The following is a 51,371-nucleotide window of genomic DNA, read 5'->3' as shown; positions in this document are numbered from 1 at the left end:
GATGGCCGGCGGGCTCGGCAACGACACCTACTTCGTCGACAATGCCGGCGATGTGGTGACCGAAAACAGCGGCGAGGGCACCGACACCGTTCACACCACCATCACCTATGCCCTGACCGCCAACGTCGAGAATCTGATCCTGGACGGATCCGGTAATCTCACCGGCAGCGGCAACGCATTGAACAATGTTTTGACGGGCAATGCCGGCAACAATTCCCTCTACGGCAACGACGGCAATGATACCGCCTACGGAGGTGCCGGAGCTGACATCCTCGTTCTCGGCAACGGCGACGACTATGGCGATGCCGGCGACGGCAACGACTACATCTATGCGGGAGCTGGCAATGACGTTCTGATCGGCGGCGCCGGTCTCGACGTTCTGCTGGGAGAGGACGGCAATGACGTGGAGTATGGCGGTTCCGGCTTCAACTATCTGTTTGGCGGCGCCGGCACCGACACCTTGATCGGCTCGGGAGGGACTGCCGCGAGCGATGTCAACGTGATGTACGGCGAAGCCGGTGCCGACTACCTCTATGGCGGGCAAGGCACCAACTACTTCTACGGCGGCACCGGCGTCGATACGATGTTCGGCGGTTCGGGCTTGAACATCTTCATCTCGTCGGGCGAGACCGACGGCAACGTCATCTACGGCGGTTCTGGCCAGAACTATGTTTACGGCTCCAACGGCGGCGACACGGTGACCGGCGGCAGCGGCGTCGACGTGTTCCTGATGGGCACCGGAGCCGACAACATCACTGGCGGCGGCGGCGTTGACTATGCCTGGGGTGGCGGTGGGGCCGACACCTTCAATATCAGCGACACCAGCCAGGAGATCATGGTCATCCAGGACTTCAATACAGGCGGAGTGAATGACTTCGTCAACTTCGCGGGCACATCGCTGCATTCATTCGCCGATGTCCAGGCCCACGAGACCTACGTTGCCGGGATCAACACCACGATCATCACCGACGCCGCGGGCAGCGCGGTTTGGCTGATCGGCATCGCGCCGGGACAGCTGGACGCGAGCATGTTCAAGTTCAGCTGACCGACGCCGTGATCGCTTGAACTTGTCAGACCTACGAGAGAAGGCCGCCTGTCGAGGCGGCCTTCCTGTTTTCAAACGTCCAGCGCTGGGCCATGAATTCCCAGTCCAGATAGCGCGGCAAGGACCACGCCCATCAACTGTTGCTTCATTCACGCAAATTAAGAAGAGCCGGTGAGGTTCCTTTTAGCGCGAACTGCAACGCAGCGCGGCCGCCAATGTCGGGAATGCGGTAACGCAGAAACGAACTGACGCACTACCTTTGCGGCCAAACGATCTCGCCCAGATGCAAGATTGCGTATTCGCCAGGTGGTGAGTTCTTCACGTTGGAGAGCGCTTCATTCAGCGAGCCAAACGGGCTAAGCAAGTCTCGATAAATTCCGTCGATCCGTTCCAGGACAAAAAATGGAAACTCCTCGTCGATCGGTGTATCCAACCGCTTTTCTGATGGCATGGGCGGACGGCCCCACCGCATGAAGGCTATCTTGCCATCGGGGGCGAGCTTCAAGGTGGCCATCACCAGCTCGTCGCGAGCGATATAGGAAATTGAAGCCCCATCGCTTTCGGGCACCAAGTCGTGCACCTCGATCGAAGCGCCACAGTCTTTGAACCGTTCAGGCCAAAACGCCCTCAACGGCTCTTTCCCGACGACCGTCTCGGAAACACAACAGGTGCATTCAAGGATCGCTTCGTCCCCAAACAATGACATGAGAGTATCGAGGTCGCGCGAGCGGTAAGCATCCAGCCAATCAATAGCGGCGGCCATCGGGTCACAGGACATATTCCCCACCTAAATGCCGTTCTCTCCAGGTGATATTTAGAGCATTTCCAGGCCGGAGCCTATACGGAATAGCCATATTCTTTGGGAGGCAGCTCGTCGGCGGTCCTTGAGGAAAAGAGCGCAACCGGTTTTACTTGCTTCGAACGCAGGAGCAATCGCCCCATGTGCGCGCGATGCGCAGAGTTGGATAAGAAAATCGGGCACCTCACGGAGCTTGCCGGGCGCATCTCCGATCCGCTTACGTTGGACGACATCAGGGACTTGCTAGCCGAACTCCAGAGCGCGAAACGCGACATACATTCGGAGCCACCAAGAGAGTGAGGCTATCGTTCTGCAAGCCACCAGATGATTACCCCGGAGGGGGTGGCTGCGGGCCCGGGCAATTACGGGTGATGCTACAAAGCGCTTGCAGGAGTGCTGCGCAAAAAGCAAAAGGAAGGAATTTTAGAGATCGGCTTTTTTCAATGTCATTACAAAAGCAAAAGATCACCAAAGACCAGCTTCACGAATTGATCCTGGAACGGTTTGGATTGACCGCCTTCTTTCAAATCAGCGAGGACAAGCGGCTCGGGTTTCGGACAACTGTGGTCGCCGCGCCGCAGGATCTCTATGAATTACATGATCGGCTCGAGCGCATCTGCAGAGAGCTGCGCTCGAAATTTGAGTTGGTTGCCGAGTTGGAGCGAGACCGAACGTAGTTGTCTGAACAGCGGTTGTTGCAATGTGCATCTCATGATCGCTCTTTTATGAGACGTCGCTTGAGCGCGTCGAGACTGACCATGGTGATGGCCTCATCCAGGAGCTCGAGGCGCGCTTTGAAGATTGCAATGAGGCTGAGGTTGTCCTCTCGGCTGGAAACAAGAGGTCTGCGTGTAGCCGCGGTGTAGATAGACCGGAGGCCTTGAAGCGCCGCTAGGTTACCTTGGGTAATGTAGCCATCCACCAAGATGACGAAGGCAGGACTGTACTCGGTCGCCGCTTCGCCATTTCTGTCGTCGATCATTCCTCAAGGTCCCAATGATGCGCGCGCCCGCCCCGGTGCAATCGCATTCTCTCGACGTGCTTTCTTTAGATCAAGCGTTTTGGTCGTTTCATCGTGGCTCACCCGCAATGCGTCGCGTAGACGAGGGAAAGTGGAAAATACGAGCACTTGCCTACTATGCACTTTGTGCCAGGGGGCATGTCCCAAATTGACCTACCATCAGCGTTAGGTCGGGCCGCCGATTAGCGCTAGCGACCTACAATTGAGGACGGGGCCTTGTCAGTAAGCACCTCGGCCGCTTTAATGGAACGATTGTATTACGTTAATCATTTTAGTTTGGGTTTTCCGATGAACGCCATAGAGCAAATCATCGCTGGCTACGTGTCTTTGAAGAATCGCCGAGCGCTGGAAGAGATCAGAGACCATCGCAAGCGGCTGTTTGACGACCTTCAAACCAAGAGCGTTCCCGGTTTCCAGCCATCGGTCTTGAGCGGCATTCTTCGCGAGGAGATCGACCTCATCGAAGCGGCATTGGCTCGCTTCGATGATGATCGGGCAGTTTCCGCGAGCGACAGCCTAGAGCAGATCGAAACCAAGGCTACGGTTGGCGACGATGAACGCAGCCAACCTAACGATCCGGGACCGGTGGATGATCAGACCTTCGTCTCATCAGAGCATCAATGATAGCTACGCCGATCCTAGCGTCTCCTTGCTCCTCGCGGATATTCAGCGGATGGCACGCCGCGTGACGCTGGGCCTTCGATGCAACTTGTAAAAGTACGCCGCCGGGCGCGAAATGGTTTGTCCCGGCGGCGCCCTGTTATTTCCAGCGCTGGGGCCCTGAATTCCCAGTATCAATAGCCTAGCAGGACTTGCGCCAAACGACTGTTGCTTGGCTCACACAAACGTTTGGAAGAAGAGCCGGCGCCAGGGCCGCGCGCCAGCTCCTCCCGAAACGTGACCGTACTCTACGATCCCCATCGGTCCCGTCCCTCCGGAAAGCCTGCGCCGACCTGCTTGCTGATTTGCTAATGGCCTCGCTTGGCCAGCCAATTCAGACGGAGAATGGATATCGTTTTTCGGCGAGCCGGGCGGGGGTAATCTACCCATCACGATACCCAGCCAATTGCGGACCTGGTCCGGACACGAACACGAGCGACCATGTGTTGTGCAGCAAGTAGTTGACTTAGCTCATGATTTGGTAAGCGCGAGAGGGGCTCGAACCCTCGACCCCATGACTAAAAGTCAAATCAGGCCGTTTCGGTGATGCGCGCGAGAACCCATTCGCGCTCAGCCAGGCGCTGCCGTGATCGCCTGGCTCAGCCGCCGCAGCTTCATGTTACGGCCGAGGGGATACAGGTCCTCATTCGGCGGGTCCCGGTGAGAGGACCCCGGCGGTAGCAGCTCCGCAAAGCGGATTTCCGACCGTCAGCGCCACGATTTCCAGTGTACCATCCTCACCGCATTAACTTGAATAGCTCTTCACTTCGCTCAGCCGCAGCTTGGTGCCGGCAGGCATGTGCTCGAGTAGCACGTGCCTGGTGTCGACAGCGATCCGGTCGCGTCGGGCTGTCCTGCTCGGCGTGATAGGCCTGCATATCCGCAGCGAATTGACGGGCGACCGCCGGCGGGATTTCAAGCGGTTTGCGCGTGATCGGCATTGGTTGAATTCTATATCTGGGCTCCGGTTGTGTGCGTAAGTTCACAGAAGCATCGCAGGCCGGGTGCTATGTATTTTCGTGAGGATTGTTGCAGTCGTTCATATTGCCGATTGGTGAGGCCGAACCGCGCCCCTTTAACTATTCAACCAGTGAGGAGGCGGTCATGTCCGCCGACACGAAAGCTGATGATTGGTTTATTGCCGCACACCATTTGAAGGTAAATTCGTCGACGGGCACCGCGTCGATATCGTTCAAGATTGGCAGCAGAAAAGCTAACATCGCTGCGCTTCTAGGTTGCGCCGGGCCAGTTTCTGGAGGCGGCGTTTCAGACACGGACTTCGCACTTGATACGCAATTTATGCGGAGCATTGGCGGCCCCTGGTCATTGAAAAACATTAAAGGGCATCGCGGTGATGTCTCGCAAAACGTGTCGTTTCTGCCCGATGAGTTGTCGGGCGTGGCATTCAATCCGAGCGGGAGTGTCATGTTCAACTTCGGAATACCAAACACGATTCCGATGACCTTTACGATCAGGGGCCAGTGGATGGTCAAAATGATCCTTAATCTTGGTACGACCTTCGTACTCTAACGGGACCGGTCCTGAGCTGGCTCTAGCCAAACACGCCCTTCGCGAAGTCGATCACTTCGCTCCAGTCCAGGCCTGTATCGACCCATCCGACCTTGCCGCAAGCGGTGCAGTTGAGGTGCGCCGAGATGTCGTACCAATCCCAATCCGGAAGATCGGCGAGCTTCAGCCGCGCATTGTGGTGACTGCAACCGACGCAGAACACCAGCACGGTTGCCGGTGAACAGCGCCAGGGACCGAAGGCACGCCGAGGCGTATCGCGAGATGGAGGGGCCATCTCTGTGACTGTTTGCGGATGGCTCAGATCACGGCAGGCCTGATGTCCGATACCGATGACGGGACCGGTCCCAAGCTGGTCTTTGCCGTCTTTCATCTAGTGGAGATGATCGAGGGCCTTCAGGAGCGATATATGGCGGACTTCGATGCGAACGCTTCGAAGGTGGAAGAGCCTTCGGCGGGGCGCACATAGAACGCCGTCGACGGTCGCGCCGGAAGGGCAACCGGCGAGGGCTCTAATCACGATCCGCCGGTGGTGACGCCGGCGGGTTTCGTTCAGCAACTCCGGCGAACACATGGTTCCGGGAACCGCGGCCGTAACGTGCGATTAACCGCGTCACGCGGGGACAGCCGGCGGACATAATTGGCCCGCAATGATTGAGGAAATGGCCAATCATGTTTGTTGTGTATTTTCGTCAGCGGCGAGTTGTCTTCGCCGCCGGGATGTTGCTGTTGGGCCTGTCGCTTTGCGGTTGTGCGACCTCCACCGGTTCATCGCTGATGGATGCCCGGGCCGAAATGCCCGCGGGCCCCAAATCAGGCACATATCTCCCGGTCGAAGATTTGCCGCCGCCGCGCAAAAATCCCGCCATGACGGCTGACGAACGATCGAAGCTTCAGGGTGAACTGATGGCCGCGCGCGAGCGCCAGGCGGCGACTGCCAAAGCCCAAGGCGGACCGATCACCGATCCCGTGAAGCCGTAGCCAGCGGCGATCCACGACCATCGGAGCGCTTGACGTCCGTTCGTTTGAGGCGGCCTGATGCGGTACGATGAAGAAGGCTCGCCAAGTTACCGCGTGCTCAGTCACACTTGCTCTCGTGGGGCTCTTTGTGACTAGTTGCGCCAGATCAGAGCGCGCCACTGCGCCTCTCACCGGCGAGCCGTGGGCGCGAAACCTCGGTGAGTTGCCTCCGCAGCGAACGTCCGCCGATGATGAAGTCTCGCGCGCGAAGGCGGACCTGACTGCGGCGCGAGAGAGAGCGCAGCGATAGGGCCGCAGGAAACGAGTGAGCTACGTCCCCGTGCATTCCTTTGAGGCGGACTTACTGTCGGCCCCTGCGCTCAGCGCGAGCATCGAAATAGATGATCACCGCTAGTGTGGCTCCTACAGCCAAGACGCCAACGCACCCGGTAATCAAGAATATCGCCACCATCGCGAGTTCAGTATTTCTACGGGCATCGGTGCGAGCAATTCACGAATAATTAGCGCCTGGAATACTGCCACGATGCGTCGGATTGCTTGGACGATGTGGCGACGACGGCACAGTTTTACCCGAACAATGGTGTTAATCCGCCAACCTATGAACTACGGCAGGAGCGCATCATGTCGGGATCCGATACTTGGAACGGAGTCGAGAGAGCGTCACCTCGTGTGCGCGATGAGCAGCGGGTTGACGGCTATCACCAGTTCGACGGGGGCTTCTCGCGGCCGACGCAGAGTTCAAAAACAGTGATTTTGGATCGAGACAATCCGCCCGTTCGTCATAGCCGTTCTGATCGCTGAAAATCGGGATCGGTCCACAGCTATACACAATCGGGAGCCGTTGCCGCGTCGTCGACGATAGTGCAAGCTCCAAGGGTGGATATTGGCGAAAGCCAGAACCCACCCCCGTCCGGAGAGCCATCTCGGTGGGGCATGGAGGGCCGGCGACGCAACCGCCGGCCTTCTGCTTTTCACCCCATTGTAGGCGACGGGCGCCCGCTTCATTTCCGCGCCGCGCGCGCTCGATTGCGGGCCGGTTTCAAACCAGGCAGGCGCGGCGGCCGTTCAAGACCACGCTCATCGCATCAACTCGAATAGTTCTTTCACCTCGCTCAGCCGCAGCTTGGTGCCGGCCGGCATGTGCTCGAGCAGCATGTGCCGTGTGCCGACCGCGATCCGGTCGCGTCGAATGTCGTCCTGCTCGGCGTGATAGGCCTGCATATCCGCAGCGAACTGGCGGCGACCTTTGGTGGGATCTCGATCGGCTTTCGGGTGATGGGCATACCGGGAAGATAGGTATCGGGGGGCCCGTTTGCCGAACCCAACGAAGCGGCCCCAACCTGGGGGCCGCCAACCCGAGCGATACGGGTTTTCCTCCAGCAGTCGGGGGGCGCCCTTGGCTGGAAGCTTCATATAGACGTTCGGTCGGTCCGATCGTTCCTTATCTACCCGGTTCATCCGGGAGAAAGTGGCAATTCTTGATGGCTGCGGGGAACGCTCCGGTTTCGCTGGGGCCTTTTTCTATGGGCTAAAACAGCGCAACGCCGCCAAGCTTAAAATGCACGCTGGCGGCGTTGATCTAGCCCCGGGAAGGATGCGCAAAATCCCCGACATGTGAGGAGTCTGCACAATGCGTGCCATGGTTCATGTCTCAGACGGATTACCCCCGCGGGGGTATGTCTGGGCGTCTTTATGCGAACAGGCCCGCGACTAAATTGAATTGCAGCACTATTGAAAGCGGCCAGCCAACTGAGGCGGCCGGAGGGGCTTCAAATGCAGACGAAGATCAAAGAGCATATCTGCCCGGCCTGCAATGGAACGGGCTTCCCGCCGGTTGAGCAGCCTGCTCGGGCGGGCCACAAAATCTATCCGGTTAAATGCAAGGCCTGCGACGGCAAGGGCAAAATCACAGAAGACGACTGAGACGGCCTTAGCCGTCCCAGGTTCGATTACCGGGGAGGCGGCTTGTGGGCACTTCATCCGAGAAGGAGCCAAGCCACGCTTGCGATCAGAGCCACAAAAGACAGCGCCGCTGTGCAGACAAAGGCGGCCTCGATGCCGTCAATAGGGTGGTGGTTCGTGTTCATCGGCGCGCTCCTAGATTGGAGCCCGTGGACCGGGGGACATGAGCCACTGGGTCAAATGAGCAGTGGTCTCGTTGTGCCGCGCCCTTCTCAGCAATACTTCCCGCTCTCGGCATGGGGGAAGCTTTCTAGCTCGCTGGCGTAGCTCGTTGGCTTCTTGGCCAAGACGGTCTTCAAGGGGGATAATTTGCGTAGCCCGCCGGCGTCGTCTTCGCTTCATGGCTCCTCTCTCCAAAGCTGACGTTGCCTGCCCAAAACGGAATCAATAAGCGCGAAAAAGCGAAAAGAGTTCCGCAGGGCGCCGGCCCAGCATCATCCAGATACCCCCTTGGCGAAGTCGATCACCTCGCCCCAGTCCAGGCGAGTGTCGACCCAGCCGACCTTGCCGCAGGCAGTGCACTTGAGGTGCGCCGAGATGTCGTGCCAATCCCAGCCGACGCAGAAGATCAGCACCGTTTTGAAGTCGCCGTTGCGATCGACCGGACCAGTCCAGTAGCGGAGGAATTGAGCGGGCTTGCGGCGCCAGGGCATGAACCGATGATCGCGCCGATCGCGTTCGGAGAGAAGCCGCTAGGAATCGGTCGCCTATGGGTGGCGATCACCAATGGTGGGTCAATCGTCTAGCGCGGTTGGTCCGGATTTTCTTGCCACGTCGTCGAGTGCTCAGAAATCCACTTGGCCGCGTCGTGCTCCGTAACAAAACCCTTGATGACTTCTGTTTCGCCATTGGGCCATAGAATATCGATCCTCCAGCCGGTGCCGGGATTCTTGCAAGCCATGAAAGCTGGTCGCTGCTCGATCATCGGGGGACTATGCGCCGACGGTGGCCGGCTACAAGCCAGTGATCCTGCCGCACTTCGCTTTCTGGCCCCGCAATCCTATTGGCGCTGAAATCCCGATCGACGCCGATCCTTTCAGTGATCGGGAGCTCCGGTAGTCATCCCTCGATAATGAGGCGACCCAGGAACGCATTGCAGGCCCGCTCGGCTTCAGCGAACGTGCTGAAGGGCGATCCGGACACTTGAGCCGCGGGCATATTCAGAAAGTCTGGGCGATATGACGCAACAAAACCGGGCTCTCCATGTAGGCCAGGTCCACTTCGGCTCTCGCTGCTGATAACGAATGAATAGTCGTCGCTGCTTGCGATCCAAATTTCCAGATCCTCAGCAGTATCCACGCGGCGAAAGTGCAGGGCCATTTCACCCTCCACCAGGCAGAGGTCCAGGCTTGGTCCTCCGCGGTCATCCAGATGACGCTTAACCTGCTTTTGTGCGGTTGGCCGCTTCAGCCTCCCGCGCCAGCCGCTCCGCCTTTAGGCGCTCTCGATTGTCGTGGAGTGCTTTTTGCGCTTTTGGTGCCCGTCGGCTTCGGTCGTTAGTCATTGTTGACCTCCCATTTGGGCTTAACCGGTCAACGCATAGATATGGCTTTCGATCCTGTCGGCTAGCGGGTGCGCGAACTTCTCGTCCGCTGCCGGCTGTTTTGCGGCATCGACGGGTGCTCCCTGGGGCTTGGCAGGGGACGCGGTTGAGGGCAGGCTGCGGGGGCAGGGAGAGCGGCCATGCCAGATTTCAGGATCATCGAGGGCAGCGGGCCCGACAAGGAAGAGCGCGAGAAGCAAGAGCGGGACGCTGAGGCGCAGCGCGCGCTAGAACGCGTGAAAAACGACGTTGAGCGGACTATCCGCGATGTCGCAGCAAACATGCTTCGCATCATCCGCGGCGCCGGCAAGCCATATGAGATTTTGATGCAGATGAAGTCGGTGATCGACGCCGCCCGGTTGCTGATTTGCTAACGGGCAGATCAAGTGCGCGTGAGATGTAAGGCCGTTCACATTTGAAAATCGCGAGTCGATCTAACGAACGGGCCAAACCCGGTGTCGGAGAATCGCGATGCCATTATTCAGCAGCGAAAACTGGTCGAGAACGGCCGCAGCTTCGGTGGCTGGAGTTCTCATCGTAGCAGTGCTTGCCTTTGCGGTCGTTGGCTATGTGGAGTGGTCGTCGGACGCCAATCTGGACCAGTTCATGGGCAGGACGACCGAGGCGGCTGCTGTTACGTTGCCGCTCAAGGGACGAACAGGTTGCGAGCAAAAGTCGCCTTCGGCGCTTTCTCTTCCGCTCGACGACGAGTGAACGCCGTCAGTTGTTTGTCGGCATTCACCCAATCGGGTGATGAGCATACGCTGGCAAGCTCCTAATGATGCGCTGTGCAAAGGTCGGAGGCTTCCAGGCATGAGGAGCGAGAAGATCGCGACAAAGGCCGTATTGGCTGCATCGGCTATCGCCGTTGCCGTTTGGGCAACCATGGGACCGCCGCAGCCAAGCTCAAATTCGCCCGTGCACGTCGCCAGTAGGCAATGACGGGATCGCGGTGGTGGCGGCCGCGATTTGGGACACAATCCTCGATGGATAGCGGCGGGCCGCATGTGCCCTGCGGGGTACCCCGTGAGACCTCGGCAGGAACGCTGCGACGTCGAGTACAATTCGGGCCGCCGGGATGTACCGGCGTTCTGCCGAAGCGAGGCGGCCTGCTCACTGGCGCCCGCGCCCCCAGCAGAGACGGAATGACGGCCCCGGCAATCCCCATGCTGGGGCCGTTTCGTGCCTGCACTTCGGAATGAACGAGCTGACCGCGTGCCCGGATCATCCAGATTAGCGGGACTGCTAGCGTTCAATTGCAGGGCGTCATGACCCACGCTCGGTCGTATCTCCGGAATCCGCATTGGGAGGTCTGAGGGGGCAACGCGACGGCCGGCTGCGCTCGTTCTTCCAGTACTTGCCGGCGAGCTTCAGCAAGACGATCTCGGATCGTTTGCTTGAGGTTTAATTTGAAGCCAACGATGACCGCGCAGAGGTCACGCCTGCTGCCCCCGCTGTGCCCCTGAACAAAATCTCGGTAGCTAATATTTCGAGTTAAGTATTTGATTTTATTGGTGAGCGCGGAGGGACTCGAACCCTCGACCCCATGATTAAAAGTCACGTGCTCTACCGCCTGAGCTACGCGCTCACTCACCTGAACATCGGATCCGGACGTCAGCAGGGTAACCCGCAGGTTAGCCCGCACTTGGGATCTTGCTCCAGCCCGCGCTGTGTAGGGGGCAGGGCCCATCGGGTCAATAGCCGAGGGGCGGTCAATTGTGCATCGATCCGCTGGATTTGCTGTTCCCCCACCTGTGGTTAGGGCCGTTTCTTGAAGTCGGCTCAGCCGTCGTGGCGGATTTCCGATCCGACCGGCTGCGACGGGGCGGCGACCGAAGGCAGGCTGACCGGGCGCAACCCGATCAGTTCCGCCGTCCGGATCGCGCTGTTGCGCCAGAACGAGAACTCGTTGATCCGCGAATTCTCCAGGATCGCGATGGAAACCGCGGCAAGGAACGGCAGGCTTTGCAGCACCAGCACGCCGGCGAAGATATAGATCTCGCGCACCTGCTTGTAGCCGTTGGTGACGACAAGCACGATGGCGCCGACCAAGAGCAGCACGCCGATCACGGCTTCCCAGAACGCCTGGAACTCGATCGACATCCGCGACAGGCCGCCCTTGGAGGTGCGGGCGAAGGCGAGATGCTCGGTGATCAGGCCCTGCGCCACCGCGCGCGACACCGTCCACTGCACGCTCATCGCCGCGATCATGGCGCCCAGCATCTGGGCGGCCTTGATGTTCACCCGCAGCCGGTAGAGCGCCACGAAGTGCACCAGCGAGACGATGAAGGAGGCGATGATCGGCAAGGTCAGGATCTTGTCGGGGATCGCGATGTCGGCGAAAGCGACGATCGGCACCCAGATCAGATTGAGGATCGCGACCACCACGCCGAGGCTCTCGGCGCCGAGCCAGTTGAGCCAGCCGAGCGAGAATTCGCGGCGCTGGTCGGGCGTCAGCCGGCTGGCGCCGGGCAGGAAGCGCCGCCAGTGCTTCTTGACGATCTGGAAGCCGCCATAGGCCCAGCGGTGGCGCTGCTTCTTGAAGGCCTCGTAGGTGTCGGGCAGCAGGCCTTCGCCGTAGCGCACATTGGTGTAGTGCGTGAGCCAGCCCTGCTGCTGGATCGAGAGGCCGAGATCGGTGTCCTCGCAGATCGTGTCGCTGGACCAGCCGCCGGCCTTGTCCATCGCGGCGCGGCGGATCAGGCACATCGTGCCGTGCACGATGATGGCGTTGAACTCGTTGCGCTGGACCATGCCGATGTCGAAGAAGCCGGCATATTCGCCGTTCATGATGTAGTGCATCAGCGAGCGGTCGCCGTCGCGATGCTCCTGCGGCGCCTGCACCAGGCCGACGCGCGGATCGGCGAAGGCCGGCACGAGATCCTTCAGCCAGTCCGGATGCACGACGTAGTCGGCATCAATGATGCCGATGATCTCGGCATCAACGGCAGTCCGCTCCATCGCGATGCGCAGCGCGCCGGCCTTGAAGCCCTGCACCTTCTCGGCATTGATGAACTTGAAGCGCTCGCCGAGCAGCCGGCAGTGATCCTGGATCGGCCGCCAGAAGTCGGGATCGGGCGTGTTGTTGATGATGCAGACGCACTCGAAATTCGGATAGTCGAGCCGCGACACCGCATCGAGCGTCTGCTTCAGCATCTCGACCGGTTCGAAATAGGCCGGGATGTGGATCGAGACTTTCGGGAACGTCACGCTCTCGCCGACCGTGGCGGGCGCAAGCGGTTCGCTCTTGCCGATCAACCGGCGCGGGCCGCGACCGAATGCCACCGCAGCGATCTCCTCGATTCGCGCCATCGCGATCAAGACCAGCGGAACCAGCAGCACCAGGCCAAGGCTGAGCGCAAAGGCCGAGCCCCAGACGAAGTAGTGCGTGGTCCAGTAAGAGAACACGGTCGCAACCCACGCGCCGACGCCGTTGGCAGCGGCCGACAGCAGCAGCGCCTGCATCACGGTCGGCTGGTCCAGCCGCAGGATCGGCAGCGACATGAACAGCCCGACAAGGACGGCGACCAGCGCGATCTTCCAGTAGTTCAGATCGGTGACCGGGCCGGTCCAGGAAAACTTCGCCTCGCGGTCGGCGTTGAGGATGCCCCAGTACGGACCGACGCCGCCTTCGTTGAATTTCCAGGGCTGATCGATGGCTTCGACGATGTTGTAGTCCATGCCGATGGCTTCGGCCCGCGCGACGAAGTTGCGCAGTACGGTGGCCTGCTGGAATGGACCGGGCTCGGCGCTGCGCAGATTGTAGCCCTGGCTCGGCCAGCCGAATTCGGCGATCAGGATGCGCTTGCCGGGAAACGAGTCGCGCAGCAAATTGTAGCGGTCGACCGCCTGGTCCACCGCCTGCTTGTCGGTGAAGTTTTCCCAGTAGGGCAGCACGTGCGCGGCGATGAAGTCAGCCGAATTGGCGAGCTGCGGATGATCGCGCCAGATGTTCCAGATTTCGCCGGTCGTGACGGGAACGTTGACCGATTTCTTGACCGCCTGGATCACCCTGATCAGCCGGTGCACGTTGTTCTCGGCAATTGCCCATTGCTTCGCCTCGGCGCGCTTGTCCTCGGGCTGGGCTTCCACATCGTGGAGGCGTGCGTCCTCCTCGCGCTGAATGCGCGGGGCGTCGTCGCGAAGGAAGCGAGCAAAATCCTCGCGATAGCGCTCGGCCTCGTCAGGGCTCGGGTCGTCCGCCTTGGGCAATGGTCCGAGGTTCTCGATCGGGACCTGCTCGCCGCGGAACACAGTTTCGTTGCCGACGACGATGCCGATGACATTGCTGTTGCGCTTGGCGAGATTGATCGCACTGAACAGCTCGCGGCTGTTGCGGTTGGCGTCCTTGTCGATCCACGCGCCGACCGTGACCTTCATGCCGAACTCGGCGGCGACCGGCGGCACCAACTCATTGCCTTCAGTCGACGAATAGAGACGGACCGCCTTTGTGAGCGTGGAGAGCTTTCTTAGGTCGGTGCGCACCTTCTCGGTGTCGGCGGCGACATCCGCGACGGTGTGGCCTGGCTCGAACGGGGCGTAGGACAGGCTCGGCAGCGTGCCACGGAAATCGGGCGCCGACTGCTTCTCCTGGAAGAGACCCCACAGGGCGGCGTGGGCGGCGGTGACAAGCAACAGGACGGCGACGACGGCGCGCATCGCGGTTAAACCATACGGGGCCTGAGAGTGAGGACGAAGCGAACCCGTCCCCTGGGTTCGACCAACACGGCGGCGGAGGCAAAGATATCTCCGCCATCCGATTTAACAACTGGTGTGCCGCGATGGCGTTTTAAGGGCGCAAGCCGTTCCAGCCGCGAAAAAAATCGCGGCCGGACCCGATCGCGGAATCCGGCTATTTCGATGCCGGCGCCGGTGACGCCGACGGGGTCGGCGCGGGCGAGGGCGAGGCGGCCGGCGCAGGCGCAGCGTTGCCAGCGGTCGCTGGTGCCGGGGTGGGCGCGGCGGCCGCAGCCGCGGCCTGCGGCTGGGCGCCCGGATTGATCCAGCAGGCGTGGATCCGGCCGTCGAGGCTGCCGCGCACCTTGTCGTCGATCTGGGCGCCGAACCGGGTCAGGCAGCGGAACGCAGCCTGGACGTGGCCGCCGGGGCAGCCGAACCGGTCATAGAGGTCGAGATGGCGGAAGGCGGTGTCGAGGTCGTCGTTCCACATCAGACGGACCACGCGGCGGCCGAGCCAGACGCATTCCGGGTTGCCGGCCGGACCGTTGATGGCCTGCTGGGCCTCGACGAATTCCTCGACCTTGCGCTGGTTGGCTTCCTTCGCTGCATTGGCAGCGGCGTCCGGATTTCCGGACTGCTGTTTGGCCTGATCCGGCGGATTTGGCGTGCCTGACTGGGCGAAAGCGCCGCCGGCTCCGGTCAGGAGCGCAAGGCTTGCCACAAGGCCCGTTACGGCAAGGTGGCGCAAAGCAGTGTTCTTCAACTCAAGCAGCCGTCGACGCATGCATTCCCCGATACGTTCCTGCCCCCGCGGGATCATCCTAACGGCTCGCGTGATGCCGTCCAAATAGGGCTCCAGCGCGGCGGAGACTCTGGCGGAATCCCATGACTGGAATTTGGTATTTTGTCCAGCAAACTCACAACTTTATCGCACCAGCGCAAAACTGTCGCAGGACAACCATGGTATTGACCTAATCCTACTCTTGGCAGATGGGCTGTGACCGGCTAATTCGACGGTCCCCCGGAGGATGGAACCGATTTCGCTTCGTACGCCGCTGGCGCTTCTCCTGATCTCGCTCGCCGTGATTGCAGCCGTGTGGTGGTGGCTCGCCACGCCGATCACGCTCGCGCGCGCGCCGATCGATCCTGCCGCGAAGCTGCAATGCGTGTCCTACACGCCGTTCCGCGGCGCCCAGACGCCGCTGGATCCGACCACGCAAATTCCGGTCGAGCAGATCGAGCAGGACCTCGCCGATCTCGCCAAGGTCACCGATTGCGTGCGCACCTATTCGATCGAGAACGGCCTAGACCAGGTCCCCGGCGTTGCGGCCAAGGTCGGGCTGAAGGTGATGCAGGGCATCTGGCTCGGCAGCAATCGCTTCAAGAACCTGCAGCAGATCGCGATCGCGGTGCGGCTGTCCAAGGAATATCCGGGCGTCGTCAGCGCGCTGATCGTCGGCAACGAAGTGCTGCTGCGCGGCGAGATGACGGCCGCCGATCTCGCCGGCAACATCCGCGCGGTGAAGGCCGCGGCCGGCAATGTCCCTGTCACCTATGCCGACGTCTGGGAATACTGGCTGAAGAATCGCGAGATCTATGAGGCAGTCGATTTCGTCACGATTCACATCCTGCCGTATTGGGAGGACATCCCGATCAAGGCCAAATACGCCGCAGCCCATGTCGACGACATCCGCAAGCGGATGGCGGTGACGTTCCCGGGCAAGGAGATCCTGATCGGCGAGACCGGCTGGCCGAGCACGGGGCGGATGCGGGAGGGCGCCTTGCCGTCGCGCACCAACCAGGCGCGGGTAGTGTCCGAGATCCTCGATCTCGCCAAGCGCGAGGGGTTTCGGGTCAATTTGATCGAGGCCTACGACCAGCCCTGGAAGCGCAGGCTCGAGGGCACCGTCGGCGGCTATTGGGGCTTGTTCGATTCGATCAAGCGGCAGGTGAAGTATCCGCCGGGCGTTGCGATCAGCAACTATCCCGCCTGGAAGCTGCAGATGGCGGGCGGCATGGCGCTGTCCGTCGCGACCTTCCTGGTGGCCTGGCTGACGCTGCGCCGTAGGCCCTGGACGCCACGGCCATCGGCCTGGTTCGCGGTCGCGATTTCGGCGACGACGGCGGGGACGCTGCTCGGGATCGCCGGTGACAAGATGTATTATGAGAGCTACGGCGCCGGCGGCTGGCTGCATTGGGGCGTGCTGCTCGCGGCCGCGATCGCCTCGCCCTTGCTGACGGCGCATGCGCTGATCGCCGGGCGCTCGCTGCCGACCTTCCTGGAACTGGTCGGGCCGCGCGACTATCGCGGCAAGGGCTTGATCGGCGCGTTGCTGGCGATCGTGCTGGCGGTGACCACCGTGATCGCGGCCGAGACCGCGCTCGGCTTCACCTTCGATCCGCGCTATCGCGATTTCCCATATGCTTCGCTGACCATGGCCGTGGTGCCGTTCGCGCTGCTGACCATGCTCAATCGCCCGAAGGAGGGCGTCCGGCCGATCGCAGAATCGGTGTTCGCCGGCCTGCTGGCGATCGCAGCCGCCTACATGATCTTCAACGAGGGCACCATCAACTGGCAGTCGGACTGGACCTGCGTGATGTACCTGCTGCTGGCGGCTACGCTGTGGCGGGCGCGGGCCGCGCAAAACCCAGGATAAACAGTCCGATCGCGAGCCCCGACAGCACGACATTGTAGAGCACGATGCCGAGCCCGGCGGCGATCAGCCCGACGGTCAGCAGCACGATCGACGGCCGCGTCAGGTTCAGCACCGCAATCACCAGCGCGGTGATGCCGAACACCGAATTCTTGAACAGCACGGTCGACAGCGCGCGCGCCTTGCAGAGCATGTTCTGCGTGCCGGCGTCGCAGGCCAGCGCAACGGGTGAGAATTCGATCGCCAGATAGCGCACATACAGCGCGTAACCGACGGTGAGGAAGCCGATGACCAGCAGGAACTGGACCTGATAGGGCGAGAGGCGGAACGGAGGTTTTGTCATCGCGGCACTATGGTCGGGAACGGGGTCGGGGACAAGGCTCGGTCAAAGCAGCGAAATCGGTTGAGAATTTGGCCGTAATCCCTTGCCGGACATAATTATTGGCTGTTTCGCCGGAACATGGAGGAGATCGTCGTCGGCTCCGGCTTCTTGTCCTCGGCGACGGGCTGCGGAGGTGGCGCGGCAGTGCGCCTCGGCGCCATCCGCCGATGCGTCGGCACGGGCTTGCTGCCGGCGGGCGGCTCGTTCAGGGCGAGCCGCTGGCCGTCATAGATCGCCGTCTCGCAGGTCCGCTGGATCAGGCTGAGGCCTGCGCAAATCTTGGCGGCGGTGCCGGCGTCGTTCAGCGGTCCGGCCACCAGGCGCAGCTGCATGCCGAGCCCGTTGCTGCCTTCCTTGATCACGATGATCGGCCGCAGCGCGGCCAGCGGCGCGTTGGCCTTGGACTTCAAGAGACCACGCCACAGCGCGCGTAGCCCGTTGACCGAATTCGCGGTGCCGAGATCGACGCCGAATTCGGTGCGCTGGATCTGCGCCTTCGGCGCGCCGGCATCGTCTTCGTCGGAGTCCGGATCGGGCGTGATGACCAGCGGCGGCATCGGTGCTGCGGTCACGTCGTTGGCGGTCGGAGGCTTGACGGCCTCGGTGGCCTTTTTCGCCGCAGGCTCAAGCGATGCCACGAGCGGCTTGTCCGCGACCGGCGTGGCCGGGGGCACAGACGCAACCGCTTTTGCATCCTCGGCGCTGGCAGCCGCGGTCGCCGTCATCGGGCTCGCAATCGATGCTGCAAAGCCGGAGCCCGGTTGCGAAGAGGCCGGCTGCGAATTCTCCGCGGCCGGCGGCTTCTCGGACACGGCCTGCGGCTTGGTCGCGGGAGCAGGTTTCTTGTCGGCCACCGCGGGCTTCTCGGCCGCAGCAACTGGCTTCTCGACCGGTCCAACCGGCTTGCTGTCGGTTGAAGCAGCCGTCTTGCCTGATATCGCCGACTTGTCCGGCGCGGCTGGCGGCGTGGTTGCGACCGCGGCGACGGCCGGCACGGGCGCCGGAACGGCGGGCGCTGAATTGGCGGGAGCGGGTTGCGTGGGGGCCGCCGCTGCAGAACTCGACGATGCCGGTGTCGTGGCTTGCTTGGCGATCGTGCCGGTCACGGAGTCGAGGCCTTGTTCCAGGCTGGTGATGCGTGAATAGAGCCGGTCGCGGTCGCCGTTGAGCGTATCGATCGCGGACGCCAGCCGGCGCGTCTCGCTGTGGCTCTCTTTCGCCAGCGTCTGCAATTGCTGGGCCTGGCGTGTGATGTCCGACGCCGCGACCTGATCGCGCTTCAGCGTCAGCGCCGACTGGTTGGCCATCACGGCGACGACCACGGCGCCGACCGCGGCGACGCCCCACGAGCCGAGTCGCCACAGCATGCGGCGATCGAAAGCTTCCTCCTCGGCCAAAAAGCCGGTGGTGCTCTCGGTGTCGAAATCCGCCGCCAGATTGTCGCGATCTTTGGCCAAAGCCCGCTTGGCCCTCCTCAAGGCCCGCCGAATCACGAGGTAAAGATTAACAGGAAATGGACCGGGAACTTGATTCTGAGCAGCGGCGGGGGCGAGACGGTTTCTTCTGCCGGGGAAAACAATTAAAGACGGCCTCCAAGTAAGCTTTGCGCAGCGAACTGCGCGGGAGATCGAGGATTGCGAATGACTGCGCGAACCAGCCTGACTGTGGTGCTTGCGGCCGGTGAGGGCACGCGAATGCGATCGTCGCTGCCGAAGGTGCTGCACCCGGTGGCCGGCCAGGCGCTGCTGTCGCATGTGCTCAATGCCGCCGCCGGCGGCGAGGGATCGCAGCTTGCGGTCGTGATCGGCCCGGACCACGAGGCAGTCGCCGCCGAGGTGCGCCGGGTGCGTCCCGACGCGCAGACCTTCGTGCAGCGCGAACGGCTCGGCACGGCGCATGCGGTGCTGGCCGCGCGCGAGGCGATCGCCCGCGGCGCCGACGATCTGCTGGTCGCGTTCGGCGACACGCCGCTGATCTCGGCCGAGACCTTTGCGCAGATGCGCGCGCCGCTGCGCGACGGCGCCGCGCTCGCGGTGCTCGGCTTCCGCGCCGCCGACCCGACCGGCTATGGCCGGCTGGTGGTCGAGGACGGCAGACTGGCCGCGATCCGCGAGCAGGCCGACGCCAGCCCCGAGGAGCGCAAGATCACACTGTGCAACGCCGGCGTGATGGCGTTCGGCGGCAAGACCGCGCTCGCGATCATCGAGAAGATCGGCAACGCCAATGCCAAGGGCGAATATTATCTGACCGATGCCGTCGGCATTGTCAGGGAACTGGGACTGGAGGCCGTCGTGATCGAAACCAGCGAAGACGAAGTGCGCGGCATCAACACCAAGGCGCAGCTCGCGGAGGCCGAGGCCGTGATGCAGGCGCGGCTGCGCAAGCAGGCGCTCGAGGCCGGCGTGACCCTGATCGCGCCGGAGACGGTCTATCTCGCGGCCGACACCAAATTCGGCAAGGACGTCACGATCGAGCCGTTCGTGGTGATCGGCCCCGGCGTTTCGATCGACGACGGCGCAGTGATCCATTCCTTCTCGCACATCGTCGAGGCCAGCATCGGCAAGAAGGTGTCGGTCGGTCCCTATGCGCGGCTGCGGCCCGGCACCTCGCTCGGCGACGGCGCGCGGATCGGCAATTTCGTCGAGACCAAGGCCGCCACGCTGGAGGCCGGCGTCAAGGTCAACCATCTCTCCTATGTCGGCGACGCCCATGTCGGCGCCAATTCCAACCTCGGCGCCGGCACCATCACCTGCAACTATGACGGCTTCCTCAAGCACAAGACGCTGATCGGCGAGGGCGCCTTCGTCGGCACCAATACGTCGCTGGTCGCGCCTGTGACGATCGGCAAGGGCGCCTATATCGGCTCGGGCTCGGTCATCACGAAAGACGTCCCCGACGACGCGATGTCGATTGAGCGTAGTGAACAATCCATCCGCGAAGGCGGCGCCGCGCGCTATCGCGCGGCCAAGATGAAGGCGAAGGCTGCGAAGGGGAAGTGAGGCAGTCGCGTCGCTGGCATACGCCTGCCTGACGATGTCGTTGCGACGCATCCCAATCCGAGGCGTCATCACCCGCGCATGCGGGTGACCCAGTATTCCAGAGACGGCCCGTTGTTGAGCCGAGAGGCCGCGGCGTACTGGATCGCCCGGTCAAGCCGGGGCGACGACAGATGTGGATGAGAATGCAGCTTCGCGTTCATTGCGCGACTTTGTCCGCATACTCCACCGTCGTCCCGGCCAATGCCGGGACCCATAACCACAGGGTTGTGTTGTTGGAAACAGGCTGTTGCCCCAGCGTCACCCAACAAAGCATTTCGATCCGATGCTAAAAGTCGACATCGATATCCTAGCATTCCGGGATTTGCAGTAACTTCGCGGCTTTCTGGTAGATACCTGTCAGATCGTCCAGCATATGAAGTGCCTCTTTGAATAGCTTAAAATTATAATCCGGGCGCAATGCGCTGATGCGTCGACGTGCGGCTTGGGCTTCCTCGACTCGTCCAGCGGCGGCGAGCGTCAGCGCCGACACGGCATGCGCGTGAACATGATCGCCGGCATGCTCGCCAACAAGCTTGGCAAAATCGGCAGCTTCCTCGATTTTACCCAGTCGGAGCAACGCGAACGTCCGCACCCGATGGGTACCGAACATCATCGGATCAAGCGGGCTGAGATGAGATGCGATATCGGCTGCGTCTATTGCGCGCGCAGGGTCCCCGGTCTGAGCTTGTACGAATGCAAGCGTGTAGTGAGCAAAGGCATAATTGGGACTCAAGCGAACGGATTGATTGAGCTCGCCGAGAGCGCCGTCATGCGCGTGCTGAAGCCATAGAGCACGACCGATGGCGCAATGGGCTGCCGGGTCGTTGGGGTCCGACATCAATGCCTGTTCGGCTGTCTCAAAGGCCAACGAAATTTCACGCTCGGGTTGGCTCACATGCAGATGGAACGCATTCTGGAAATGCGTGAAGGACAGCCCGGCATAGCTTCGAGAGAAAGTTGGATCGAGACTGATCGCCCTCTTGAAGAAATGCTGTGCCTCACGATTGCTGTCGGTCGTAAAGCGGTACATGCATGCGAGGCCACGATGATACGCCTGCCAGGCATCAAGGGAGGCTGGCGGCATGAGCAGCGCACGGTTCCGCTCAATGACATGAATTTCGGCATCAAGGCCCGTTATGATGCGCGCGGCCAGCAACGGAGGTACGGAAAAGGAATCAACGGCGTTGCAACTGAATTCGTCGACCCAGAAGATGCGATCGCTCCTGGGGTCGATCAGTTCCACTGTGACGAGATATTTCTTGCCGTCACGTCGTAAGTGGCCTGACGCGACATATTGCGCATTAACCAGGGTAGCAGCTGCCGTGGGCGTTTGATTCCGCAACGAAAGGGCGGTGCCGCGAGCAATCACGCTGATACTTCGCAATTTGGCAATGCCGAAAATGATGTCGCTGGTGACGCTGTCAGCATCCGCAACGTCTCCCGGCGCGGCCGTAAAGGGTAGCAACAGGAGTGTTGGCCCGCCTGTATCATGCCTCGGTCGGGCAGGCGGAATGCCGGAATGCGCGACGCCCACCAAACTCACGCTGATGGGCTTCGAAATTGACTGTTGTGCCGTGGCAAAGGCGGCTTTCAGCGACGACGGGTCGATGCCTTCGGTCTGAAAGCGAGTAACCGACGCATCGATCTGATGCTCGGCTTCCGCGTAAAGCCCTCGACCAAGCAGAGCGCGAACGAGTTCGATATGAACCGCTTCGTCGAACGGCGCAATGTCGAGGCACTCGCGCAGGACTTCGATACGGTCTTCGCTCTCCGGCGGCAGGAGCGAGCTTAGTCGTTCGAGTAGTTGCTGCCGCAATTGACCAAAACGGTGCCGTTGGCCCGCCAGCCAGTTTTCGAACGAGGGGGCCCTTTCGACGGAAAGACCCTCGAGAAAGTCACCCCGGAACAGATTCAGGAGCGCCCGAAGGTCGCTCGGCGACCCGCAGGTCAAAGTCTTCTGGGTGCGGCGCGCGACCAGGAGTGCGTCGATCTCGAGTGCGCTGGTTTCGATGCAGACCTGCTTGCGGTCGGCAACAAGTCGCATCGTTGTTGGCCCGTCGACCAATGGTCGCAGCTTGGACAGGCACCAGCGCAGTTCGCCTCGTGGGTCGTCGGCGACGTCCCAAAGGAACTCGCACAGTTTTTCGCGGGAAACCGGCCGTGCCGCCATCGCGAGATAGGCAAGCAGAGCGCGGACCTTGCGCGATGGCGGCTGCGCCACCGGGCTTCCATTCTGGATGACCTGCAACGGTCCCAGAAAAAGCAGGCGGTCCGCGGACAGGCTCGCCATTTCCATGATCGCTCCAACGCTCGCACCAACGATAGCCGCTTACAGCAGGAGATCTTGGACACCGTGTGATCACTCGGACGTTAGCACACGCCGAGTTCCATGCGGAAGAAAAACATCCAGCGCAACCAGCAACTTAACGAGAAGGCTCTGTCGTCGCCGATTCTGCGTCAGGAGAAACAATCATGATATCTGCAGCATTTCCCTACAAAAAACAGCGGCGCCAGATCCTTGGCCTTGAGATGGCGTATGTGGAGGTTGGAAACGGCGACCCCATCGTGCTGCTGCACGGCAATCCAACCTCGTCGTACTTGTGGCGCAACGTGCTGCCGCACCTGGAGCCGTTAGGCCGCTGCATCGTCCCCGATCTGATCGGCATGGGCGACTCCGACAAGCTGCCTGACAGTGGGCCTGGCTCCTATCGGTTCGTCGAGCACCGCCGCTACCTCGACGCTCTGCTCGAGGCGCTGAATGTGCGCGAGCGCGTGACCTTGGTCATCCACGACTGGGGATCGGCCCTCGGCTTCGACTGGGCCAACCGCCACCGCGATGCCGTGAGGGGTATCGCATACATGGAAGCGATCGTGGGGCGGCAGTATTGGGACCACTGGGACAAATTCGGAATGCGGCCCGTCTTGCAGGGACTGCGTTCCGAGGCCGGCGAACAGATGGTCCTGCAAGATAATTTCTTCATCGAGAAGGTCTTGCCCGGAGCCATCCTGCGCAAGCTCTCGGACGAGGAGATGGCGGAGTACCGCCGGCCGTTCGCCGAGCCCGGCGAGGATCGGCGGCCGACGCTGACGTGGCCTCGGCAAATCCCGATCGAAGGCGATCCCGCCGACGTCACTGCGATTGTGGACGCCTATGCGAACTGGCTGAAGACCAGCCGCGTGCCGAAGCTGTTCCTGAAGGCCGAGCCCGGCGGAATCCTGGCTGACGGCAAGGTTCTTGAACTCGCCCAAAGCTTCCCGGCGCAGACCGAGGTGACGGTCAAGGGAGTCCATTTCGTCCAGGAAGATTCGCCAAACGAAATCGGGCAGGCCGTCGCTGGCTGGTTAAAGACACTGGTCTGATGGGTCGTCCAGACCGCAATACGGGGCGCGTGCGAGTGCATCAGGAAAGAAGATATGATTCAAGCAGAGCAATTTGAGGTTCTCGTCCTGGGCAGCGGGGCCGGTGGCAAGCTTATCGCATGGCACATGGCGCAATCGGGACGGCGAACCGCCGTTGTGGAGCGACGCTGGATCGGCGGCTCCTGTCCCAACATCGCCTGTATGCCGACCAAAAACCAAATCTCCAGCGCAACTACAGCGCACGTCGCGCGGCATGGCGCGCGACACGGTACAATAAGTGGGGCGGTCGCTGTCGATATGGCGCTGGTTCGTCGACGCAAGCGCGAGATGGTGGAACGCCAGGTTGCGAAACACCTTCGAATCTACCAGGAAAGCGGTGCCGAACTGATCATGGGAAGCGGCCGTTTTGTAGCGCCGATGACCCTTGAGGTGAAACTCAACGACGGCGGAACGCGAGTGCTAGCGGCCGACAAAATATTCCTCAATGTTGGAACGCATGCAGCGGTTCCGAATGTGCCTGGCCTGGAGGCGGCTCGTCCACTCACGCATATCGAGGCGCTGGAACTGGATTATGTCCCGAAGCACCTGATCGTGATCGGCGGCGGCTATTCCGGCCTTGAATTGGCACAGGCTTTTCGCCGCTTTGGCAGCGCCGTGACCGTCGTCGAGTCCGGTCCTCGCCTGATGGCGCGTGAGGATGTCGACGTCTCGGATGAGATACGGCGCGTTCTCGGCGACGAAGGTATCCAGGTTCTCGCCGGAGCCCAGTTGCTGCAAGTCGGCGGACGATCGGGAGACAAGGTTACGCTTTCCCTGCGCACCCCGTCAGGTGAGCAACAAATTGATGGCAGCGATATTCTGGTCGCGGCTGGGCGCATTCCGAACACCGCCGGAATTGGTCTGAAGGAGGCCGGCGTTGAACTGGACGGGCGTGGTTACGTCAGCGTCAACGGCAGACTGGAGACAAGTGCGCCGGATGTATGGGCAGTCGGAGAATGCGCCGGCAGTCCGCAGTTCACGCACATATCCGAAGACGATTTTCGTATCATCCGTGACAATCTCGCGGGAGGACATCGCACTACGGGCGACCGGCTGGTTCCGTATTGCATGTTCACCGATCCCCCGCTCGCCCGGGTAGGGCTCAGCGAAGGTGAAGCCAAACGCCAAGGCGTGCTCGCTCGCGTCGCAACGCTGCCGATGGATTCCGTACTTGGGGCGCAAGCTACCGATCAAAGGCAGGGCTTTATGAAAGTTGTTGTCGGCAACAACGACGATCGGATCCTCGGATTCACGATGATTGGGACCTCGGCCGGTGAAGTCATGGCTGCGGTCCAAACGGCAATGTTGGCGGGCCTTGCCTATTCAAGTCTTGCCGACGCAGATTTTGCCCACCCGACGATGGCCGAAGGGCTAAGCTCATTGTTTTCGAGCGTGCCGCCTCGTAGCGTGCCGGAGACCAAATGATGGCCGGCCGGCATCGCCGCTCCCTGTCGCGAACTCGACTCCAGTCTTGCACGCGCTGCGTTTCGGGCTAGCGACGCGGTTCAGGCGGCGCTCTTCGCCTGGCGCGGCGCGTCGGTGTTCGGCTGGACCGGTCCGAACAGGATGCGCCGCTGCATCTCGTCGAAAGCGAGATTTGCGTTCTTCTCCCGCGTGACCAGCGAGAGCAGGATCGCGACCGCAAACGACAGCGGCATGCTGATAATCGCAGGATTGCGCAGCGATACGAACCACCATTCATGCTGGATCTCGGTCAATGGCTTGCCGAGAATGTCGACCTGGATGGTCGGCGACAGATAGATCAGCACCAGGGAGCTCAGCGTGCCGACGAGGATGCTCGCAACGGCTGCAGGCGTCGTGAAGCGGCGCCAGGTGATGGCGAGTACGAGCGAGGGGAAATTCGCGGCGCAGGCGATCGAGAACGCAAGCCCCGCCATGAAGGCGACGTTCTGGCCTTCGAACGCAACGCCAAGAATGATGGCGAGGATGGAAATCAAAACGGTTGCGACGCGCGCGACCTTGAGCTGCTCGGCCTCTGAAGCGGTACCGTCCCGGATCACATTGGTCCAGACGTCGTGGCAGAGCGTTGCGACGCCCGACAGCGTCAACCCCGCGACGACGGCGAGCATCGTCGCGAAGGCGACCGCGCAGATGAAGCCGAAGAACGCATTGCCGCCGACGGTGAGCGCGAGCAGGGGCGCTGCCATGTTGCCGCCGCCTCCGGCCTTTGCCACCGCCTCGGGGCCGACCAGCACCATGGCGCCGAAGCCGATGATGAAGACCATGAGATGAAATACGCCGATCAGGCCGGTTGCATAGAGGATCGACAACCGCGCGGCCTTGGAATCCTTCACCGTATAGGCCCGCATCAGCACATGCGGCATCGCGGCGGTCCCGAACATCAGGCCGAGCCCGAGCGAGATGGCATCCCATTGGCCGGAGATCACCTTCGATCCCGGCTGCAGAACCTTGGTGCCGTATTTCTCGGACGCCGCGGCGAACAGCTTCAGCGGGTTCATGTCGAAATGGGTCAAGACGAGGAAGGCGAGCAGGATGCCGCCGCCCATCAGCAACGCAGCCTTGACCACCTGCACCCAGGTGGTCGCCAACATCCCGCCGAACAGCACATAGACCAGCATCACGCTGCCGACGATGACGACCGACCAGGTGTAGGGCAGGCCGAACAGCAGTTTGATCAGCGATCCTGTAGCGACCATTTGGGCGATCAGGTAGAACAGGATGACGGCAAGTGTACCGACGGCGCCGGCGAGGCGCACCGGGCGCTGGCGCAGGCGATAGGCCACGACGTCGGCGAAGGTGAACCGGCCGACGTTGCGCAACGGTTCGACGATCAGGAACAGAATGATCGGCCAGCCGACCAGCCAGCCGATCGAATAGATCATGCCGTCGAAGCCGTTTGAGGTGACGATGCCGGCAATTCCGAGCAAGGCGGCAGCGCTCAGGAAGTCACCCGCGAGTGCCCAGCCATTCTGCCACGGCGTGACCTGACCACCGGCGGCAAAGAAGTGCTCGGTGGTGCGCGTGCGTCGTGCGGCCCAATAGGTGATCGCCAACGTCAATGCCATGAAGGCGAAGAAGAACCCGATCGAAAGCGCGCTGCTGCCCATTTTCTCTGCTCCTTTAGCGAAGGTTGCGGATGCCGGCGTCGAACACCCGGTTCGCCCACAGCACGTAGACCAGGCAGAGCGCGAAGGACGAGATGATGACGAGCGGGCCCAGCACAATGCAGAGCGACAGGCCGGGCATCAGGATGGTGCCGAGCAGCGGTTTGTCGAACGCGAAAAGCCCCATGAAGCCGAAATAGATCACCATCATCGCGACGCTGAGAACGAGCGCGACCGTCAGCCGCTTCTTGGCCAAGGCGCCGACGCTCAACGCCGGATCGACATTGCCTGATGTAACCACCTTCATATTTGGCCCCTCAAAACTTCAGCGCGCCCTGGCTGGCGCCAATCGGAGGAGCTTCAGTCGGGCTCCGACGGAAGGGAATTATGGATTTTTGCAATCCGCCGTGCGCTGCTACGGCACGGCATCGGCCAGCGAGACCTGCATGTCGGGGTCCTGCTTCAGGGTATTTTTCAGAAACGCGCGGACGGCGCGGATGCGCGGGGCAAATTGCAGGTCGCTGTGGACATTGAGCCAGACCTCCCGAACGGTGCCGGCGAGGGCGGGCAGCACGGGTATGAGGTCGGGCCGGTCGTTTGTGGCAAAGCTCGGGAGCATCACGATGCCGAGGCCGCCCGCCGCAGCGTTCATCTGCGCGATCATGCTGTTGGAGTGGAAGGCGATTTTCGGCTCTTCGATGACGTCGGCGAGCCAGCGCACTGAATCGACCTGGACCAGGTCCTCGATGTAGGAGACGAACCAATGATCCCCGAGGTCGCGAAGGCTTGCAGGCGTGCCGTGATTGTCGAGATAGTCCTGGCTCGCGAATAGCCCGAGCCGAAACTTGCCGATGCGCTCCGAGATCAGGCCCGGACCGGGTGGCCGGAAGAAGGACACGAACAGATCGGCTTCGCGCTTATGGACGTAGACCGTCTGGGCTGATGTGACGAGTTCGACGGTGAGGTGCGGCGTGGTGCGACGCAGCTTGGCAAAGCGTTGCGCAAGGTAGAGCGAGGCGATCCCCTCCATGGTGGCGAGCCGCACGTTCCCGACGAGCTCCTGGGTGTCGCCGGCGCTGGCCTCCTCGCGAATGGCGATCACCGCGCTCTCGACCCGCTCGGCGTGACGCAGCAACCGCTCGCCGATTTCGTTGAGCTTGAGACCGGTGCGGTGGCGTTCGAACACCGCAACCCCGAGGGAAGCTTCCATCTGGGCGATGCGCCGGCTGACGGTGGAATGGTCCAGCCGCAGCCGCTTTGCTGTCTGGCTCAAATTTCCGGCGCGGGCGGCGCAGAGAAAGACCCGCAAATCGTCCCAGTTGATCGTATCGAACATGACCTGCCTCCCGATTGCGGACCTTGTCAGCAAAGCAATTCCCGTTCCAACGCCCGGCGGCTCCGATCCTTCGCAACCGACCTTGCGACAATTCCGATGCACGCCGGGAAGGCAGGGATGATACCGCTTCGCTCTCCGATCCTAGCCGGGATTTTTCGACATGCTCCCTCGTTTCAAGGCTGCCGCCGTCCACGCTGCGCCCATCTTCCTCGACAGCCGGGCGACCACCGAAAAGGCGATCGCCATCATTCGCGAGGCGGCCAGGGCCGGCGCCGAGCTGATTGCGTTTCCAGAAACCTATATTCCCGCCTTTCCGGTCTGGGCCGCGCTGTGGCCTCCGATCGACAATCACGATCTGTTCGTGCGCATGGCGGAGCAATCCGTGCTGGCGGACGGACCGGAAGTGGCGCAGCTTTGCGCCGAGGCGCGCGCCCTCGGCGTCACCGTCTCGATCGGCATCAGCGAGCGCTCGGCCGTCAGCGTCGGGGGGCTGTGGAACTCGAATCTGTTGATCGGGGAGACCGGTGAAATTCTGGTCCACCACCGCAAGCTGGTTCCGACCTTCTATGAGAAGCTGGTGTGGTCGTCGGGGGATGGTGCGGGCCTTAAGGTCGCGGAGACGCGGCAGGGCCGGATCGGCGGGTTGATCTGTGGCGAGAACACCAATCCATTGGCCCGCTTCGCGCTGATGGCGCAGGGCGAACAGGTGCACATCTCGAGCTGGCCGCCGATGTGGCCCACCAGGCGCCCGGCAAGCGGCGGCAATTTCGACAACGTCGCCGCCAACCGCATCCGGGCCAGCGCCCACTGCTTCGAAGCCAAAGTCTTCGGGATCGTGACCGCAGGCTACATGGACGACGCAATGCGTGCCTTCCTCGTTGAACGCGATCGAAGCATCGCCGACGTGATCGACCGGACGCCGCGTGCGGCGAGCTTCTTCGTCGATCCGACGGGTAACGTGTTTGGCGATCAATTGCAGGACCAGGAGGGGATCGCCTACGCAGAGATCGATCTCAATCGTTGCGTCGAGCCGAAACAGTTTCACGACGTGGTCGGTTACTACAACCGCTTCGACATCTTCGACGTGACGATCGACCGCAGCCGGCTCACCCCGGCGCGATTTCGCGACGAAGAACAGCCGATAGCGGAAGCGCAAGACGAGGCAATTCCATCCGTCGATGCCGATGCCGTGTCGAATGGGCAGCGGCGCGAGCTCAATCGCAGTCGCGCGTTTGGTTCCTGACGGCGGTTCGAGCGAATGGGCGATCGTAGGCGGCTTGGGTAGCCGCAAGCGCGTCCTGTTGCCAATACGGGGATGTATGATTACGCTTTACCCCAGGTTGGCACCCCAGCGCTCATTCGATCGGCCGGACGCTCATGCCCAAATTCCTCCGCATCGGAGTCCATCAGTCGAACGTGTCCGGATACACGTCAAAGGCATGGTGCATTCGACGGGTTGGTTCGACGGTCTTCCTGAAGTGGGGCGCCGTGGAGGTTCAGGGCGCTGGAGTCGGGCGCAAGGTCTACTGGACGTTTCCACCGCAGGAAAAAACTATTCGCTGCCGCACCGTGCAGCGTGCCCAGGACTACACGAAGGCCGCAGTCGCACGGCGGCGCAGCCATCGCTATGAGCCACTGACCGGAAACATTGCGAACCGGCGTCGAACCGCCGATCGAAGCCCGGAGCTCAAACAGGCGCTCGCCACCATCCTCTTTGTCGATATCGTCCGATCCACCGAAAAGGCCGCGCGGCTCGGCGATTCGCGCTGGGCGCAGGTGATGAATCACTATTACGCCGCCGTCCGCAGGGAGTTGAAAGCCTTGCGCGGCAAGGAAGTCGTGACGACCGGGGACGGCGTGCTGGCGACGTTCGTCGCGCCGGCCGCCGGGATCCGTTGCGCGACGGCGATCGTTGAGGCCGTGCGCACGCTGGGGCTTGAGATCAGGGTCGGACTGCACGCGGGCGAATACAAGGTGAGCGGGGCGGAGGTGATCGGTCTCGCATTCCACATCGGCGCGCGCGTCGCCGCCAAAGCCCGCGCCGGCGAAGTGCTGGTCTCGAGCGCGGTCAAGGACCTGATGCCGGAGTCAGCAATCCGCTTCAAGGATCGCGGCGCGCACCAGCTCAAGGGCGTGCCGGAGCGATGGCGGCTCTATCAGGTCGAACATTAGGCTTCAGTGTTTCGCGCTCGATTCCCGGGCGCCAACGACGAATTATCTGACGGGGTGCGCCAGACTTTCCAATTCGTCCGCGCGCTTGCCGTCGTCCGACGTCGAAGCTTCGCGGGCCGACCGGATTTTGAAACGCATGGCCGGCTGCTCGATGGCGAGCCAGGTCGCGGCTGCCGCGACGGCCGTCGTCACGATCAAGACGGCTGCGGCCGGGAAGCCTTGCCATCCGAAGGCGTGCAAGATCATCACGACGGGCACATGATGCAAATAGATGCCGTACGATACGTCATTGCCCGCGAGGAGTTTCGACAGATCGGTCCAGGTAAAGGCTGCGGAAATGACGCAGCAGGCAAGAAGGATTGTCAACGTGGTCGATTGGAGCGTCGGCGGGTGATAGAACACGATGCCGTTCTGATCGCCGACAAGGATAACCATCTCGGCATAGAGCAGGGCCCACAGGACGAACTTGCCACGGAACAGCCGATCAATTCGGGTCCAGAGCAGCGAAAATATCGCGCCTATGCCGAAAAACCAGAAATAGAACAGAGGGTTTGCAACTCGCGTGCTGTCATCCGTCGCCGTGACGGTGGCCAAATGGTGCGAATAGACGGTCACGGCGAGAACGACGGCCAGCGAAGCCCAGCGGCGGCGCATGATCGGGGGCGGAAAGATCGCGAGGACGATCAGGTAGAACCCGAGTTCGAGCTCGATGGTCCACAGCGCCGCCGTCGGCAGGAATGGCAGCGCGTCGTTCCAGGCGAAGGGGTACGGCGCCACAAGCCAACTGGCGAGGGAGTCAGAGCCCGTGGCGAGGATGACCGTCCAGTATCGAAGAAAATCCTGGCTGAGAATCGAACCGATCGGCAATGCGCCGAACGCAACGAGCAGAGCGAGAATGATTGCGAGATTGAGCCATTGCGCCGGATAGATGCGCAGGCAACGATTGCGGAGGTATGCGAGGACGTCTCCATCATTGCGAAAGAAGGTGCCGGTGATGAGGAAACCGCTGGCGATGAAGAAGATTGGCACGCCGGAGGTGTAGGCGACCAGCAGGGGCAGCGGCTTGGGCCAGGGAACCCTGAGATAGGCCGCATGCTGAAGCAATACGTTGAAGGCTGCTAACAGCCTCAGAACGTCGAAATTGCTCCTGTAGTTCACTTCGCCCTCGACCGGAGGAGAGGCACGCTTGGCGTGCGGCGCGAAGTGTGATTGATTGCGTTTGGTTGTTTCGCGCTGTGGCTACGGTTGCCGTCGAAGACTATCGCACCCTTAACGTGTGCCCCTCAAAGTCCACGCACCCGGCTCACGCGATGTGACTTTGCGCCGGCATGGTTAGCCCCGATTAACCAGCCTTTTGCATCAACCTTGCCGTTTAAGACTGTCGCAATCGGCAATAATTATTGAGTATCTTGCGGCCGGCGATTCCCGTTAAGGGACCGTGTCGCCGCTTTGGCAAATTTTCGGCGATTTTGGGGATAGTGAACCGCATGTGCGGCATCGTCGGCATTCTTGGACGCGCTCCGGTCGCGGAGCAATTGGTGGATTCGCTCAAGCGCTTGGAGTATCGCGGCTATGATTCCGCCGGTGTCGCCACGCTGGAGAATGGCAGCCTGGCGCGGCGCCGCGCCGAGGGCAAGCTGAAGAATCTGGAGACCCGGCTGGAGGCCAAGCCGCTCGGCGGCCACACCGGCATCGGCCACACCCGTTGGGCCACCCACGGCAGGCCGACCGAGAATAACGCGCATCCGCACGCCACCGAGCGCGTCGCCGTGGTGCATAACGGCATCATCGAGAATTTCCGCGAGCTGCGCGAAGGCCTCGAGGCCAAGGGCGCGGCGTTCTCGACCGAGACCGACACCGAGGTCGTGGTGCATCTGGTCGACAATCTGCTCAAGGGCGGCGTCAAGCCGATCGAGGCGGTGAGGGCGGTGCTGTCGCAGCTGCGCGGTGCGTTCGCACTCGGCTTCATCTTCGCCGGCGAGGACGATCTGATGATCGGCGCCCGCAACGGGCCGCCGCTCGCGATCGGCCATGGCGACGGCGAGATGTATCTCGGGTCGGACGCGATCGCGCTCGGGCCGTTCACCGACACGATCAGCTATCTCGAGGACGGCGACTGGGTGGTGCTGAACCGCAAGGGCGCCACGATCTACGACAAGGACAACGCCATCGTCCACCGCGAGGCGATCAAGCACCAGACCGCGACCGCCTTGGTCGACAAGGCGAACTATCGCCACTTCATGGCGAAGGAGATCCACGAGCAGCCCGAAGTGGTCGGGCACACGCTCGCCCGTTACGTCGACATGGCGACCGAACGCGTCACCATGCCGGTCAAGCTGCCGTTCGATTTCAAGGATATCCAGCGCATCTCGATCACGGCCTGCGGCACCGCGAGCTATGCCGGCTTTGTCGCAAAATACTGGCTGGAAAAGCTCGCGCGGCTACCGGTCGAGCTCGATGTCGCGTCCGAATTCCGTTACCGCGAGGCGCCGCTGCGCAAGGGCGATCTTGCGATCTTCATCTCGCAGTCCGGCGAGACCGCCGACACGCTGGCGGCGCTGCGCTATGCCAAGTCGCAGGGCGCGCACACGCTGTCGGTCGTCAACGTGCCGACCTCGACGATCGCGCGCGAGAGCGAGACTGTGCTGCAGACGCTGGCCGGTCCCGAGATCGGCGTCGCCTCGACCAAGGCCTTCACCTGCCAGCTGATGGTGCTGGCCTCGCTCGCGGTCGCCGCCGGCAAGGCGCGCGGCGAGCTGTCCGATGCCGACGAGGCCAAGCTGGTGCATGGCCTGGTCGAGATCCCGCGCCTGATGTCGGAAGCGCTCACCACCGAAGTGCAGATCGAGAAGCTGGCGCGCGAGATCTCGAAGTCGCGCGACGTGCTCTATCTCGGCCGCGGCACCAGCTATCCGCTGGCGCTGGAAGGCGCGCTGAAGCTGAAGGAAATCTCCTACATCCATGCCGAAGGCTACGCCGCCGGCGAGCTCAAGCACGGGCCGATCGCGCTGATCGACGAGCACATGCCGGTGGTGGTGATCGCGCCCTACGACAAGGTGTTCGAGAAGACCGTCTCCAACATGCAGGAGGTCGCCGCCCGCGGCGGCAAGATCATCCTGATGACCGACGCCAAGGGCGCGGCGGAGGCCACCATCCAGTCGCTGGTGACGATCGTGATGCCGGACATGGGGGCGACCTTCGCGCCGATCGTCTATGCCGTTCCGGTGCAGCTATTGGCCTATCATACCGCCGTGGTGATGGGCACCGACGTCGATCAGCCCCGGAATCTGGCCAAATCGGTCACGGTCGAATAGCCGCAAGCCGCGGCTTCACGTGGCCCTTCAAAAATGCGTCAGAATGGCTTAGCTGGGTGTTGGACTACGGCCGCTTCGACGACCTAGGAACCGCAATGACTTCCAACAAAGTGCCTCCCCCCGCGCCAGGTGACCTGCCCCCCGACGCTCCCCGAGGGCTGATGGCGCGGTTTCGCAACTATTTCCTGACCGGCCTGGTGGTGGCCGGGCCGATCGCGATCACCTTCTATCTGACCTGGTGGTTCGTGAACTGGGTCGACAATCTGGTCCGGCCGTTCGTGCCGACGGCCTACCGGCCGGAAACCTACCTGCCGTTCGGGCTGCCCGGTTCCGGCCTGATCGTCGCCGTCATCGCGCTGACGCTGCTGGGCTTCCTCACCGCCAATCTGATCGGGCGAACCCTGGTCGATCTGGGCGAGCGGCTGCTCGGGCGGATTCCGGCGGTGCGGGCGATCTATCGCGGCCTGAAGCAAGTGTTCGAGACGCTGTTCTCCGGCAACGGCTCGAGCTTCCGCCGCGTCGGCCTGGTCGAGTTTCCGTCGCCCGGGATGTGGTCGATCGTGCTGATCTCGCAGGCGCCGAACGCCGAGCTCGCGACCAGCCTGCCCGGCGAGGAGGAGCATATTTCGGTGTTTTTGCCGTGCGCGCCGAACCCGACCACCGGGTTCTTCTTCTACGTGCCGAAGAGCAAGATCATCGAAATCGAGATGAGCACCGAGGACGCCGCGACGCTGATCATGTCGTGCGGCGTGGTGCAGCCCGGCGGCGCCAACGATCAGAAGCGCGCCGCGGCGCTCGCCGGCATGGCCAATGCCGCGCGCATCGCCAACCAGGCCTCGCTGCAGCCCGCCACACAGCCCGCGCCGGCGAAGGTGGAGTAGGACCCCTCCGCTCTTTCGACGTCATTGCGAGGAGCTTCATCCCGCGCCGATCAGCGGCACGGTCTCGTCGCGTTCGTAGAGATAGAGCAGGGCGCGCAGCGCCTCGCCGCGCTCGCCCTTCAGCTTCGGATTGTCCTTCATGATCCGCAGCGCCTCGTCGCGGGCCTGGGTGATCAGCTGGCCGTGCACCTCGGAGCGCGCAATGCGGTAGCCGGGCAGGCCGCTCTGGCGGATCCCGAGCACGTCGCCTTCGCCGCGCAGCTTCAGATCCTCCTCGGCGATCCGGAATCCGTCGGTGGTCTCGCGGATCACTTTCAGCCGCGCCTTCGACATCTCGCCGAGCGGCTCCTTGTAGAGCAACAGGCAGGTCGAGGCCTCCGAGCCGCGGCCGATGCGGCCGCGCAGCTGATGCAGTTGCGCCAGACCAAAACGCTCGGCGTTCTCGATCACCATGATGGTCGCGGCCGGCACGTCGACGCCGACCTCGACGACGGTCGTTGCGACCAGGAGGCCGATCTCGTGCGCGGCGAATTGCGCCATCACGCGATCCTTCTCGGTGCCCTTCATCTGGCCGTGCACGAGGCCGACGCGATCGCCGAACCGCTTTTGCAAGCTCTCGAACCGCTCGGTCGCGTTGGTGAGGTGCTCGGTACCTTCGGCCTCCGATTCATCGACCAGCGGGCAGATCCAGTAGACCAGCTTGCCCGCATCGAGCGCGCGGCCGACGCCGTCCATCACATCCTCGATCCGGCTCATCGGCACCGCGCGGGTGTCGATCGGCTGGCGTCCGGCCGGCTTTTCGCGCAGCTCCGAGACGTCCATGTCGCCAAAATATGTCAGCACCAGCGTGCGCGGGATCGGGGTCGCGCTCAGCACCAGCACGTCGACGGCCTCGCCCTTGGAGGTCAGCGCAAGCCGCTCGCGCACGCCAAAACGATGCTGCTCGTCGACCACGGCGAGCGCCAGCGCCTTGTAGATCACATCGTCCTGGATCAGCGCATGCGTGCCGACCAGGAGATCGATCTCGCCGGCCTCCAGCCGCTCTAGGAGCTCGCGGCGCTCCTTGCCTTTCTCGCGGCCGGTGAGGATCGCAACCCGCATGCCGGCGCGTTCGGCGAGCGGCGCGATGGTCTTGATGTGCTGGCGCGCCAGAATTTCGGTCGGCGCCATCAGCGCGGCCTGCTTGCCGGCTTCCGCGACCGCTGCGGCGGCAAGCAGCGCCACCACGGTCTTGCCGGAACCGACATCGCCCTGCACGAGCCGCAACATCCGCACCGGCTGTTGCAGGTCTGCGATGATCGCGGCCACCGCCTCCTGCTGCGATTTGGTCAGCGCATAGGGCAGGGCATCGATGATCTTCTTGCGCAGATGGCCGTCGCCGGCATTGCGGACGCCGGCGGGACGGCGCAACGTCGCGCGGATCAGCGCCAGCGCGAGCTGACCGGCGAGCAGTTCGTCGAAGGCGAGCCGCGACCAGAACGGGCCGTCGGGCAGGATGTCGGTCAGCTCGACCGGAACATGGACGCGGGTCAGCGCCTCCCGGATCGGCGGGAAGTTGCAGCGGCGCAGCACTTCGGGGCTGATCCATTCCGGCAGATCCGGCAGCTTGGTCAGCGCCTGCGCGATGGCGCGGCGGAGCGAGCCGATCGCAAGCCCCTCGGTCAGCGGATAGACAGGGTCGATACCAGACAGTTTTGCAAAGCCGGCTTCATCGACCACGCGATCGGGATGCACGATCTGCGGGATGCCGTCATACATCGCCAGCGTGCCGGAGACGTAGCGCTTCTCGCCGACCGGCAGCAGCTTCTCGACATAGCCGGGCTGGGCGCGGAAGAAGGTCAGGACGACGTCGCCGGTGTCGTCGCTGGCATAGACGAGGTAGGGCGCGCGCGAATTGCGCGGCGGCGGCGGGCGATGGCGGTCGACGGTGACCTCCAGCGTCACCATGGTTCCGACCGCGGCGTCGCGGATCTTCGGCCGGGCGCGGCGATCGATCACGCTCGCCGGCAGATGCAGCAGGAGATCGACCAGCCGCGGCGTCTCGCTGCGGTCGAGCAGATAACGCAGCAGCTTGTCCTGCTTCGGGCCGACCCCTTGCAGGGTCGTGACCTGGGCAAACAGCGGATTGAGCAGGCTGGGGCGCATCGGTGTCCTTTACACACGACTCACGTCATGCGCGGGCTTGACCCGCGCATCCATCTTCACAAGAGGATGGATTGCCGGGTCAAGCCCGGGCAATGACGGCATGCGCCATAAGCACCCCAAAGAGCCGCTAAAGAGGGCTGACATCGGCCATCGCCGTCGCTATATCAGGGCCCGCCCGGCACGTCCGGGCTTTTGGCGTTCGATGGATTTTGGGACATGACGGGATCGACACGATCAAGCAACGGGCTCGATGATCGCCGCAAGCGGCTTTTGTTTCGCTGCTGGCATCGCGGCACCCGGGAGATGGACCTGATCCTCGGCCGCTTTGCCGACGCGACCATTGCCGATCTGTCCGATCAGGAGCTCGGCGAGCTCGAGCACCTGATCGAGGTGCCGGATCCCGACCTCTATGCGGCGCTGACCGGCGACAAGGTGCTGCCGGTCGAATACGCGACCGCGCTGTTTGCCCGCATCAAGGCGTTCCGGGTGGCGGATCACGGCGCATGAAACAGCCGATGAAATCTCCGGCCGCGATGCTCGCGCCTGGCCGGGTGCTGACCATCGCCAATGTCGCCGAGGGCGCCGAGGGGCTCGTCATCTCGGATCTGGCGCGCGCCATCGCCGCGCAACCGAAGCGGCCGGCGGTCAGCCTCGCCGTGGTGTGCCGCGACGGCGCGCGGATGCAACAGCTCGCCCGCGCGCTGGAATTCTTCGCGCCCGACATCGCCGTGATGCAGGTTCCGGCCTGGGACTGCCAGCCCTATGACCGCGTCTCGCCGCATTCCGGCATTCTGGCGCAACGTCTGACTGCGCTGGCAAAACTGTCGCGGCTGGTGGGCAGCGACAAGCCGCTGATCGTGCTGACCACCGTGAACGCGGCTGTGCAGCGGGTGCCGGCGCGCGGGCTGGTCGCAGCCCAAGCGCTGTCGGTCGCGCCCGGCAATGTGGTGCCGATGGATTCGGTCGTGGCCTGGCTCGAGCACAATGGCTACACCCGCTCGTCCACGGTGCGCGAACCCGGCGAATACGCCGTGCGCGGCGGCATCCTCGATTTGTTTCCGGCCGGCCTCGACCAGCCTGTTCGATTCGACTTCTTCGGCGACAGCCTGGAATCGATCCGCACCTTCGATGCCGAGACCCAGCGCACGCTGCTCGACATGCGCGGGCTCGACCTCGTGCCGGTCTCGGAATTCCAGCTCACCACCGAAACCATCCGCCGCTTCCGCATGGGCTATGTCGCGGCGTTCGGGGCGCCGGAGCGCGACGATCAGCTCTATGAAGCGGTCTCGGAAGGACGCCGCCATCCCGGCATGGAGCACTGGCTGCCCCTGTTCCAGGAGCGGATGGACACGCTGTTCGACTATCTCGACGGCGCCGCAATCGCGATCGAGCCGCAGGCCGAGGACGCCGCGCGCGAGCGCTTCACGCAAATCGCCGACTATTACGAGGCGCGGCGCGAGGCGCTGGAGCATCCGGGCAGCGGCGCGATCTACAAGCCGCTGCCGCCGGACCAGCTCTATCTGACCGAGGCCGAATGGACAAAACTGCTCGGTGACGCGCCGCTGGCGCGGCTGACGCCGTTCGCGGTGCCCGAAGGCTCGCCCGACATGTTCGACGCCGGCGCGCGGCAGGGCCGCAATTTCGCGCCGGAGCGCACCGACGGCAACGTCAACGTGTTCGAAGCCGTGGTCGGTCACATCGGCGCGTTGCAGTCGCAGCGCAAGAAGGTCATCGTCGCGCTGTGGAGCGAAGGCTCGCGCGACCGCATGGGCGCGATGCTGCGCGACCACAAGCTGCTCAACACCACCAGCGTCAACACCTGGCGGGTCGTGCAGGCGACGCCGCGCAACGAGACCATGCTGGCCGTGGTCGGCATGGAGTCCGGCTTCGAGACCGATGAATTCGCCGTCATCAGCGAGCAGGACATTCTCGGCGACCGTCTGGTGCGGCCGCGCAAGGCGAGCCGCAAGCTCGACAATTTCATCTCGGAGGTGACGAGCCTGGCGACCGGCGATCTCGTCGTGCATGTCGAGCACGGCATCGGCCGCTTCGTCGGGCTGCAGACGCTGGAGGTCTCCGGCGCGCCGCATGACTGTCTCGAGCTGCACTATGCGGCGGAGACAAAGCTGTTCCTGCCGGTCGAGAACATCGAGCTGCTGTCGCGCTACGGCTCCGACAGCGCCAATGTCGAGCTTGATCGCCTCGGCGGCGGCGGCTGGCAGGCGCGCAAGGCGAAGCTGAAGAACCGCATCCGCGAGATCGCGGGCGAATTGATCAAGATCGCCGCTGAGCGCCAGCTGCACGAGGCGCCGAAATTCCCGCTGCAGCCGCATGTTTATGACGAGTTCTGCGCGCGCTTCCCATACGAAGAGACCGAGGATCAGTTAGGGGCCATCACCTCGACCCTGAAGGACCTCGAGATCGGCCGTCCGATGGACCGGCTGATCTGCGGCGACGTCGGTTTCGGCAAGACCGAGGTGGCATTGCGCGCGGCATTCGCCGTGGCGCTGGAGGGCAAGCAGGTTGCGGTCGTGGTGCCGACCACGCTGTTGGCGCGCCAGCACTCGCGCACCTTCACCGAGCGTTTCCGCGGCTTCCCGGTCAACATCGCGCAGGCGTCGCGGCTGGTGTCGACCAAGGAGTTGAACCAGGTCAAGAAGGGGCTCACCGACGGCCAGGTCGACATCGTGGTCGGCACCCACGCGCTGCTCGGCAAGGCCATCAAGTTCAAGGATCTGGGTCTTCTGATCGTCGACGAGGAGCAGCATTTCGGCGTCAGCCACAAGGAGCGGCTGAAGCAGCTGCGCGCCCAGGTGCACGTGCTGACGCTGTCGGCGACCCCGATCCCGCGCACCCTTCAATTGGCTTTGACGGGCGTGCGCGAGCTCTCGATCATTGCCTCGCCGCCGGTCGATCGCCTGGCGGTGCGAACCTTCGTCGCGCCGCACGATCCGTTGATGATTCGCGAGGCGCTGCTGCGCGAGCGTTATCGCGGCGGCCAGGCGTTCTATGTCGTGCCGCGGATCGAGGACCTCGCCGGCGTCAAGGATTTCCTCGACAAGAACGTGCCGGAGATGAAGGTCGCGGTCGCCCACGGCCAGATGCCGCCGACCGTGATTGAGGACATCATGTCGGCGTTCTACGACGGCAAATACGACGTCCTGCTCTCGACCACGATCGTCGAGTCCGGTCTCGATATTCCGAACGCCAACACGCTGATCGTGCACCGCGCCGACATGTTCGGCCTGGCCCAGCTCTACCAGCTGCGCGGCCGCGTCGGCCGCTCCAAGCTGCGCGCCTATGCGCTGTTCACCTTGCCGGCGCAGCAGAAGATCACGGCGCAGGCCGAGCGTCGGCTCAAGGTGCTGCAGTCGCTTGAGACGTTGGGCGCCGGCTTCCAGCTCGCCTCGCACGACCTCGACATCCGCGGCGCCGGCAATTTGCTGGGCGAGGAGCAATCCGGCCACATCAAGGAAGTCGGCTTCGAGCTGTACCAGTCGATGCTGGAGGAAGCGATCGTCAACCTCAAGGCCGGCGTCGCCGAGCCCGCCGCCGACCGCTGGTCGCCGCAGATCACGATCGGCATGCCGGTCCTGATCCCCGAGGACTATGTCAACGATCTCAGCGTGCGGCTCTCGCTCTATCGCCGGCTCGCCGATCTCGAGACCGACGAGGAGATCGACAATTTCGCCGCCGAGATGCGCGATCGCTTCGGCGTGCTGCCCGACGAGGTCCGCTATCTCTTCAAGGTCGCGGCGATCAAGGCCTATTGCCGCAGGGCCAATGTCGGGAAGGTCGACGCCGGCCCGAAGGGCGCGGTGATCGCGTTCCGCGACAACAGCTTTGCGCATCCGGAGCGGCTGGTGTCGTTCATCCGTCAGCACGGCCAGGCCGCCAAGGTGCGGCCCGACATGAAGGTGGTGTTCTTCCAGGAATGGGATACGCCGGAAGAGCGGCTCGCCGGCACCACCGAGATCCTGCGCCAACTCGCCAATCTCGCGGAGAGCAAGAAGGCGGCGTAGGCCACGACCAATCCGCGTCACTGCCGAGCGAAGCGCGCCAAGACCGGACGCAGAAGTGAACTGAACAGCAGACGCAGGCAACATGGTGGACGACGCGAAGGTTCGAGCTCGCTAGTGCCATTGCGGTGCGGGACTTTCGCTGTCAGCCGATGACCGCTGGGCAAGGCTCTCGCCTAGAAGCAAACCGTTTGCAGCTAGGCCGTGAATCCAGGGCCTGCCAAGGCGGACGGCTTGCCAAGGTCCGCTGTGCACCCTTAGCGACCAAATTCTGCAGGGCAGCTAAATGACGCAATGGGCCAAACTCGGAGATGAGCCGAGCCCGGCACTCGCGTCGAATGATTTAGTCGACCGACCGGGCTTTGAGTTCATCTTCTCCGAGGCGGCTAATCGTCGCTCTGCGACTGCCGATTGTGCATGCTTGCCCCACACAATTGCGCGTAGTGTGCGGACGTTCCGGAAGCGATGCCCTTGCGCATATTTTGACGGTCAGAGGAGATCTCACCCATGGTGCAGAGCGGGATTTCCCGTCGTCGATTTGTTCAAACAACTGCCGCTAGTTCGTTGGCGCTCGCTGGAATAGGCCGCGGTCGTCCCGCGAGCGCTCAATCGACAAAGCCGAACATCGTCTTCATCCTGGCGGATGACCTCGGCTACGCGGATTTGAGCTGCTACGGTCAGCGAGATTATACGACACCGAACATAGATCGGCTTGCAACCGAGGGATTGAAATTCACGCAAGCGTACTCCAATTCGCCTGACTGCTCTTCGACGCGCACGGCGTTGATCACGGGGCGCTATCAAGCTCGCTTGCCGCTTGGGCTCGAAGAGCCCCTTACTCCTTTAACTCCCAAAGAAATCGGCCTGGCGCCAAACCATCCCACCTTGCCGTCACTACTGAAGAAGGCGGGATATGGCACGACGCTAGTCGGAAAATGGCACCTTGGCGATCTGCCGGATTTCAGTCCGCTGAAGAGCGGCTATGACCAGTTCTTCGGGATACTCGGCTGCTGCGCCGATTATTTCAATCATGGAGCGGAGGCTTCCCGAGCCTACGTGTTACCGATCCCCGGACTTGCGCATCAACTCTACGAGCAGGAAGTGCCGGTTGAGCGTCACGGTTACATGACGAATCTACTCGGCGATCGAGCCGTGCAAACTGTTGAAGGCTACGCCAAGTCAAAAGAGCCGTTTCTGCTGAGTCTGCATTTCACCGCGCCGCATTGGCCATGGGAAGGGCCGGATGACGAGGCAGAGTCGAAGCGGATCAGGAACATTCTTGACCGCGACGGCGGCTCGCAGAAGACCTACGCCGCGATGGTGCAAAGTCTGGACACCAATATAGGCCGTGTGCTGCAGGCGCTCGAAGCGAGCGGTCTATCTAGCAACACCATTGTCATCCTCACCAGCGACAACGGCGGTGAACGTTTCTCTAACGTTTGGCCATTCTCCGGCATGAAACATGAACTCCTCGAAGGTGGCATTCGCGTTCCGGCCATTGTGCGCTGGCCCGGCCGGATCCTGCCCGGAGTGGTGTGCGAACAGGTCATGATAACGATGGACTGGATGCCGACCTTGCTTGCTGCCGTCGGCACGTCGCCGGACGCGGCTTATCCATCCGACGGTGAGGACCTCGGACAAGTTTTGATTGGCAGCGCGGGGCCGCATCCCCGGAAGTTGTGTTGGCGCTATAAGGCGGGATCGCAGCGCGCCATCCGCGACGGCGACCGGAAATATCTGCGGATAGCGGGAAACGAGTTTCTCTTCGATGTGGTGAGAGACCCGCGTGAGCGGGCCAATCTCAAGGACCGGGAGAAAGACGTCTTCGAACGGCTGAAAGGTGACTGGGAGGGGTGGAACGCAACGATGCTACCAGAACGGTCGCGGCCGGCGTCTTTTACCCACACTGGCAACTTCGTTGCTGACCACTATGGCGTCACTAACCCGGTGCCAACGCCTCCTCCGACAAGTGCCCCCACGAAGTAATCAATGATTTGGAAGATCTGCGCGGCCGTCGCGCCGACCGCACGATGGTCGATCTCCGCCTGGAAATGCGATGTCCGTTTCGGGTCATTCGCGACCGAGTCGAGGCAGTAGCGAATCCGGTCATGTCCGCCGTTCTGCGAAAGCGGAAGTAAATTCAAAGCATTAGTCTAGCGACACGCCATGGGCGTTACGGGCGCGCCGCGAGACGTGATTCAATCCCTGAAGCTGGAGCCTCGAATCATATGCTACAAACTCAGCGATTGCGGATGGACCACCATTAAACCGATGCTCGCCGAACAAGTCGCATCGAACGGTTCTTCAACCAGATTAAGCAATGTCGGCATGTTGCGGACCCGACACGACAAGCGCGCCGCCAACTATCTGGCGTACATCAAGCTCGCATCAATCCGCGTTTGGCTGCGCGCTAATGAAGTCCTCGCTCTACGACGCCGCCCGCTCCGGCGTCCCGAACAGACGCCCGAGCAGTGACATCGCGGAATCGGTCGGCAACAGCGTTGCGACGCTGACATCCGGCTCGGATCTGACGTCGCGGCGGCCGTTCTGGGTGTGACGCATCACGCTCGCCAGCCGCCGCGTGATCGCCTGCGCGTTGCGCAGATCGGTGCCGGCGAACGCCACCACGATCGAGCGGTCGTCATGCACCGCGCCGAAATCGGTCTGACGCATCAGCCGGCTGATGATCCGCGCGCCGTCGAGTTGCGCGCGGGGCTGCGCGTTGTCGAAGGTGAACCGCGCCACCGAAAGCGCTCCGCCGCGGTCGGCGGTCTGGTAGACGGCGGTCGCAAAATCGCGCTCGAACGCGGCCTTGGTGAGCAGGCCGGTGCGGGCGTCGATCAGGCCCTTGGCGTCGATCGCGCGCAGCATGCGGCCGAGCCGCGCCTCGAAGGCGTGCTGCCGGATCATCGGCAACACCATGTCGGCGACGCGCGTCGGCCCGGCCGTGACGATCTCGAGATTAGGCAGTTCGTAGCGCGGCGTAAGCTCGGCCGAGGCGACGATCACAGGCAGCGGACGAAAGCGGACGTCCTCGGTCAAGACAGTCAGGAAGGCATCCATCACGCGCGGTGTAAAGCCTTCGGCCAGCACGATGCCATCGATATCGCGGTTGCTGAGATGCTTGGCGGCGGCCTCAATGCTGAGCGCCCCGACCACGCCGGCGCGTTCGCCGAGCGCAACCGACAGCGTCGGATATGCGCCGCCGCGGCCGATCAACAGCGCAGTGGCTTCCCCGACCGGATCGATATCCGTGAGTGCGACCGGGGTCGGCGGAACCAGGCGGCGCATCACCGTCGCATGCAGCGCGCGTACGCGCAGGCTGGCGTTGAGCCGGGCGGTCAGGCGATCCGGCAGGCCCGGCTTCTGGAAGAATGCGATCGCGGTGTCGGGCAGGGTGGTCGCGGGATCGACCGCGATCAGCGGCAGATAAGGCGCGCGGGCGGCGGCGCGCCTGGCGAGGCCGGACAGGGTGACGAAATCGACGCCCTCGGCGGCCGCGATGATCGCTGCCGGCTTGACCTGCTCGATGGCCCGTCCGGCGTCGCTCCAGTCGGTGACCACGACCGGGAACAGCTTGGTCTCATCGAGGACCGCGGCAAACGGCGGCCTGGCTGCCGCCGATACGATCAGGACCGGACCTTGTTGGGACATTCGAACGCTCGAAACCAATGCAGAGTTCAGCAACGGCTTCGATGCTAGTTCGCATGGCTTAATGCGGCGTCAACACAATGATAAGACTAACGCAATGATAAGATTTTAACCCAGTCCAGCGCCGCCGCGGTCGCGAAATGCCTCGACCATCAAGGGGTTAAGGCCAAGTTCTGCGAGCGCGTCGCGGGCTCGTGCATTGTCCTGCGCACGTCCTGCGAGCCGGTGGCCGCTGAGGCGGTCGGGCAGCGCCGTCAGCAGCGCGCCCTGGCCGAGGCGGCGCGACCATTCCTGCAGCTCCTGCGCAAGGAAGCGGTAGCCGCCGACCGTCATCACCCCCGACGGCGGGGCAGTGATGTTGATGGCGCCGGTCACGCGATCGACCCGCGCGGCATATTCCGTATCGACATAATCGCGCGGCGGCGGCGCGATCAGGGTGTCGCCCGGCGGAGGCGGCGGCGCATAGGCCGCGACCGGCACCATCGGGCCGCGCAGGCCGAGCGTGCCCTTCGGCGTCAGCAGGATCTCGCCGGCGATCGATGCGCCGGGAGCTTCACGCGGCGCGCTGTGCGGACCGGGCTTGATCTGGGCCGGCGAGCCGTCCTCGGCGGTGCGGCGGGCGCCGAACAGCCCGGCCTCGCCGAACAGGTAGACGTCGGTCATGGTCACGCGCCGCGAGGTCCAGTGCGCGCTGGAGGCAACCTGTTCCGGCGTGCGCCAGAGCCCGATCACGTTGCGCAGGGTGGGCAGGCGCTCCGACAAGCCGCGCTCGTCGAGCCGCAGCGCGAGTTGCGCAGGCGCGATCAGCGTGTCGCAGCCGTGGTCGTTGAACTGGGTCTCGAACGCCTCATCGTCGAACGGGTGATGCAGCACGAGCGTGCCGCCCGACACGAGCCAGGCCACCAGCGACGAGCAGACGCCGGCAAACGACATCGGCGCAAACGCCGACATGATGGTGGCGCCCTGCGCCAGGTCGCTCTCCAGCGACATCGCGAGCCCGCCGGCGATCAGGCCGAAATGGGCGCGCGGCACCGGACGAGGGCCTTCGCTGGTGACGTCGAAGGAGATCAGCGCCGGCTTGCGGCCATCCTGGAGCATCGGCCGCGAGGTCCGGGAGTCCTGCAGGATCGCCTGATCGAGCGACGCCATGCCTTCGGGCAGATCGGTGCCGAAGCCGCAGACATGGCGGATCGAGAAGGCCTCCGCCGCGGCGTTCATCGCGATGTCGGCATAGGAGACGCCGTCGATCCTGCCGCAGGTGACGATTGCCCGCGCCGCGGTGCGGTTGAGAGCGGATATCAGCTCGGCCTGCCGCCACAACAGCGGCAGCGGCACCACCACGAGGCCGACCCGATAGGCGGCCAGCACCGTCAGGGCGAACTCGACCGTGGAAGGCATCTGGACTGCGATCACGGTGTTGGCCGGCAATCCGTTCTCGACGAAGTGGGCTGCGATCGCCGAGATCGCGCGGTCGGCCTGGGCATAGGTCAGGCGCTTGCGGGTCTGTCCGGTGATGCGCTGCTTGTTGAGCGGGTCGACCAGCGCCAACGCGTCGGGCTGCCGCGCCAAGGTGCGCTTGAACAGGGTATCGAGCGTTGGCGAGGTGATCGACTGGTTCACGGGTTCAACGTCGGTTGCATCGCTTCGATCGGACCAGGTCATGCCGCGTCGGGTGGTATCGCATCACGTCACGTGACATCACTTGGGTTGCGCGCTGGGCCTCTCCCACCAGGTCTCCGGCAGGTAGCCGGTCAACGCCGTGGTCGAAGGCCGTTCTATCCGATTCCAGCGCGCGATCCATTGCTCTCCCGAGTTAAATAGGGGGATAGCGTAGAAGCCCGACATCAAGGCCCGGTCCAGCGCACGCACCGCCGAGACGAAGGCCGGCTGCTCCCGCGCCGCCAGCAGCGCCTCGATCATGGCGTCGATCGCCGGATCCTTGACGCCCATGTAGTTTCTCGTGCCCGGCACGTCGGCGGCCTGGCTGCCCCAGTAGAACCACTGCTCGTTGCCCGGCGACAGCGACTGGTCCCAGCGGATGGGGATCATGTCGAAATCGTAGGCGACCCTGCGCTGCTCGAACTGCACGGCGTCGACCACCCGCACCGCGGCGTCGATGCCGGCGCGCTTGAGGTCGCGCTGGTAGGCGAGGGCGATCCGCTCGTGCTCGCGGGTCGTGACCAGGATCTCGATCTGGAGCGGCGTCCCGGTCGAGCGCTGCTTCAACACCGTGCCGTCGAGCGCGTAGCCCGCGTCGGATAGCAGCGCGAGCGCATTGCGGAGAACATTGCGGTCGCGTCCTGAACCGTCCGTGACCGGCAGGCGGTAGCGGCCATCGAGGATGTCAGGCTGGATATGCGACGCATACGGCTTCAGGAGCTCGCGCTCGCGCGCGTCGGCGGGGCGCTCATAGGCTGACAATTCCGATCCGGCAAAGTAGCCGCCCGCGCGCGAATAGAGCTCGAAATAATAGTTGCGATTGACCCATTCGAAGTCGAACAGCAGCGCCAGGGCCTGACGCACTCTGGCGTCGGCAAATTTCGGCCGCCGGCTGTTGAACACCAGATATTCGGATGGCCGCGGCGTACCGATCTTGATGGTATCGCGGAGCACTTCGCCCTTCTTCACCGCCGGGAAGTCGTAGCCGTCGTGCCAGCGCAGCGGTTCGGGCTCGGTGCGGAAGTCATAGAGGCCGCGCTTGAACGCCTCGAACTGGCTGTTGGCGTCGCGGTAGTAATCGAGCCGGATCTCGTCGAAATTCCACATGCCGCGGTTGACCGGCAGCTCGCGCCCCCAATAGTCGGGATTGCGGGTGAAGGTCACGCCGGCGCCGGGCCTGACCGCCGTCACGCGGTAGGGGCCGGAGCCGATCGGCGGCGCGAATGTCGTCTCCTCAAATTTGGCGACGTCGGTGGCATGGCGCGGCAGGATCGGCATCAGGCCGAGGATCAGCGGCAATTCGCGATCCGAGACGCCGCCGAAATCGAATCGCACCGTGAGCGGGTCGAGCACTTCGGCCTTTGCGACTTTCGAGTAATACTGGTGATGCAGCGGACGGCCGTGATCGCGGAGCAGCGTCAGCGAGAACACCACATCGTCGGCGGTGACCGGTTGCCCGTCCGAGAAGCGCGCGCGCGAATCGATATGGAAGGTGACGTAGCTCCTGTTGTCGTCGGTCTCGACGCTGCGGGCGAGCAGGCCGTACAGGGTGAACGGCTCGTCATTGTTCCGCACCATCAGGCTTTCGTAGACGTAGCCGCGCTCATAGGCGTAGCCCCGGAGCTGCTGCACAGCGAGACCCCTGACGATCAGCGGGTTGAGGCTGTCGAAGGTGCCGTCCCGGGGGCTCAGCACCAGCCGGCCGCCCTTGGGGGCGTCGGGATTGGCATAGGGCAGATGGGTGAAGTCCGGCGGCAGCGCCGGGGCGCCATGCATCGCGATCGCGTGGCTCTCGGCGGCTGGCGCAGGGGCAAGCCCGGTCGTCAGGAATGCCAGGACGAAAGCCGAGGCGAGCCAGAGTGCGGCCGACGGGGCGTGCCCCACACGCCCGGGAACGCGTCTGTGAGGCGCCGTTTTTGATTCGCGAAACGTCACGCCCCAAGGTTTATCACAGGCTGCTGAAACCCGCCGTGACAAGCGCGCAAATGCGGTTGTCGGCATTGATCTTTCCGTGCGCCGCTGTATTGAAGGCGTGCAATTGGATGGGCGGGAACGCCAGTCACGTATCCGCCTCAATTGACTAGGAGACAGCCGCCCAAACGGCTATGTGTCGGCGCCTGCAGCGGTTTCGGGCGCTGCCGTTCAGAAAGGGTTTTCCGCAATGAATTTCCGTATCTTGGCCGCCCCGGTCCGGCCGCATGGGCGAATTGTCGCCCTGATGGCGGCGACGGCTCTGTCTGCAGCGCTCCTGGTTCCTGCCGCTCAGGCCCAGCAGCCCGCAGCGCCGGCGCCCGCGCCTACGGCACCGAAGGCAGCGCCCAAGGCGGCACCAAAGGCAGCTCCGAAGGCTCCGGCAGCCCAGGCGCCGGCCCAGGCACCGGCCGCTGGCCAGCCGCCCGCTGTGGCCGCCCAGCAGCCGCCCCAGGACCAGCAGATCCAGCTGATCTACGCGCCCTGGACCAAGTTCTGCCTGAAGGGCCAGGAAGCCAACGCCAAGCAGGTGTGCTTCACCGGCAAGGACGGCCGCATCGAGTCCGGCCAGCCCGTGATCGCCGCCGTGATCATCGAGCCGGAAGGCGAGCCGAAGAAGATCCTGCGCGTCACGCTGCCGCTCGGCATGCAGCTCGTTCACGGGACCCGCATCATCGTCGACGGCAACCCGCCGCAGCAGGCGCCCTATGTGATCTGCTTCCAGAACGGCTGCATGTCCGACTATGAAGCAACGCCCGAGCTGATCGCCAACATGAAAAAGGGCCAGAACCTCGTGGTCCAGGCGATCAATTCGAACGGCGCGCCGCTGACGCTGCCGCTGCCGCTCAACACCGAATTCGCCAAGGCCTATGACGGCCCGCCGACCGATCCGAAGGTGTTCGAGGAAAACTCGAAGAAGCTGCAGGAAGAGTTGCAGAAGCGTGCCGAAGAGCAGCGCAAGAAGCTGGAAGGTGCGGGCGGTGGCGGCGCGACGCCGGCTCCGGCCAACCCGGCTTCCAAGTAAAAATACTGTCAAGCGTTCAAAACAACGCGAGACCAGCAAAAGGCGCCCGGAAGGGCGCCTTTTTTGTCATGCGATACCGACTGGCTGATGGCAGCCTGCGGCGCTGGTTGTCGTGCACATCGTGTGCGATGTTCGTTGCAGGCACTTCGATTGCGCCGAGCTGCGAGCGCGCATCGTTGGTGTCTTGTCCGGACAATTCCGGCGTCGAAGCACAATCATAAATCCGATACGGGAGGCCAGACGAAAGCGCGGACAGCGCGCCTTCGACGCGCGAGCACGCGCGTGAGGTTCCGCGAACCCTGGCTGCCTGCGGACAAGTGATGACGCGAGACGATCGGACATCCGTCGTTCGCAGTCATGGAAGTCGCTCAATGTCCCACCAAGTCAACACGCAGCGGCGCGAGCCGGTCTCCCGGCCTTCGCAGCAGCCAACCGGCCGTGCTGCGGCGGATGCTGGTGTCCGCGTCAACCAGGACAATGTCCCGAGCGCATTTCATCCCGGCATCGTCCATCTCGCGCTGGCGATGGGCGGGTTCGCGATCGGCATCGCCGAATTCGCGACCATGAGCCTGCTGCCGTTCTTCGCACATGATCTGCACATCAGCGAACCCCAAGCCGGTCACGCGATCAGCGCCTATGCGCTCGGCGTCGTCGTGGGTGCGCCCGTCATCGCGGTGCTGTCGGCGCGCATGAGCCGGCGGACGCTGCTGATAGCGCTGATGGGCTTCTTCGCGCTGATGAACGGCCTCTCGGGGCTCGCGCCCGACTACCACACGATGCTGGCGCTGCGCTTCCTCGCCGGGCTGCCGCATGGCGCCTATTTCGGGATCGCCATGCTGGTCGCGGCATCGCTGGTCCCGACGGACAAGCGCACGGCGGCCGTCGGCCGCGTGCTGCTCGGCCTCACCATTGCGACGACGATCGGCGTTCCGCTCGCCAACGGGGTCGGGCAGGCGATCGGCTGGCGCTGGGCATTCGCGATCGTTGCCGGTCTCGCGCTGCTCACCGCGATCCTGGTCCTGATCTTCGCCCCACGCGACGCCGCCAACGGCAACGCAAGCCCGCTGCGCGAACTCTCGGCGCTGGGGCGCAAGCATGTCTGGCTGACGCTTGGGATCGGCGCGATTGGTTTCGGGGGGCTGTTCTCGGTCTACACCTATCTGGCATCGACCATGCTGGCGGTGACGCACACATCGCCCGCGCTGGTCCCGGTCACGCTGTGCGTGTTCGGCGCCGGCCTCACCGCCGGCAACATCATCGTGCCGCGCTTCGCCGACCGCGCGCTGATGGCCACGGCCGGCGGGCTCCTGCTGTGGTCGGCGGCGACGCTGGCGCTGTATCCGCTGGCGGCAGGCAATTTCTGGACGCTGAGCGCCGACGTGTTCCTGATCGGACTGGGCGGCGCGCTTGCGACTGTGCTGCAGACCCGGCTGATGGATGTCGCAGGCGAGGCGCAGAGCCTCGCTGCGGCGCTCAACCATTCCGCCTTCAACGTCGCCAACGCGCTGGGGCCGTGGCTCGGCGGAATGGCGGTTGCCGCCGGCTATGGCTGGACGTCGACCGGCCTCGTCGGCGCGGGACTGGCGCTGGCGGGCTTTGCGGTCTGGGCGATCGCGGTAGCGCTGGCCAGGCGGGAAGCGGTATGAGGATGCGAGACATGGCCGCGCGCAAGCTGCGGCATTCGCCGGACGGAAAGCGGGCGTCAGTTCAGCGACGGATTGCGCGGACGGTAGCCGCCCGACTTGTCCTTCACGAAGATCTCAGCCACCTGCGAATGCCGGATCGGCTCGCCGGAATCGTCGGGCAAGAGGTTCTGCTCGGACACATAGGCGACGTACTCGGTCTCCGAGTTCTCCGCGAGCAGGTGGTAGAACGGCTGGTCCTTGTGGGGACGCATATCCTCGGGGATCGACAGCCACCATTCCTCGGTGTTGTTGAACTCCGGGTCGATATCAAAAATCACGCCCCGGAAGGAGAACACCCGGTGACGGACGATCTGCCCGATCTGAAACTTGGCGGTGCGCGCTTTGATCATGGTTCGTCGATAGACCAACATTGTGGCCGATGCTAGGGGCATGGCGGCGAATTAACCCGGGGTTTACCGATTCCAGCCCTGCAAAAACGACCCAGAATCTGGCCGAGAAACTACTTTCAGAATGATCGATATCCTCAATCTGGCGCTGCCGTATTTCGGCTTGATCTTCATCGGTTACGCGTGCGGCAAAGCCAAGGGTTTGCCCGAGAGCGGGCTCGCCTGGATGAATTTCTTCCTGCTTTACGTTTCGTTGCCAGCGCTGCTGTTCGGGATCATGTCCAAGACCCCGTTCGCGGAGCTGAACAACCCGCCATTCCTGATCGCCACCACGCTCGGAACCGTGACCGCGTTCTTCCTGGCGATGGTCGCAGGCAAGCTGATCGGAGG

At 63.1% G+C, this 51,371-nt stretch carries 43 protein-coding genes, 2 tRNA genes and 1 pseudogene (1 of these 46 cut by a window edge); 24 read left to right on the top strand and 22 right to left on the bottom strand.

The window, feature by feature from the left end; genetic code table 11:
- Positions 1–1,045, top strand: a 1,045-nt coding sequence (locus tag K359_RS53060; protein WP_051346414.1) for a calcium-binding protein, incomplete at its 5' end; no start/stop codon positions are given.
- A gap of 253 nt (positions 1,046–1,298) precedes the next feature.
- On the opposite strand, the gene K359_RS53055 is transcribed toward K359_RS53060, so the two are convergent.
- Positions 1,299–1,808 (bottom strand): nuclear transport factor 2 family protein, encoded by a 510-nt coding sequence (locus tag K359_RS53055; protein WP_051346412.1) that lies wholly within the window; start codon positions 1,806–1,808, stop codon positions 1,299–1,301.
- Between the two features lie 479 nt (positions 1,809–2,287).
- Between K359_RS53055 and K359_RS0125885 the strand changes: the two genes are divergently transcribed.
- Positions 2,288–2,521, top strand: coding sequence for a hypothetical protein (locus tag K359_RS0125885; RefSeq protein ID WP_029081912.1), 234 nt, complete (start codon positions 2,288–2,290; stop codon positions 2,519–2,521).
- 32 nt (positions 2,522–2,553) lie between these two features.
- Here the strand turns inward: K359_RS0125885 and K359_RS0125880 are convergent, their stop codons facing one another.
- Positions 2,554–2,826, bottom strand: coding sequence for a hypothetical protein (locus K359_RS0125880; protein ID WP_029081911.1), 273 nt, complete (start codon positions 2,824–2,826; stop codon positions 2,554–2,556).
- 255 nt (positions 2,827–3,081) lie between these two features.
- On the opposite strand from K359_RS0125880, the gene K359_RS64600 reads away from it, so the two are divergent.
- Positions 3,082–3,489 (top strand): hypothetical protein, encoded by a 408-nt coding sequence (locus K359_RS64600; RefSeq protein ID WP_245284716.1) that lies wholly within the window; start codon positions 3,082–3,084, stop codon positions 3,487–3,489.
- A gap of 515 nt (positions 3,490–4,004) precedes the next feature.
- On the opposite strand, the gene K359_RS61555 is transcribed toward K359_RS64600, so the two are convergent.
- Positions 4,005–4,097 (bottom strand) — tRNA-Ser (locus tag K359_RS61555).
- Between the two features lie 532 nt (positions 4,098–4,629).
- Here K359_RS61555 and K359_RS0125870 point away from each other — a divergent pair.
- On the top strand, positions 4,630–5,055 hold the full coding sequence (locus tag K359_RS0125870) for a hypothetical protein (protein ID WP_156928671.1): 426 nt from the start codon (positions 4,630–4,632) through the stop codon (positions 5,053–5,055).
- 22 nt (positions 5,056–5,077) lie between these two features.
- Here K359_RS0125870 and K359_RS0125865 read toward each other — a convergent pair whose 3' ends face one another.
- Positions 5,078–5,329, bottom strand: a complete 252-nt coding sequence (locus tag K359_RS0125865) for a hypothetical protein (RefSeq protein ID WP_156928670.1) — start codon at positions 5,327–5,329, stop codon at positions 5,078–5,080.
- An 18-nt stretch (positions 5,330–5,347) separates the two neighbouring features.
- Here K359_RS0125865 and K359_RS61550 point away from each other — a divergent pair, with 18 nt between their 5' ends.
- On the top strand, positions 5,348–5,521 hold the full coding sequence (locus K359_RS61550; protein ID WP_156928669.1) for a hypothetical protein: 174 nt from the start codon (positions 5,348–5,350) through the stop codon (positions 5,519–5,521).
- 203 nt (positions 5,522–5,724) lie between these two features.
- Complete coding sequence (locus K359_RS0125855) at positions 5,725–6,033, top strand: hypothetical protein (protein WP_035977075.1); 309 nt, start codon at positions 5,725–5,727, stop codon at positions 6,031–6,033.
- Positions 6,034–7,110: 1,077 nt separating this feature from the next.
- Here K359_RS0125855 and K359_RS61545 read toward each other — a convergent pair.
- The gene (locus K359_RS61545; protein WP_156928668.1) at positions 7,111–7,446 is read right to left on the bottom strand and encodes a hypothetical protein; all 336 of its coding nucleotides are present in this window, start codon (positions 7,444–7,446) and stop codon (positions 7,111–7,113) included.
- A gap of 360 nt (positions 7,447–7,806) precedes the next feature.
- On the opposite strand from K359_RS61545, the gene K359_RS0125840 reads away from it, so the two are divergent.
- Complete coding sequence (locus tag K359_RS0125840) at positions 7,807–7,956, top strand: hypothetical protein (RefSeq protein WP_156928667.1); 150 nt, start codon at positions 7,807–7,809, stop codon at positions 7,954–7,956.
- Between the two features lie 473 nt (positions 7,957–8,429).
- On the opposite strand, the gene K359_RS0125830 is transcribed toward K359_RS0125840, so the two are convergent.
- The gene (locus tag K359_RS0125830) at positions 8,430–8,648 is read right to left on the bottom strand and encodes a hypothetical protein (RefSeq protein ID WP_029081906.1); all 219 of its coding nucleotides are present in this window, start codon (positions 8,646–8,648) and stop codon (positions 8,430–8,432) included.
- Positions 8,649–8,737: 89 nt separating this feature from the next.
- Positions 8,738–8,920, bottom strand: coding sequence for a hypothetical protein (locus K359_RS61540; RefSeq protein ID WP_156928666.1), 183 nt, complete (start codon positions 8,918–8,920; stop codon positions 8,738–8,740).
- Between the two features lie 758 nt (positions 8,921–9,678).
- Here K359_RS61540 and K359_RS0125820 point away from each other — a divergent pair.
- Entirely contained in the window at positions 9,679–9,912 is a 234-nt protein-coding gene (locus tag K359_RS0125820; RefSeq protein ID WP_029081904.1) for a hypothetical protein, read from the top strand.
- A 97-nt stretch (positions 9,913–10,009) separates the two neighbouring features.
- Positions 10,010–10,252, top strand: a complete 243-nt coding sequence (locus K359_RS0125815) for a hypothetical protein (RefSeq protein WP_029081903.1) — start codon at positions 10,010–10,012, stop codon at positions 10,250–10,252.
- Between the two features lie 798 nt (positions 10,253–11,050).
- Here the strand turns inward: K359_RS0125815 and K359_RS0125810 are convergent.
- The 3 genes from K359_RS0125810 to K359_RS0125800 form a co-directional block, all read right to left on the bottom strand.
- Positions 11,051–11,126: transfer RNA gene (locus tag K359_RS0125810), tRNA-Lys, on the bottom strand.
- A 194-nt stretch (positions 11,127–11,320) separates the two neighbouring features.
- Positions 11,321–14,197, bottom strand: a complete 2,877-nt coding sequence (locus tag K359_RS0125805; RefSeq protein WP_029081902.1) for a glycosyltransferase — start codon at positions 14,195–14,197, stop codon at positions 11,321–11,323.
- 193 nt (positions 14,198–14,390) lie between these two features.
- On the bottom strand, positions 14,391–15,002 hold the full coding sequence (locus tag K359_RS0125800; RefSeq protein ID WP_029081901.1) for a hypothetical protein: 612 nt from the start codon (positions 15,000–15,002) through the stop codon (positions 14,391–14,393).
- A 244-nt stretch (positions 15,003–15,246) separates the two neighbouring features.
- On the opposite strand from K359_RS0125800, the gene K359_RS0125795 reads away from it, so the two are divergent.
- Positions 15,247–16,875: a beta-1,6-glucan synthase gene (locus tag K359_RS0125795; RefSeq protein ID WP_029081900.1), complete on the top strand. Its 1,629-nt coding sequence runs from the start codon at positions 15,247–15,249 to the stop codon at positions 16,873–16,875.
- On the opposite strand, the gene K359_RS0125790 is transcribed toward K359_RS0125795, so the two are convergent.
- Both K359_RS0125790 and K359_RS0125785 read right to left on the bottom strand, forming a co-directional pair.
- Positions 16,835–17,215, bottom strand: a complete 381-nt coding sequence (locus K359_RS0125790; RefSeq protein ID WP_029081899.1) for a hypothetical protein — start codon at positions 17,213–17,215, stop codon at positions 16,835–16,837. The two genes, K359_RS0125795 and K359_RS0125790, sit on opposite strands and share 41 nt — an antisense overlap.
- 95 nt (positions 17,216–17,310) lie before the next feature.
- Complete coding sequence (locus K359_RS0125785) at positions 17,311–18,711, bottom strand: hypothetical protein (RefSeq protein WP_029081898.1); 1,401 nt, start codon at positions 18,709–18,711, stop codon at positions 17,311–17,313.
- A 183-nt stretch (positions 18,712–18,894) separates the two neighbouring features.
- Here K359_RS0125785 and glmU point away from each other — a divergent pair, with 183 nt between their 5' ends.
- Entirely contained in the window at positions 18,895–20,253 is a 1,359-nt protein-coding gene (glmU, locus tag K359_RS0125780) for a bifunctional UDP-N-acetylglucosamine diphosphorylase/glucosamine-1-phosphate N-acetyltransferase GlmU (protein WP_029081897.1), read from the top strand.
- Between the two features lie 346 nt (positions 20,254–20,599).
- Here the strand turns inward: glmU and K359_RS53040 are convergent, their stop codons facing one another.
- Positions 20,600–22,588 carry a BTAD domain-containing putative transcriptional regulator gene (locus tag K359_RS53040; RefSeq protein ID WP_084518510.1) on the bottom strand — a complete coding sequence of 663 codons (1,989 nt, stop codon included), beginning with the start codon at positions 22,586–22,588 and terminating at the stop codon, positions 20,600–20,602.
- Between the two features lie 176 nt (positions 22,589–22,764).
- On the opposite strand from K359_RS53040, the gene K359_RS0125770 reads away from it, so the two are divergent.
- Both K359_RS0125770 and K359_RS0125765 read left to right on the top strand, forming a co-directional pair.
- On the top strand, positions 22,765–23,652 hold the full coding sequence (locus K359_RS0125770; protein WP_029081896.1) for a haloalkane dehalogenase: 888 nt from the start codon (positions 22,765–22,767) through the stop codon (positions 23,650–23,652).
- A 54-nt stretch (positions 23,653–23,706) separates the two neighbouring features.
- Positions 23,707–25,116: an FAD-dependent oxidoreductase gene (locus K359_RS0125765; RefSeq protein ID WP_029081895.1), complete on the top strand. Its 1,410-nt coding sequence runs from the start codon at positions 23,707–23,709 to the stop codon at positions 25,114–25,116.
- Positions 25,117–25,196: 80 nt separating this feature from the next.
- Here the strand turns inward: K359_RS0125765 and K359_RS0125760 are convergent, their stop codons facing one another.
- From K359_RS0125760 to K359_RS0125750, 3 genes are all read right to left on the bottom strand, one after another.
- Positions 25,197–26,780 (bottom strand): cation acetate symporter, encoded by a 1,584-nt coding sequence (locus K359_RS0125760; protein WP_029081894.1) that lies wholly within the window; start codon positions 26,778–26,780, stop codon positions 25,197–25,199.
- Positions 26,781–26,793: 13 nt separating this feature from the next.
- Positions 26,794–27,084, bottom strand: coding sequence for a DUF485 domain-containing protein (locus K359_RS0125755; RefSeq protein WP_051346409.1), 291 nt, complete (start codon positions 27,082–27,084; stop codon positions 26,794–26,796).
- A gap of 108 nt (positions 27,085–27,192) precedes the next feature.
- Positions 27,193–28,113, bottom strand: a complete 921-nt coding sequence (locus K359_RS0125750; protein WP_029081892.1) for a LysR family transcriptional regulator — start codon at positions 28,111–28,113, stop codon at positions 27,193–27,195.
- 160 nt (positions 28,114–28,273) lie between these two features.
- Between K359_RS0125750 and K359_RS0125745 the strand changes: the two genes are divergently transcribed.
- Positions 28,274–29,356 (top strand): carbon-nitrogen hydrolase family protein, encoded by a 1,083-nt coding sequence (locus K359_RS0125745; RefSeq protein WP_029081891.1) that lies wholly within the window; start codon positions 28,274–28,276, stop codon positions 29,354–29,356.
- Positions 29,357–29,490: 134 nt separating this feature from the next.
- Complete coding sequence (locus K359_RS0125740) at positions 29,491–30,285, top strand: adenylate/guanylate cyclase domain-containing protein (protein WP_029081890.1); 795 nt, start codon at positions 29,491–29,493, stop codon at positions 30,283–30,285.
- Between the two features lie 42 nt (positions 30,286–30,327).
- On the opposite strand, the gene K359_RS0125735 is transcribed toward K359_RS0125740, so the two are convergent.
- Positions 30,328–31,443 carry an acyltransferase gene (locus K359_RS0125735; RefSeq protein WP_084518508.1) on the bottom strand — a complete coding sequence of 372 codons (1,116 nt, stop codon included), beginning with the start codon at positions 31,441–31,443 and terminating at the stop codon, positions 30,328–30,330.
- A gap of 329 nt (positions 31,444–31,772) precedes the next feature.
- Here K359_RS0125735 and glmS point away from each other — a divergent pair, with 329 nt between their 5' ends.
- Positions 31,773–33,599: a glutamine--fructose-6-phosphate transaminase (isomerizing) gene (gene glmS, locus K359_RS0125730; protein ID WP_029081888.1), complete on the top strand. Its 1,827-nt coding sequence runs from the start codon at positions 31,773–31,775 to the stop codon at positions 33,597–33,599.
- A gap of 95 nt (positions 33,600–33,694) precedes the next feature.
- Positions 33,695–34,480 (top strand): DUF502 domain-containing protein, encoded by a 786-nt coding sequence (locus K359_RS0125725; RefSeq protein ID WP_029081887.1) that lies wholly within the window; start codon positions 33,695–33,697, stop codon positions 34,478–34,480.
- Between the two features lie 36 nt (positions 34,481–34,516).
- Here the strand turns inward: K359_RS0125725 and recG are convergent, their stop codons facing one another.
- Positions 34,517–36,625: an ATP-dependent DNA helicase RecG gene (gene recG, locus K359_RS0125720; protein WP_029081886.1), complete on the bottom strand. Its 2,109-nt coding sequence runs from the start codon at positions 36,623–36,625 to the stop codon at positions 34,517–34,519.
- Positions 36,626–36,841: 216 nt separating this feature from the next.
- Here recG and K359_RS0125715 point away from each other — a divergent pair, with 216 nt between their 5' ends.
- The 4 genes and pseudogenes from K359_RS0125715 to K359_RS61535 form a co-directional block, all read left to right on the top strand.
- Positions 36,842–37,132, top strand: a complete 291-nt coding sequence (locus K359_RS0125715) for a succinate dehydrogenase assembly factor 2 (protein WP_029081885.1) — start codon at positions 36,842–36,844, stop codon at positions 37,130–37,132.
- Positions 37,129–40,647 (top strand): transcription-repair coupling factor, encoded by a 3,519-nt coding sequence (gene mfd / locus K359_RS0125710; protein ID WP_029081884.1) that lies wholly within the window; start codon positions 37,129–37,131, stop codon positions 40,645–40,647. Before K359_RS0125715 ends, mfd begins: the two co-directional genes overlap by 4 nt.
- Positions 40,648–41,151: 504 nt before the next feature.
- Positions 41,152–42,630 (top strand): sulfatase, encoded by a 1,479-nt coding sequence (locus K359_RS0125705; RefSeq protein WP_029081883.1) that lies wholly within the window; start codon positions 41,152–41,154, stop codon positions 42,628–42,630.
- Positions 42,631–42,920: 290 nt separating this feature from the next.
- Positions 42,921–43,119: pseudogene (locus K359_RS61535) on the top strand (hypothetical protein); the annotation flags it as partial.
- Here the strand turns inward: K359_RS61535 and K359_RS0125700 are convergent.
- From K359_RS0125700 to K359_RS0125690, 3 genes are all read right to left on the bottom strand, one after another.
- Positions 43,072–44,298, bottom strand: coding sequence for a hypothetical protein (locus K359_RS0125700; RefSeq protein ID WP_029081882.1), 1,227 nt, complete (start codon positions 44,296–44,298; stop codon positions 43,072–43,074). The pseudogene K359_RS61535 and the gene K359_RS0125700 overlap by 48 nt on opposite strands.
- Before the next feature lie 105 nt (positions 44,299–44,403).
- Positions 44,404–45,957 (bottom strand): AMP-binding protein, encoded by a 1,554-nt coding sequence (locus K359_RS0125695; protein WP_156928665.1) that lies wholly within the window; start codon positions 45,955–45,957, stop codon positions 44,404–44,406.
- A gap of 36 nt (positions 45,958–45,993) precedes the next feature.
- A complete protein-coding gene (locus K359_RS0125690) occupies positions 45,994–47,730 on the bottom strand; it encodes an extracellular solute-binding protein (protein ID WP_165128963.1) in 1,737 nt (578 codons plus the stop codon).
- Between the two features lie 385 nt (positions 47,731–48,115).
- On the opposite strand from K359_RS0125690, the gene K359_RS0125680 reads away from it, so the two are divergent.
- Both K359_RS0125680 and K359_RS0125675 read left to right on the top strand, forming a co-directional pair.
- Positions 48,116–48,949, top strand: coding sequence for an invasion associated locus B family protein (locus K359_RS0125680; protein ID WP_029081879.1), 834 nt, complete (start codon positions 48,116–48,118; stop codon positions 48,947–48,949).
- 371 nt (positions 48,950–49,320) lie between these two features.
- Positions 49,321–50,595 (top strand): MFS transporter, encoded by a 1,275-nt coding sequence (locus K359_RS0125675; protein ID WP_029081878.1) that lies wholly within the window; start codon positions 49,321–49,323, stop codon positions 50,593–50,595.
- Positions 50,596–50,651: 56 nt separating this feature from the next.
- Here the strand turns inward: K359_RS0125675 and hspQ are convergent, their stop codons facing one another.
- Entirely contained in the window at positions 50,652–50,984 is a 333-nt protein-coding gene (gene hspQ / locus K359_RS0125670; RefSeq protein ID WP_024584048.1) for a heat shock protein HspQ, read from the bottom strand.
- A gap of 121 nt (positions 50,985–51,105) precedes the next feature.
- Between hspQ and K359_RS0125665 the strand changes: the two genes are divergently transcribed.
- A protein-coding gene (locus tag K359_RS0125665; RefSeq protein ID WP_029081877.1) for an AEC family transporter crosses the window boundary here: on the top strand, positions 51,106–51,371 show its 5' end (the start). The gene runs 688 nt beyond the window's last position; 266 of the gene's 954 nt are visible here — the first part of the coding sequence; it begins with the start codon at positions 51,106–51,108; its stop codon lies beyond the right edge, outside the window.

The organism is Bradyrhizobium sp. th-b2, from assembly GCF_000426785.1.
GTDB classification, from domain to species: Bacteria; Pseudomonadota; Alphaproteobacteria; order Rhizobiales; family Xanthobacteraceae; genus Bradyrhizobium; species Bradyrhizobium septentrionale.
The sequence above is the reverse complement of the archived record's forward strand: the minus strand, read 5'-3'. Positions and strand labels throughout refer to the sequence as shown.

Bases quoted from the DNA above. Each gene is read 5' to 3' on its own strand.
- K359_RS53055 (WP_051346412.1), bottom strand. From the start codon at position 1,808: ATGGCCGCCGCTATTGATTGGCTGGATGCTTACCGCTCGCGCGACCTC.
- K359_RS0125885 (WP_029081912.1), top strand. From the start codon at position 2,288: ATGTCATTACAAAAGCAAAAGATCACCAAAGACCAGCTTCACGAATTG.
- K359_RS0125880 (WP_029081911.1), bottom strand. From the start codon at position 2,826: ATGATCGACGACAGAAATGGCGAAGCGGCGACCGAGTACAGTCCTGCC.
- K359_RS0125870 (WP_156928671.1), top strand. From the start codon at position 4,630: ATGTCCGCCGACACGAAAGCTGATGATTGGTTTATTGCCGCACACCAT.
- K359_RS0125865 (WP_156928670.1), bottom strand. From the start codon at position 5,329: ATGGCCCCTCCATCTCGCGATACGCCTCGGCGTGCCTTCGGTCCCTGG.
- K359_RS61550 (WP_156928669.1), top strand. From the start codon at position 5,348: ATGGCTCAGATCACGGCAGGCCTGATGTCCGATACCGATGACGGGACC.
- K359_RS0125855 (WP_035977075.1), top strand. From the start codon at position 5,725: ATGTTTGTTGTGTATTTTCGTCAGCGGCGAGTTGTCTTCGCCGCCGGG.
- K359_RS61545 (WP_156928668.1), bottom strand. From the start codon at position 7,446: ATGAAGCTTCCAGCCAAGGGCGCCCCCCGACTGCTGGAGGAAAACCCG.
- K359_RS0125840 (WP_156928667.1), top strand. From the start codon at position 7,807: ATGCAGACGAAGATCAAAGAGCATATCTGCCCGGCCTGCAATGGAACG.
- K359_RS0125830 (WP_029081906.1), bottom strand. From the start codon at position 8,648: ATGCCCTGGCGCCGCAAGCCCGCTCAATTCCTCCGCTACTGGACTGGT.
- K359_RS61540 (WP_156928666.1), bottom strand. From the start codon at position 8,920: ATGATCGAGCAGCGACCAGCTTTCATGGCTTGCAAGAATCCCGGCACC.
- K359_RS0125820 (WP_029081904.1), top strand. From the start codon at position 9,679: ATGCCAGATTTCAGGATCATCGAGGGCAGCGGGCCCGACAAGGAAGAG.
- K359_RS0125815 (WP_029081903.1), top strand. From the start codon at position 10,010: ATGCCATTATTCAGCAGCGAAAACTGGTCGAGAACGGCCGCAGCTTCG.
- K359_RS0125805 (WP_029081902.1), bottom strand. From the start codon at position 14,197: ATGCGCGCCGTCGTCGCCGTCCTGTTGCTTGTCACCGCCGCCCACGCC.
- K359_RS0125800 (WP_029081901.1), bottom strand. From the start codon at position 15,002: ATGCGTCGACGGCTGCTTGAGTTGAAGAACACTGCTTTGCGCCACCTT.
- K359_RS0125795 (WP_029081900.1), top strand. From the start codon at position 15,247: ATGGAACCGATTTCGCTTCGTACGCCGCTGGCGCTTCTCCTGATCTCG.
- K359_RS0125790 (WP_029081899.1), bottom strand. From the start codon at position 17,215: ATGACAAAACCTCCGTTCCGCCTCTCGCCCTATCAGGTCCAGTTCCTG.
- glmU (WP_029081897.1), top strand. From the start codon at position 18,895: ATGACTGCGCGAACCAGCCTGACTGTGGTGCTTGCGGCCGGTGAGGGC.
- K359_RS53040 (WP_084518510.1), bottom strand. From the start codon at position 22,588: ATGGAAATGGCGAGCCTGTCCGCGGACCGCCTGCTTTTTCTGGGACCG.
- K359_RS0125770 (WP_029081896.1), top strand. From the start codon at position 22,765: ATGATATCTGCAGCATTTCCCTACAAAAAACAGCGGCGCCAGATCCTT.
- K359_RS0125765 (WP_029081895.1), top strand. From the start codon at position 23,707: ATGATTCAAGCAGAGCAATTTGAGGTTCTCGTCCTGGGCAGCGGGGCC.
- K359_RS0125760 (WP_029081894.1), bottom strand. From the start codon at position 26,780: ATGGGCAGCAGCGCGCTTTCGATCGGGTTCTTCTTCGCCTTCATGGCA.
- K359_RS0125755 (WP_051346409.1), bottom strand. From the start codon at position 27,084: ATGAAGGTGGTTACATCAGGCAATGTCGATCCGGCGTTGAGCGTCGGC.
- K359_RS0125750 (WP_029081892.1), bottom strand. From the start codon at position 28,113: ATGTTCGATACGATCAACTGGGACGATTTGCGGGTCTTTCTCTGCGCC.
- K359_RS0125745 (WP_029081891.1), top strand. From the start codon at position 28,274: ATGCTCCCTCGTTTCAAGGCTGCCGCCGTCCACGCTGCGCCCATCTTC.
- K359_RS0125740 (WP_029081890.1), top strand. From the start codon at position 29,491: ATGCCCAAATTCCTCCGCATCGGAGTCCATCAGTCGAACGTGTCCGGA.
- glmS (WP_029081888.1), top strand. From the start codon at position 31,773: ATGTGCGGCATCGTCGGCATTCTTGGACGCGCTCCGGTCGCGGAGCAA.
- K359_RS0125725 (WP_029081887.1), top strand. From the start codon at position 33,695: ATGACTTCCAACAAAGTGCCTCCCCCCGCGCCAGGTGACCTGCCCCCC.
- recG (WP_029081886.1), bottom strand. From the start codon at position 36,625: ATGCGCCCCAGCCTGCTCAATCCGCTGTTTGCCCAGGTCACGACCCTG.
- K359_RS0125715 (WP_029081885.1), top strand. From the start codon at position 36,842: ATGACGGGATCGACACGATCAAGCAACGGGCTCGATGATCGCCGCAAG.
- mfd (WP_029081884.1), top strand. From the start codon at position 37,129: ATGAAACAGCCGATGAAATCTCCGGCCGCGATGCTCGCGCCTGGCCGG.
- K359_RS0125705 (WP_029081883.1), top strand. From the start codon at position 41,152: ATGGTGCAGAGCGGGATTTCCCGTCGTCGATTTGTTCAAACAACTGCC.
- K359_RS0125700 (WP_029081882.1), bottom strand. From the start codon at position 44,298: ATGTCCCAACAAGGTCCGGTCCTGATCGTATCGGCGGCAGCCAGGCCG.
- K359_RS0125695 (WP_156928665.1), bottom strand. From the start codon at position 45,957: ATGACCTGGTCCGATCGAAGCGATGCAACCGACGTTGAACCCGTGAAC.
- K359_RS0125690 (WP_165128963.1), bottom strand. From the start codon at position 47,730: ATGCATGGCGCCCCGGCGCTGCCGCCGGACTTCACCCATCTGCCCTAT.
- K359_RS0125680 (WP_029081879.1), top strand. From the start codon at position 48,116: ATGAATTTCCGTATCTTGGCCGCCCCGGTCCGGCCGCATGGGCGAATT.
- K359_RS0125675 (WP_029081878.1), top strand. From the start codon at position 49,321: ATGTCCCACCAAGTCAACACGCAGCGGCGCGAGCCGGTCTCCCGGCCT.
- hspQ (WP_024584048.1), bottom strand. From the start codon at position 50,984: ATGATCAAAGCGCGCACCGCCAAGTTTCAGATCGGGCAGATCGTCCGT.